The sequence below is a fragment of the Micromonospora sp. LOL_015 genome (assembly GCF_048060275.1).
Lineage (GTDB): Bacteria > Actinomycetota > Actinomycetes > Mycobacteriales > Micromonosporaceae > Micromonospora_E.
The window spans coordinates 56286-113436 of sequence record NZ_JBHMIO010000008.1 but is presented as its reverse complement, the minus strand read 5'-3'; the positions used below and the strand labels follow the sequence as shown (position 1 = coordinate 113436).

The 57151-nt window shown below is 71.9% G+C and carries 54 protein-coding genes, 1 tRNA gene and 1 pseudogene (2 of these 56 only partly in view); 15 read left to right on the top strand and 41 right to left on the bottom strand.

Annotated elements, in window-relative coordinates; all coding sequences use genetic code 11:
- On the top strand, window positions 1-112 hold the 3' portion of the coding sequence (gene msrA / locus ACFHWU_RS10485; RefSeq protein ID WP_416590391.1) for a peptide-methionine (S)-S-oxide reductase MsrA. Its footprint begins 545 nt before the window's first position; only the last 112 of its 657 coding nucleotides appear in the window; its start codon lies off the left edge, out of view; its stop codon occupies window positions 110-112.
- 45 nt (window positions 113-157) lie between these two features.
- On the opposite strand, the gene ACFHWU_RS10480 is transcribed toward msrA, so the two are convergent.
- Complete coding sequence (locus ACFHWU_RS10480) at window positions 158-1225, bottom strand: helix-turn-helix domain-containing protein (RefSeq protein WP_416556016.1); 1068 nt, start codon at window positions 1223-1225, stop codon at window positions 158-160.
- 783 nt (window positions 1226-2008) lie between these two features.
- Between ACFHWU_RS10480 and ACFHWU_RS10475 the strand changes: the two genes are divergently transcribed.
- Window positions 2009-2563, top strand: coding sequence for a GNAT family N-acetyltransferase (locus tag ACFHWU_RS10475; protein WP_416590390.1), 555 nt, complete (start codon window positions 2009-2011; stop codon window positions 2561-2563).
- Between the two features lie 328 nt (window positions 2564-2891).
- On the opposite strand, the gene ACFHWU_RS10470 is transcribed toward ACFHWU_RS10475, so the two are convergent.
- Window positions 2892-4268, bottom strand: a complete 1377-nt coding sequence (locus ACFHWU_RS10470) for a cystathionine beta-synthase (RefSeq protein ID WP_416590389.1) — start codon at window positions 4266-4268, stop codon at window positions 2892-2894.
- A gap of 120 nt (window positions 4269-4388) precedes the next feature.
- Entirely contained in the window at window positions 4389-4745 is a 357-nt protein-coding gene (locus ACFHWU_RS10465) for a YkvA family protein (RefSeq protein ID WP_416556109.1), read from the bottom strand.
- A 246-nt stretch (window positions 4746-4991) separates the two neighbouring features.
- On the opposite strand from ACFHWU_RS10465, the gene ACFHWU_RS10460 reads away from it, so the two are divergent.
- Window positions 4992-6113: an SGNH/GDSL hydrolase family protein gene (locus ACFHWU_RS10460; RefSeq protein ID WP_416590388.1), complete on the top strand. Its 1122-nt coding sequence runs from the start codon at window positions 4992-4994 to the stop codon at window positions 6111-6113.
- Window positions 6114-6181: 68 nt separating this feature from the next.
- Window positions 6182-6961 carry an SGNH/GDSL hydrolase family protein gene (locus tag ACFHWU_RS10455; protein ID WP_416590412.1) on the top strand — a complete coding sequence of 260 codons (780 nt, stop codon included), beginning with the start codon at window positions 6182-6184 and terminating at the stop codon, window positions 6959-6961.
- A gap of 68 nt (window positions 6962-7029) precedes the next feature.
- Here ACFHWU_RS10455 and ACFHWU_RS10450 read toward each other — a convergent pair whose 3' ends face one another.
- From ACFHWU_RS10450 to ACFHWU_RS10440, 3 genes are all read right to left on the bottom strand, one after another.
- A complete protein-coding gene (locus ACFHWU_RS10450) occupies window positions 7030-7347 on the bottom strand; it encodes a hypothetical protein (protein ID WP_416556011.1) in 318 nt (105 codons plus the stop codon).
- A 68-nt stretch (window positions 7348-7415) separates the two neighbouring features.
- Window positions 7416-8237: a Bax inhibitor-1/YccA family protein gene (locus ACFHWU_RS10445; protein ID WP_278173889.1), complete on the bottom strand. Its 822-nt coding sequence runs from the start codon at window positions 8235-8237 to the stop codon at window positions 7416-7418.
- 143 nt (window positions 8238-8380) lie between these two features.
- Window positions 8381-8461: transfer RNA gene (locus ACFHWU_RS10440), tRNA-Leu, on the bottom strand.
- Between the two features lie 138 nt (window positions 8462-8599).
- Here ACFHWU_RS10440 and ACFHWU_RS10435 point away from each other — a divergent pair.
- Entirely contained in the window at window positions 8600-10462 is a 1863-nt protein-coding gene (locus ACFHWU_RS10435) for a hypothetical protein (protein WP_416590387.1), read from the top strand.
- On the opposite strand, the gene ACFHWU_RS10430 is transcribed toward ACFHWU_RS10435, so the two are convergent.
- The 13 genes from ACFHWU_RS10430 to eno form a co-directional block, all read right to left on the bottom strand.
- On the bottom strand, window positions 10455-11804 hold the full coding sequence (locus ACFHWU_RS10430; RefSeq protein ID WP_416556009.1) for an NAD(P)/FAD-dependent oxidoreductase: 1350 nt from the start codon (window positions 11802-11804) through the stop codon (window positions 10455-10457). The two genes, ACFHWU_RS10435 and ACFHWU_RS10430, sit on opposite strands and share 8 nt — an antisense overlap.
- Before the next feature lie 112 nt (window positions 11805-11916).
- Window positions 11917-12480 carry a hypothetical protein gene (locus ACFHWU_RS10425; protein ID WP_416556008.1) on the bottom strand — a complete coding sequence of 188 codons (564 nt, stop codon included), beginning with the start codon at window positions 12478-12480 and terminating at the stop codon, window positions 11917-11919.
- Entirely contained in the window at window positions 12477-13889 is a 1413-nt protein-coding gene (locus ACFHWU_RS10420; RefSeq protein WP_416556007.1) for a DUF58 domain-containing protein, read from the bottom strand. Before ACFHWU_RS10420 ends, ACFHWU_RS10425 begins: the two co-directional genes overlap by 4 nt.
- Window positions 13890-13902: 13 nt before the next feature.
- A complete protein-coding gene (locus ACFHWU_RS10415; RefSeq protein ID WP_416590386.1) occupies window positions 13903-14940 on the bottom strand; it encodes an AAA family ATPase in 1038 nt (345 codons plus the stop codon).
- Window positions 14937-15521, bottom strand: a complete 585-nt coding sequence (locus ACFHWU_RS10410; RefSeq protein WP_416556005.1) for a hypothetical protein — start codon at window positions 15519-15521, stop codon at window positions 14937-14939. The genes ACFHWU_RS10415 and ACFHWU_RS10410 overlap by 4 nt, the downstream gene beginning before the upstream one ends.
- Complete coding sequence (locus ACFHWU_RS10405; protein ID WP_416590385.1) at window positions 15514-16257, bottom strand: DUF4129 domain-containing protein; 744 nt, start codon at window positions 16255-16257, stop codon at window positions 15514-15516. The genes ACFHWU_RS10410 and ACFHWU_RS10405 overlap by 8 nt, the downstream gene beginning before the upstream one ends.
- A 47-nt stretch (window positions 16258-16304) precedes the next feature.
- The gene (locus ACFHWU_RS10400; protein WP_416556003.1) at window positions 16305-17060 is read right to left on the bottom strand and encodes a uracil-DNA glycosylase; all 756 of its coding nucleotides are present in this window, start codon (window positions 17058-17060) and stop codon (window positions 16305-16307) included.
- A gap of 80 nt (window positions 17061-17140) precedes the next feature.
- Entirely contained in the window at window positions 17141-17848 is a 708-nt protein-coding gene (locus ACFHWU_RS10395) for a dienelactone hydrolase family protein (protein ID WP_416590384.1), read from the bottom strand.
- A 140-nt stretch (window positions 17849-17988) separates the two neighbouring features.
- Complete coding sequence (locus ACFHWU_RS10390; protein WP_416556108.1) at window positions 17989-18975, bottom strand: exopolyphosphatase; 987 nt, start codon at window positions 18973-18975, stop codon at window positions 17989-17991.
- An 86-nt stretch (window positions 18976-19061) separates the two neighbouring features.
- The gene (locus tag ACFHWU_RS10385) at window positions 19062-19589 is read right to left on the bottom strand and encodes an amino-acid N-acetyltransferase (RefSeq protein WP_416556001.1); all 528 of its coding nucleotides are present in this window, start codon (window positions 19587-19589) and stop codon (window positions 19062-19064) included.
- Window positions 19590-19598: 9 nt separating this feature from the next.
- Entirely contained in the window at window positions 19599-20129 is a 531-nt protein-coding gene (locus tag ACFHWU_RS10380; RefSeq protein WP_416556000.1) for a DUF501 domain-containing protein, read from the bottom strand.
- Window positions 20126-20803 (bottom strand): septum formation initiator family protein, encoded by a 678-nt coding sequence (locus tag ACFHWU_RS10375; protein WP_416567443.1) that lies wholly within the window; start codon window positions 20801-20803, stop codon window positions 20126-20128. Before ACFHWU_RS10375 ends, ACFHWU_RS10380 begins: the two co-directional genes overlap by 4 nt.
- A 140-nt stretch (window positions 20804-20943) precedes the next feature.
- Window positions 20944-22227, bottom strand: coding sequence for a phosphopyruvate hydratase (gene eno / locus ACFHWU_RS10370; RefSeq protein ID WP_416555998.1), 1284 nt, complete (start codon window positions 22225-22227; stop codon window positions 20944-20946).
- 215 nt (window positions 22228-22442) lie between these two features.
- Here eno and ACFHWU_RS10365 point away from each other — a divergent pair, with 215 nt between their 5' ends.
- Both ACFHWU_RS10365 and nudC read left to right on the top strand, forming a co-directional pair.
- Window positions 22443-23153, top strand: coding sequence for a hypothetical protein (locus ACFHWU_RS10365; protein ID WP_416555997.1), 711 nt, complete (start codon window positions 22443-22445; stop codon window positions 23151-23153).
- A 73-nt stretch (window positions 23154-23226) separates the two neighbouring features.
- Window positions 23227-24030 (top strand): NAD(+) diphosphatase, encoded by an 804-nt coding sequence (nudC, locus tag ACFHWU_RS10360; protein WP_416555996.1) that lies wholly within the window; start codon window positions 23227-23229, stop codon window positions 24028-24030.
- Window positions 24031-24087: 57 nt separating this feature from the next.
- Here the strand turns inward: nudC and ACFHWU_RS10355 are convergent, their stop codons facing one another.
- The 7 genes and pseudogenes from ACFHWU_RS10355 to ACFHWU_RS10325 form a co-directional block, all read right to left on the bottom strand.
- Window positions 24088-24225 (bottom strand): hypothetical protein, encoded by a 138-nt coding sequence (locus tag ACFHWU_RS10355; protein WP_416590383.1) that lies wholly within the window; start codon window positions 24223-24225, stop codon window positions 24088-24090.
- Window positions 24226-24383: 158 nt separating this feature from the next.
- Window positions 24384-24593 (bottom strand): annotated as a pseudogene (locus ACFHWU_RS10350) (hypothetical protein); the annotation flags it as partial.
- A 94-nt stretch (window positions 24594-24687) separates the two neighbouring features.
- The gene (locus ACFHWU_RS10345; RefSeq protein WP_416590382.1) at window positions 24688-26334 is read right to left on the bottom strand and encodes a DUF885 domain-containing protein; all 1647 of its coding nucleotides are present in this window, start codon (window positions 26332-26334) and stop codon (window positions 24688-24690) included.
- Window positions 26335-26363: 29 nt separating this feature from the next.
- Complete coding sequence (locus ACFHWU_RS10340) at window positions 26364-26681, bottom strand: hypothetical protein (RefSeq protein ID WP_416551389.1); 318 nt, start codon at window positions 26679-26681, stop codon at window positions 26364-26366.
- 135 nt (window positions 26682-26816) lie between these two features.
- Window positions 26817-27092, bottom strand: coding sequence for a GntR family transcriptional regulator (locus ACFHWU_RS10335; protein ID WP_416590381.1), 276 nt, complete (start codon window positions 27090-27092; stop codon window positions 26817-26819).
- 147 nt (window positions 27093-27239) lie between these two features.
- Complete coding sequence (locus ACFHWU_RS10330) at window positions 27240-28406, bottom strand: Brp/Blh family beta-carotene 15,15'-dioxygenase (protein ID WP_416551387.1); 1167 nt, start codon at window positions 28404-28406, stop codon at window positions 27240-27242.
- The gene (locus ACFHWU_RS10325; protein WP_416567438.1) at window positions 28403-29107 is read right to left on the bottom strand and encodes a bacteriorhodopsin; all 705 of its coding nucleotides are present in this window, start codon (window positions 29105-29107) and stop codon (window positions 28403-28405) included. Before ACFHWU_RS10325 ends, ACFHWU_RS10330 begins: the two co-directional genes overlap by 4 nt.
- Window positions 29108-29542: 435 nt before the next feature.
- Here ACFHWU_RS10325 and ACFHWU_RS10320 point away from each other — a divergent pair, with 435 nt between their 5' ends.
- On the top strand, window positions 29543-30139 hold the full coding sequence (locus ACFHWU_RS10320) for a signal peptidase II (protein WP_416551385.1): 597 nt from the start codon (window positions 29543-29545) through the stop codon (window positions 30137-30139).
- Window positions 30140-30155: 16 nt separating this feature from the next.
- Here ACFHWU_RS10320 and ACFHWU_RS10315 read toward each other — a convergent pair whose 3' ends face one another.
- Genes ACFHWU_RS10315 through mfd form a run of 3 tightly spaced genes read right to left on the bottom strand, consistent with a single transcriptional unit; the run spans window position 30156 to window position 35627 of the window.
- On the bottom strand, window positions 30156-31184 hold the full coding sequence (locus ACFHWU_RS10315) for a MazG family protein (RefSeq protein ID WP_416590380.1): 1029 nt from the start codon (window positions 31182-31184) through the stop codon (window positions 30156-30158).
- The gene (locus ACFHWU_RS10310; protein WP_416551383.1) at window positions 31181-31864 is read right to left on the bottom strand and encodes a hypothetical protein; all 684 of its coding nucleotides are present in this window, start codon (window positions 31862-31864) and stop codon (window positions 31181-31183) included. The genes ACFHWU_RS10315 and ACFHWU_RS10310 overlap by 4 nt, the downstream gene beginning before the upstream one ends.
- Before the next feature lie 13 nt (window positions 31865-31877).
- Window positions 31878-35627 carry a transcription-repair coupling factor gene (mfd, locus tag ACFHWU_RS10305; RefSeq protein ID WP_416590379.1) on the bottom strand — a complete coding sequence of 1250 codons (3750 nt, stop codon included), beginning with the start codon at window positions 35625-35627 and terminating at the stop codon, window positions 31878-31880.
- Between the two features lie 357 nt (window positions 35628-35984).
- Between mfd and ppc the strand changes: the two genes are divergently transcribed.
- A complete protein-coding gene (gene ppc / locus ACFHWU_RS10300) occupies window positions 35985-38894 on the top strand; it encodes a phosphoenolpyruvate carboxylase (RefSeq protein WP_416551377.1) in 2910 nt (969 codons plus the stop codon).
- An 82-nt stretch (window positions 38895-38976) separates the two neighbouring features.
- Here ppc and ACFHWU_RS10295 read toward each other — a convergent pair whose 3' ends face one another.
- From ACFHWU_RS10295 to ACFHWU_RS10280, 4 genes are all read right to left on the bottom strand, one after another.
- Window positions 38977-39675 (bottom strand): ABC transporter permease subunit, encoded by a 699-nt coding sequence (locus tag ACFHWU_RS10295; protein ID WP_416551420.1) that lies wholly within the window; start codon window positions 39673-39675, stop codon window positions 38977-38979.
- A gap of 20 nt (window positions 39676-39695) precedes the next feature.
- Entirely contained in the window at window positions 39696-40703 is a 1008-nt protein-coding gene (locus tag ACFHWU_RS10290) for an ABC transporter ATP-binding protein (protein ID WP_416590378.1), read from the bottom strand.
- Window positions 40700-41560, bottom strand: a complete 861-nt coding sequence (locus ACFHWU_RS10285; RefSeq protein ID WP_416551419.1) for an ABC transporter permease — start codon at window positions 41558-41560, stop codon at window positions 40700-40702. Before ACFHWU_RS10285 ends, ACFHWU_RS10290 begins: the two co-directional genes overlap by 4 nt.
- 88 nt (window positions 41561-41648) lie before the next feature.
- Entirely contained in the window at window positions 41649-42572 is a 924-nt protein-coding gene (locus ACFHWU_RS10280) for an ABC transporter ATP-binding protein (protein WP_416551375.1), read from the bottom strand.
- A gap of 259 nt (window positions 42573-42831) precedes the next feature.
- Between ACFHWU_RS10280 and cysC the strand changes: the two genes are divergently transcribed.
- From cysC to galT, 4 genes are all read left to right on the top strand, one after another.
- Entirely contained in the window at window positions 42832-44361 is a 1530-nt protein-coding gene (cysC, locus tag ACFHWU_RS10275; RefSeq protein WP_416567436.1) for an adenylyl-sulfate kinase, read from the top strand.
- 152 nt (window positions 44362-44513) lie between these two features.
- Window positions 44514-45455, top strand: a complete 942-nt coding sequence (locus ACFHWU_RS10270; protein WP_416551373.1) for a sulfotransferase domain-containing protein — start codon at window positions 44514-44516, stop codon at window positions 45453-45455.
- Between the two features lie 117 nt (window positions 45456-45572).
- Window positions 45573-46352 (top strand): DeoR/GlpR family DNA-binding transcription regulator, encoded by a 780-nt coding sequence (locus ACFHWU_RS10265; protein ID WP_416551418.1) that lies wholly within the window; start codon window positions 45573-45575, stop codon window positions 46350-46352.
- A 12-nt stretch (window positions 46353-46364) separates the two neighbouring features.
- The gene (galT, locus tag ACFHWU_RS10260; RefSeq protein WP_416551372.1) at window positions 46365-47456 is read left to right on the top strand and encodes a galactose-1-phosphate uridylyltransferase; all 1092 of its coding nucleotides are present in this window, start codon (window positions 46365-46367) and stop codon (window positions 47454-47456) included.
- Window positions 47457-47680: 224 nt separating this feature from the next.
- On the opposite strand, the gene ACFHWU_RS10255 is transcribed toward galT, so the two are convergent.
- The 6 genes from ACFHWU_RS10255 to purN all read right to left on the bottom strand — a co-directional run bounded on the left by ACFHWU_RS10255 (window position 47681) and on the right by purN (window position 53887).
- Entirely contained in the window at window positions 47681-48898 is a 1218-nt protein-coding gene (locus ACFHWU_RS10255) for an NADP-dependent isocitrate dehydrogenase (RefSeq protein ID WP_278173844.1), read from the bottom strand.
- Between the two features lie 147 nt (window positions 48899-49045).
- Complete coding sequence (gene mdh, locus ACFHWU_RS10250) at window positions 49046-49996, bottom strand: malate dehydrogenase (RefSeq protein ID WP_416551370.1); 951 nt, start codon at window positions 49994-49996, stop codon at window positions 49046-49048.
- A gap of 149 nt (window positions 49997-50145) precedes the next feature.
- Window positions 50146-51018, bottom strand: coding sequence for a bifunctional methylenetetrahydrofolate dehydrogenase/methenyltetrahydrofolate cyclohydrolase (locus ACFHWU_RS10245; protein ID WP_416551369.1), 873 nt, complete (start codon window positions 51016-51018; stop codon window positions 50146-50148).
- A gap of 61 nt (window positions 51019-51079) precedes the next feature.
- Window positions 51080-51679, bottom strand: coding sequence for a pentapeptide repeat-containing protein (locus tag ACFHWU_RS10240; RefSeq protein WP_416590377.1), 600 nt, complete (start codon window positions 51677-51679; stop codon window positions 51080-51082).
- A gap of 16 nt (window positions 51680-51695) precedes the next feature.
- Window positions 51696-53276 (bottom strand): bifunctional phosphoribosylaminoimidazolecarboxamide formyltransferase/IMP cyclohydrolase, encoded by a 1581-nt coding sequence (gene purH / locus ACFHWU_RS10235; RefSeq protein WP_416567435.1) that lies wholly within the window; start codon window positions 53274-53276, stop codon window positions 51696-51698.
- Complete coding sequence (gene purN / locus ACFHWU_RS10230) at window positions 53273-53887, bottom strand: phosphoribosylglycinamide formyltransferase (protein ID WP_416590376.1); 615 nt, start codon at window positions 53885-53887, stop codon at window positions 53273-53275. Before purN ends, purH begins: the two co-directional genes overlap by 4 nt.
- A gap of 164 nt (window positions 53888-54051) precedes the next feature.
- On the opposite strand from purN, the gene ACFHWU_RS10225 reads away from it, so the two are divergent.
- Window positions 54052-54612 carry a DUF4190 domain-containing protein gene (locus tag ACFHWU_RS10225; RefSeq protein ID WP_416590375.1) on the top strand — a complete coding sequence of 187 codons (561 nt, stop codon included), beginning with the start codon at window positions 54052-54054 and terminating at the stop codon, window positions 54610-54612.
- A gap of 24 nt (window positions 54613-54636) precedes the next feature.
- Here ACFHWU_RS10225 and ACFHWU_RS10220 read toward each other — a convergent pair whose 3' ends face one another.
- Window positions 54637-56031, bottom strand: a complete 1395-nt coding sequence (locus ACFHWU_RS10220) for a DUF6350 family protein (protein WP_416567433.1) — start codon at window positions 56029-56031, stop codon at window positions 54637-54639.
- Between the two features lie 164 nt (window positions 56032-56195).
- On the opposite strand from ACFHWU_RS10220, the gene ACFHWU_RS10215 reads away from it, so the two are divergent.
- Window positions 56196-56444: a hypothetical protein gene (locus ACFHWU_RS10215; protein ID WP_416551363.1), complete on the top strand. Its 249-nt coding sequence runs from the start codon at window positions 56196-56198 to the stop codon at window positions 56442-56444.
- An 81-nt stretch (window positions 56445-56525) separates the two neighbouring features.
- On the opposite strand, the gene sucD is transcribed toward ACFHWU_RS10215, so the two are convergent.
- A protein-coding gene (sucD, locus tag ACFHWU_RS10210; RefSeq protein WP_416551362.1) for a succinate--CoA ligase subunit alpha crosses the window boundary here: on the bottom strand, window positions 56526-57151 show its 3' portion. Its footprint extends 262 nt past the window's final position; only the last 626 of its 888 coding nucleotides appear in the window; its start codon lies off the right edge, out of view; the stop codon is at window positions 56526-56528.

Sequence of the window (57151 nt, the reverse complement as noted above, 5' to 3'; positions counted from 1 at the left end):
CTACGCCGAGGATCACCACCAGCAGTACCTGCACAAGAATATCGGCGGCTACTGCAACCACGGGCCGAACGGGATGACCTGCCCGGTGGGCGTCGCCCGGAGCGCCGACTGACAAGCCGACCGTCGCCGATACTGAACCGGAGCCGGCCGTCGCCGATCAGGCGGCGGCCCGCTCCACCTCCCGCAGCATCAACCGCAGCGACTGGCTGTGCTTGGCCGGTGGCAGACTCGCCAGTGCCGATCGGGCGTGCCGCAGCCCTTCGACGCGGTCGCCCGACTTGACCAGCATCAGCCCACGGTGCAGCTCGATGTGGGTGGCGAACCGGGCCAGGCTGGTCGGCCGGGTCCGGTCCGCCCACTCCTGGGCGTCGACCGCGGCCGAGTCGCCGAGGCGGGAGAGCAGCATGCTGGTGAAGATCGCCATCCGCCACTCGGGCACGGCGAAGTCGGAGATCTGCTCGGCGGAACCGGTCAGGTCGAAGACCCGGCGGGCCTCGTCCAGGTGCGTCAATGCGCTGATCCGGTCGCCACGGACGCCGGCGACGTGCGCCTTGGCCATCAACGCGTTGAGCCGCCCGAGCGATGGTCGATCGGTCAACGCGAGGGCCTGATCGGCCAGGTCCTGCGCGGCCGTGAGGGCAGCGCCCTCGTAGCCGAGGGCCAGCGCGGCGCGGCCCCGGACCCAGACTTGCACGGTCCGGTCGCCGCTGCGATCCGCGCTGACCGCGGCAAGTCGGTACCACCGGACTGCTTCCTGCGCCATCCCGGTGGTCTTGCCGTAGACGCTGAGGAAGCGGGCGGCCAGCCCCCACATCACCGGAGTGCCGAGCTGCTGTTGCAGCACGACGAGGTCACTGGCGATCCGGTCCTGCAGCTCACCGGCGCCTACCGACATGTAGTCCCGGCCGAGATTGGCGGCCCGTTCCTGCCATTGGTCCTCGGCCGCCGGGTCACCGAGCGCAGCCGTGAAGCCGCAGTGGATGAGTTCGGAGACGGCTGCCGGTGCCACCACTGCGGCGGCGAGTCCGGTGATCAGACCCCGACGTTGCATATGGTCCCCCAAGACCTGTTCGTAGGCGGTCACCACATCGGCCGTCGCTGTCCGCCGCCCAGCCTCGACGTTCGACAGATGACCCTTGCTGAAGTGGCTCAGCGCGGCCATTTTCGCCAGGCTGACACCAGCGGATTCCCGGGCCTTCCTCAGGGTCTCACCCATGTCACTCATATTCCGCCTGCCCACCTGTATTGAAGACCTGCTGAAAACTCAGCCGCGCTTTTCCTGACCTTCGACTGCCCCTGACGCTCTTGACCAGAGGCCGCGGGGATGGCGCGTGGACGCGTTGGACCGAACCTACCCCGATTCGGCGTAACAACCCGCCGACCTCGCGGCCCATCGACCAGCATGCCAGCGACGGACCACCATGTACACCAACGTTCTAGGGGTAGGTACACCACCCGGAAAAGACGATGGCAGATGTCGGCCGTGCTGGACAAGTCCGAGCAGACTTCATCCGATCTCCAGTGGCACGATACCCGAGGCCAGACAAGACTAAGACCATAATCAATCATTATCATTAACCACTCAAAGTAATGGCAAGGTAACCATTTGTCACCTTCGGGTGGTGGGCCAGCCGGGTGCGACCGACCGCCGGTTCCACCGACTGGACTGGCCCGCGAGCCGCGCCGCCGGGGCGACGCCGCAGCCCCGGCCGGGCGGGTCCACGCCGTCGCCCCGGCGGCGGAAAAATCGTTGCCGGCGGCTGTAGCGGCCGGCTAGCGTGGCCGTACACGGGAAAGGAGGTGGTCCAGCGTTGTATAGCTATAGGACTCGTGAGGTGGCTGCCCGCTAGCCGCTGTCCTTGACAGCTCCGATCGTCGAGACCGTGTGGCAGCGGTGCGGCGAATCCACGACAGCCACCCGACCCCCGGGGTGCCGGCCCAGTCCAGCCGGCCCGCGTCAAAGACGCGGAAGCCCCGGGGGTCGTTCCATGCCGGTAGGCTCGGTCGGGTGGCGGTCACCCTGCGCACGGCCATCCTCGACGACATCGCCCCGGTCGGTCACCTGCACCACCGGTCCCGGCTCAGTGCGTACCAGGGCATCGTGCCGAACGCCGCGCTGGAGACCTACGGCGCTGACGTCACGGCGCGGTGGTGGGTCGAGCGGTGGAGCCACGAACGTGACACGCACCGCCTGACCGTCGCCGAACACCAGGGGCTGCTGATCGGGTTCACCTACGTCGGCCCGCACGAGGACGGCGAGCCGGCCACCGGTGAGCTGTACGCGATCCACGTCGATCCCGGGCACCAGGGCCGCGGCGTCGGCCGGGCGTTGATCCGCGACGCGCTCGACAAGATGCGCGAACGCCGGTGTCGCCGCGCGGTGCTCTGGGTGTACGCAGCCAACCACCGGGCCCGAGACTTCTACGAAGCGGGTGGCTGGCGCGCGGACGAGGTCGGCCGGGACGGCTGGCTCGGGCCGGTGCCGACTCCGCAACTGCGCTACGCGCGCGACCTCACGGTCGCCGCAGCTGGGCCGACGACACCGGCCGCTGCACCGGGCTGACCGCCGCGCCGCGCACCGGGCTGACGGCCGGGCGAGAGTACGGGACCGCTGCTGCGGGGGTTCCGTCCAGCCCCGCACTCTCGCCCGGCACTGCCCGCCCTAACCGGGGGAAAACGCCTGGCCGAAGGCGCTCAACCGGCGGAGGCGTGCCGGTTGATCGGCGTGGGCGGGCAACAGTGCGGGACCCCGGGATGCTGGCGGGCGCCCAGGGTCACCGCGGTGGTGAAGCATTATGGTCGCCTGCCTCGGTGGCGAACCGTGCCGGGGCAGCGCTTCCATGACCCTAGTCAACCCCAGCTACCAGCGATCAACCGGACACACTGTGCGACTATCGACCGGACTTTCCCAGATGTGCCAGCAGGTCCTGACGGGTAATCACCCCACGCGGTTTGCCGTCGACCAGCACCAGGGCGGCGTCGGTGCCGGCCAGCAGCGCCACCGCCTCGCGTACCGGCTGGCCACCGCCCACCATGGGCAGCGGCTGCGCCGTGTGCCGCTCGATCATGTCGTGCAGCTGCGCCTTGCCGCTGAACAGCGCGTCCAGCAGATCCCGTTCGGCGATCGACCCGGCCACCTCGCCGGTCACCACCGGCGGCTCCGCCTTGAGCACCGGCAGCTGTGAGATGCCGTACTCGCGCATGTAGTCGACCGCGTCGCGGATCGTCTCGGTCGGGTGCACGTGCACCAGCTCCGGCAGGCCGCCCGGCTTCGCCGCCAGCACATCACCGACGGTCGGTTCAGCCGCCTCGACCCCCAGGAACCCGTACCTGGCCATCCACTCGTCGTTGAAGATCTTCGACAGGTAGCCACGTCCGCCGTCCGGCAGCAGCACCACCACCACGTCGTCCGGCCCGGCCCGGCGGGCCACCCGCAGCGCCGCCGCGACGGCCATCCCGCACGAGCCACCGACCAGCAACCCTTCCTCCCGGGCAAGTCGGCGGGTCAACTCGAACGACTCCTGGTCGGAGACCTCCACGATTTCGTCACAGATCGACCGGTCGTAGGTCTGCGGCCAGAAGTCCTCCCCCACCCCTTCGACCAGGTACGGCCGCCCTGATCCGCCGGAGTAGACCGAGCCTTCCGGGTCGGCGCCGACCACCCGCACCGCGCCGCCGGACACCTCCTTCAGGTAGCGGCCCACCCCGGAGATCGTCCCTCCGGTGCCCACCCCAGCGACGAAATGGGTGATCCGCCCCTCGGTCTGTGTCCACAGCTCCGGCCCGGTGCCCTCGTAGTGCGACTGCGGATTCGCCGGATTCGCGTACTGATCCGGCTTCCACGCGCCGGGGATCTCCGCCGCCAGTCGGTCGGACACCTGGTAGTACGAGCGGGGATCCTCCGGCGCGACCGCCGTCGGGCAGACGACCACCTCGGCACCGTACGCCCGGAGCACGTTCTGCTTGTCCTCGCTGACCTTGTCGGGGCAGACGAAGACACACGAATAGCCGCGCAGCTGCGCGACCAGCGCCAGACCGACGCCGGTGTTTCCACTGGTCGGCTCGACGATCGTGCCACCGGGCCGGAGCAGCCCGGCCTGTTCGGCGGCCTCGACCATCCGCAGCGCGATCCGGTCCTTCACCGAGCCGCCCGGGTTGAAGTACTCGACCTTGGCCAGCACCGTCGCGGAGATCCCCGCACTGACGTTGCGCAGCCGCACCAGCGGGGTGTCGCCGATGAGATCGACAACGCTGTCGTGGTAACGCACCTCGTTGTGCCCTTCTACTGACGCCGGCGAGGCGCCATCGTCGGGTTGAGGTCGTCAGCCGACAACAGCCCGCTGCCGGCGGTGGAGTATGTCGGGGTCAGCCTACTGGTGCACGGCCGGTCAGCCGACCACCTGACCGGGCACCACCGACTCGCGCCGGGCCTCCCAGTCCAGGAACCGTTCGGTCTCGGCAAGCACGCTGCCAGCGAGCCAGGTCACCACGAGCGCGTCGTCGACGATGCCGAGCATCAGCAGCATCGCCTCCGGCACCAGGTCGAACGGGGACGCGACGTAGGCCACGGCAGCGGTCATCAACGCCAGCCGCAGGCCGCCGTCGTAGTCGCCGCGCATCGTGGCCCGGATCATCCGGGGCAGCGCCGCCAACCGCCGCCCCAGTGAGGGACCACCGCGGGCGCCTGCGGTCAGTGCCCGCCCCAGCGCCGCGAACGCCGCCGCCCGCTTGAGTGTCCTGGCCATCGCGGCCACCTCCTCGTCACCGGGCCTGCCGGATGTGTGTGTGCCCACCGGCCGCCGACCGTACCCCGGTCGTCGACCCGTGGCGCCCTGCCCTCCATGATGCCCGGGATCGGCAACTGTCGCCGGACACGCGTCCCCAGGCCGGTGGACCCCGGCCAGAATCGGGCTGAGCCCGAAACCGCGGGCCGAGATAATCTCGAAGGACCGAGCACGACGGCAGCAGCGAGTCGCAGTCGGGGGGGCGCGATGGGCACGGGTGGCGCGGGGAAACGCCCGACCGACTGGACCGTGGCGACGCGGGCCCTCCGGCTGGTGGCGTTCGGAGCCGGTGCCGCCGCGGCGGCCGCGGTGGCCACCGCCGGCACCCTCTACGGGCAGGCGAAGCAGGCCCGGCGGATCATCCCGCTGGCCGAGGCACCGCCGCCGCGCGGCGACGGGGTGTACGGTTCCCGGCTGCCCGGGCCGCCGCTGACCCTGGTGGTGCTCGGCGACTCGTCGGCCGCCGGCTACGGCGTGCACCGCCCCCGGGAGACCCCCGGCGCGCTGCTGGCCACCGGCATCTCCCGCCGGCAGCGGCGACCGGTCCGGCTGCACCGGCTGGCGGTGGTGGGTGCCCGGTCGGTCGGCCTGGTCCCGCAGGTGGAGGCGGCGCTGGAGCTACGGCCGGACCTCGCGGTCATCCTGATCGGCGGCAACGACGTCACCCACCGCACTCCGCCGGAGGTCGCGGTCGGGCACCTCGTCGACGCGGTACGGCAACTGCGCGCGGCCGGGGCCGAGGTGGTCGTCGGCACCTGCCCGGATCTGGGCGCGATCAAGCCGATCAAACCGCCACTGCGCTGGCTGGCCCGTCGGTGGAGCCGACAACTCGCCGCAGCGCAGACCGTCGCGGTGGTCGAGGCGGGCGGCTGGACGGTCTCCCTCGGCGACCTGCTCGGTCCACGGTTCGCCGCCGAACCGGGCCGGCTCTACTCCTGGGACCGGTTCCACCCCTCGGCCGAGGGGTACGCCATGGCCGCCGCCGTCCTGCTGCCGGCGGCACTCGGCGCGCTCGGTGCCAGCACCGCCTCGCGTGGTGGCGTCGCCGGCCGGGAGAAGGTGCGGACGCTGCCCCAGGCCGCGCACGAGGCCGTCCGCCACGCCGGCACCGAGGTCCGCGGCACCCGGGTGGCCGGCCGGGAACGCGGTCCGGCCGGCCGCTGGGCCCGGCTGCGGCGTAGGCCGAGATTCGCCGGCCGATCCTGGCAGACCGCCGCGCTCAACTGGTTGTTCGGTCCGCCGGGCGGCGATCGGGACGGCGACCACCGCAAGTCGGCCGTATCCTCCGATCAGCGGGTGGGCCTGTCCACCGCCGGACCGCAGGACTGATCCGTGCGCGACCGCAACCGTACCGACGGAAGGTGACCGCCGTGACGTCGAGAAAAATCGCTGTACGGATGGGCCAGGTCACCGCCGCCGCGCTCGTCGCCGGTGCGGTGGGCAGCGCCACGCTGCTGGTCGGGGAGGCGGTGCTGGCCCGTCACCGCCGGTACGCCCAGCCGGAGCTGGGCCTGGTCGTCCGGGTGGCGCTCGGTCCGGCCGGCGGGGCGCCGTTGCGGCTGGTGCTGCTCGGCGACTCGGTGACCCTCGGAGTGGGGGTGGACCGGGTGGCCGACACGGTCGGTGGCCAGCTGGCCCGGCTGCTCGCCGAGCACGAGGGCGGATCGGCGGTCGCCGGACGCCGGGTCCTGCTGTCCAGCGTCGGGGTGGCCGGCTCCCGCTCACGGGACCTGGCCACCCAGGTCGCCCGGGCGCTGCTGGGCGAACGGCCGGACGTCGCGGTCGTTCTGATCGGCACCAACGACGCGGCCGCGCTGCGTCGGCCCGGCGAGTCGGCGGTTCATCTCGCCGCAGCGGTACGCCGGCTACGTAGCGCCGGTACGGAGGTGGTGGTCGGCACCTGCCCGGATCTCGGCGCAGCCCGGGCGATCGCGCCGCCGCTGCGTCAGCTCGCCGGGCTGCTCGGGCGGCGGACCGCCCAGGCCCAGGCCCGCGCCGGCCGGGACGCCGGCGCCAGGGTGGTCGACCTGGCCGGCGAAACCGGGGCGGTGTTCCGGGCCGACCCCAACACCTACTGCCACGACGGCTACCACCCGTCGGCCGACGGCTACCGGATCTGGGCGCACGCGCTACTTCCGGCGGTACTCGCGGCGGCGAACACCGCCCCGCACCGCTGACCCACCGCGGACCACTGCCGTGCCGGCCTGGGTCAGGCGTCGGTCGACGGGCCGTTGCCGGTGGCGGGTCAGAGCGTTTCGAGCCGGCCGCGCAGCCGCTGCGCCGCAGCCGCCGCCGATTCGAGCACCGCGAGGTCAGGTGCCGCCCGCATCAGGTCGGCGGCGACCACCCGCAGCTGGTCGGGCAGCGCGGTGTCCCGGCTCAGCCGGGGTACCTGCCGGCCGGGCCGCCCTTCGGCAGCCGCGCCCAGGTCGGCAAGGTACTGCACCAGGTCGTGGAACTCGTCCGCTCGGTGGCCGTCACCCGCCGCCCATCGGGGCTGTTCCCAGTGGGCCACCTGCCGGACCAGGAGGTCGACCAGGCGGGTCAGATGCGCTGCGGCCACCGCCACAGTTTAGTGCCCGCGATGACGGCCGCGCCGCGCCGACAGTGCGGCGCGGCGCGGACGGACGGTCAGTCGTCGCCCTGCAAGAAGCTGAGCAGGCGCAGGATCTCGATGTAGAGCCAGATCAGGCTGACCAGAATGCCGAACGCCGCGGTCCAGGAGTAGCGCTGCGGCAGGCCGAGCCGGACGCCCTCCTCGACCTCGTGGAAGCTCAACACGAAGCTCAGCGAGGCGACCACGATGCAGATGAGGCTGAAGATGATGGCGACCGGACCGCCGCTACGCAGCCCGGTGTCGACGCCGAAGAGCGACAACACCAGATTGATCATCATGACCGCGAAGACACCGACCATCGCGGCGATCAGGCCACGGGTGAACTTCGGGGTGGCCCGGATGACCTTCATCTTGTAGAGGGCGGCCATCAGGAAGAAGACGCCGAAGGTGGCTACCACCGCCTGCAGGACGATGCCCTGGTAGCCGGCAACCACCTCGAAGAACTTGCTGACCAGGCCGACGAAGACACCCTCGACGACGGCGTAGGTGACCACCAGCGCCGGGTTCGCGACCCGGGAGAACGAGATGACCAGCCCCAGCACCAGACCGACGATCGCGGCGCCGATCCAGGCGCCGAACAGCAGCGAGTCGGGGACCAGGATCCAGGCCGCCGCCGCCGACAGCCCGGTGATGCCGAGCAGGGTGACGGTCTTGACGACGACGTCGTCGACCGTCATCGGCGCGACGGTCGGCGGCGCGGCCGGGTAGCCGGCCTGCGTCGGATATGGCTGCCCGGTGCCGGGCTGCCCGTAGGGACCGGCAGGGGCGTACCCGGTGGCCCGCTCCCGCTCGGCCGCCTGGCCGAGCCGGGCCAGGACCGGGTTGGATGTCTTCACTGTCCAGCCTCCCTCAGGGGGTTGTCACACGATGGTGTGAGGTCAAGGGTAGACGGCTCGATCGACGCTGTGCAGGACCGCCGGTCACAGGCGGACTCCGGCCGCTGGCGCTGGGCCCCGAACGGCGCCAGGGGACACCGAGGTACCCGGGGCGGGAATCGAACCCGCACGCTTTTCAGCAGCCGCTTTTAAGGCAGCCGTGTCTGCCATTCCACCACCCGGGCCGGCGGGTCGGCCGGGCTGCGCCCGGTCGGACCGATCGCCGACACGCCACGCGTTGGTACGCGACGGCAGATGTCACGGTAGCGGGTCGTGCCCAGCCGGACGCAGCCCGGCCGGCCCACGGCACTAGGGTGCGAACCGTGAGCCGCTCAGCAACCGCAGCGCAGGACACCGGCCCCGTTCCGCCCCGGCCCGGCGGACCATCGACGGTTGGCTCCCGGTGGTCCCGGATCGCCGCGGCGGCTCGCGGACACCGGGTGGACGCCGTGGTGTGCCTGTTCTTCGTCCTGTTCGCCGGCGTGCTGACCCACCGGCTCTGGCCCGCGCCCGGTGCCCACCTGCTGGCCTTCAACCCGGAGGACCAGACCCTGTACGAGTGGTTCCTGGCCAGCGACGCGCGGGTCCTGTTCGGCGACTTCGGTCTGCTCAGCGACCGGTTGAACGCCCCGGACGGGGTGAATCTGATGGCCAACACGACGGTCATCGCGCTCGGCTTCCTGATGGCCCCGGTCACCGTGCTCTTCGGCGCACCGGTGAGCTTCGCGCTGCTGGTCGCCGGCAACCTGGCCGCCAGCGCGATCGCGTTCTACTTCCTGTTCTCCCGGCCCCTCGGCGCTCGCCGGCTGGCCGCCGCTACCGGCGGCGCGTTCTGCGGGTTCGCCCCCGGGATGGTCTCGCAGAGCAACAGCCACCTGCACATGACCGCGCTGTGGCTGATCCCGGTCATGATGTGGCTGCTCATCCGGATCATGCGGGCCGCCGATCCGACCGGCTCGACACCCGACGGGCGGATCCTCGGGCCGGCCGGCCGGCCCGACCGCCGCCGGATCGTCACCTCCGGCGGCTGGCTCGGGGTGGTCGTCGCGGTCCAGGTGTTCGTCGGCGAGGAGGTACTCTTCCTCACCGCGGTCACGCTGATCATCATGGCGGCGGCGTTCGCCGCGACCGCACCCCGGTACGTGTGGCGGATCCTGCCGAACTTCGTCGCCGGGATGCTGGTCGCCGTGGCCGTCGGCGTGGTGCTGCTCGGGTACCCGCTGTGGTTCCAGTTCGCCGGGCCGCAGAGCGTCTCCGACGGCGTGTTCGACCCGGCGTACTTCTCGGCCGATCTGGCCAGCTGGCCGGCGGTGTCCGAGCTGTCGGTGGCCGGTTCGGCGGCCGCCGCCGAGCTGACCACCGGACCGGCTGAGTACAACACCTTCCTCGGCTGGCCGCTGCTGCTGGTCACGGCCGCCGCCACCACCTGGTTGATCCGGCGGCCGGTGGTCGTCGCCTGCGCCGCCGGGACGCTGCTGATGGCGGGGCTCTCACTCGGTCCACGGATCGTCGTCGACGGCGCCAAGACCGGCGTACCGGGGCCGTACGCCCTGCTCGACGGGATGCCGGTGGTGGACGGCGCGCTGCCGATGCGGTTCGCCCTCGCGGTGATCCCATTGATCGCCGTCATCCTGACCCTCGCCGTCGACCGGGCGTTGCGGCTCGGCTGGCGACCGGCCCGGCTGGCCGTCCCAGCCGTCGTCGCGGTGGCGCTGCTCCCGGTCGTGCCGGCCCCGCTGCCGGCGATGGACCGCGACCCGTTGCCGGAGTTCATCGTCGGCGGCCACTGGCGGAGCTGCGTACCGTCCGGCGGCGTGCTGGTGCCGGTGCCGCCCGCCACCCCGCCGCAGCCGTGGCCGATGGCCTGGGCCACCGCGACGACGATCGACTTCGGCATGCCGGAAGGGTTCTTCATCGGCCCGTACGCCCCGGGTGGCGACGCCTCGATGGGCACGTTCAAGCTGCCGACGTCGAAGATCCTCGCCGAGGTGGCCCGGACCGGCGAGGTGCCGGAAATCACCGACGAGGAACGTGCCCGGTCCCGTCGTGACCTGACCCGTTGGGGTGCCGACTGCGTGGTGCTGATGGACGGCACCACGCACGCCGCCGAGCTGCGGCAGACCACCGAGGACCTGCTCGGGCCGGGCCAGCGGGTGGCCGACGCCTGGACCTGGCCGGTCAGCTGACCCGGGCCGGCGCGGCACCTGGCTGGTTGAGCTGCGGGGTCGCCCCGAGGAACTCCTCACGCGGGTCGTGCAGTTGCCCGAGCGCCACCACCTCACGCTTGAGCACCAGCGCGAGTGTCCAGTCAACGATCACCCGCACCTTACGGTTCAGCGACGGGATCCGGCTCATGTGGTACGTACGGTGCATGAACCAGGCCGGCAGCCCGGTCATCTTGATCCCGTACACCTGGGCGACGCCCTTGTGCAGGCCGAGACTGGCCACGCTGCCGGCGTGCTTGTGCCGGTACTCGACCGGCTGCCGCCCACGGACCACCGCCAGGATGTTGTCGGCCATCGTCCGGGCCTGGCGCACCGCGTGCTGGGCGCTCGGCGAGCAGTACGCCCCGGGCGGACCGGTCAGGTCCGGCACCGCGGCGCAGTCACCGGCGCTCCACGCCCCGTTGACCGTCCGGTCGCCGTCGACGACCTGCAGCGTCGGCCGGCAGCTGATCCGCCGCCGCTCGTCGCGGGGCAGATCGGTGGCGTCGAGCATCGGAGACGGCTTCACCCCGGCCGTCCAGACGATCGTGTCGGCCGGGAAGCTGTCGCCGTCGGAGAGCCGCACCAGCCCGTCGACGCAGGACTCCAGCCGGGTGTCCAACCGGATGTCCATCCCCCGCTTGACCAGCTGCTGCACCGTGTAGGCGCCCATGTCCCGGTCGACCTCGGGCAGCACCCGCTGGGTCGCCTCGACCAGCACCCAGCGCATGTCCGTCGGCTTCAGCTCGGGGTAGTAGCGCAGCGCGTCCCGGGCCATGTCCTCCATCTCGGCAAGCGCCTCGATGCCGGCGTAGCCGCCGCCGACGAAGACGAACGTCAACGCGGTCCGGCGGACCTGTTCGTCGGCGGTGGCCGCCGCCACGTCGAGCCGTTCCAGGACGTGGTTGCGCAGGTAGATCGCCTCGCCGATGGTCTTGAACCCGATGCCGTGCTCCCGCAGGCCGGGGATCGGCAGGGTACGGGACACCGAACCGGGGGCGACGATCACATGGTCGTAGCCGATCTCCCGGGGCGGACCGACGATGGGTTGCACCTCGGCGACCTTACGGGCGTGTTCGATCCTGGTCACCGCCCCGGCGATCACGTGGCAGCGGCGCAGTTCCCGGCGCAGCGGCACGACGGAATGTCGGGGTGAGATGTTGCCGGCCGCCGCCTCCGGCAGGAACGGCTGGTAGGTCATGTGCGGCTGCGGGTCGACCACGATCACCTCGACCTCGCCCCGGCGCATCTTGCGGGACAGGCGCAGGGCGGCGTAAAGACCGACATGCCCGGCACCGACGACAAGAATCCGTTGCCTGTTCACATAGCCCATCTTCCTCCCGGTTGCCTCTTGACGCCGCCTCGAAAGCCAGATATGTGACCGAGCACGCCCGTGTGAGCCGCCGCACGCCAGCCGGCTGGGCCGCCGCCGGACGTCAGCGGCGCCGGCCCAGGGTGGCGAGCAGGGCGACCGCGCCGACCGCCACCACCAAGCCGGCCAGCACCGCGAGCAGGAAAGGCTGGCCGGCGGTCCGGCCGGCTGCGGTGATCAGCAGCACCACCAGCACCGCCGAGGCGAGCAGCACCGCCGCCACCCGGGTGGACCAGCGCACCACGACCTCGGGGGCCAGCACCACGTCGTACGGCACGGCGGCGGCCAGCGCGGCGAGACTGTGGGTCAGGTACAGCAGCGCGCCGACCGCTGACAGCCGCCACAGCTGCACCGGGGTCCCGTACCAGGTGGTGGCGAGCACCCAGCCGCCGATCCCGACCAGGATCGTCACCGTCGGCGCGTGCCCGCGCGGCGCCAACGCCGGCAGCAGCGCAACGGCGAGCAGCACCGGCCCGGCCCGGCCGAGGAAGACTTCGGCCGGGTACGCGAGCCCGAATGCGAGCAGCGCGGTGACCGCCACCACGCCCCGCAGCAGTACCGGCGCGAGGGTGACCCGGGTGAATCCGGTGCGCACCGCCGCCACCCGGTCCCGGGTCGCGGTGATCATCGCAGCACCGCCTTCGGCGCCGACGCCAGTCGGGCCACGTCCCGTAGCACCTGGTCGAGGCTTCCAGCCCCGGCCCAGTTCACCACCGGTACGCCGTGTTCGCGCAGCTGCCCGACGGTGTTTTCCCGGTCCAGCCGCCACAGCCGGTACGCCACCTCGGTCCACTGACCCTGCCGGGGCGGCGGCGCCACCGTGGTGGGCAGCGTGTCGACGGCGACGACGATCCGGCCCGACCGGGCCATCCGGGCCAGCATCTCCGCCGAACGCGGGTCCACCAGGGGGGTCAGCACCACGACCAGCGCGTCAGAGGAGAGCAGCTGCGGGCCGAAGACCTGGTCGTACGGTTCGTACGGGGTGGGCCGCACCTCGACGTCGAGCAGCCATTCCAGAACCGTCAGGTACTGCCGGCGGCCGGTGGCCGGGCGGAGCCGGCGGGCCGTCGGCCCATACTCCAGCATCGAGACCCGGTCACCGCGGTGCAGGTAGTGTTCCGCGATCGCGGCCGCCGCCCGGACCGTGGTGTCCAGCACCGACGCACCACCGGACACCCCACCGGAGCGGCCGACCTCGGTGAGGACGTCGAGCAGCAGCACCACCTCGGCGTCACGGTCGGACAGGGTCGCGGCGACGTGCAGCTGTCGGGCCCGCAGCGACACCCGCCAGTCGATGCGGCGCAGCCGGTCGCCGGGGCCGAAGATGCGCACCCCGGCCAGTTCACCGCCCTCCCCCGGCCGGCGGGACCGGTGCCCGCCGACCAGCCCGGCGGCGCGGGGCATCGCCTCGTCGGCGTTGAACGGGTCGATCACCGGGTAGACCGGCACCCGGACCGGTTCGGCGACCACCGGCCGGCAGGACAGTAGCCCGTCGCAGGCGATCGCCCGCGCGGCGACCGGCCCGACCGGCTGCCGGCCCCAGCGCAGCGCCACCCCGGACAGTTCGAAACCGGCCGCCGAGCCGGTCGGCACCGCCAGGCCGAACGGGCGGTCCGGCACCCCACCGCTGGGCCGGGGTCGGGCCGCCGCCAACCGTTCGAGCACCAGCAGCTGGCCGCCGCCGGGTGACGGGTCGATCGAGATCGGCGCCAGCACCCCGACCTCGTCGATGCGCAGCCACGGCGACACCAACGCGCGTACCACCACCAGGTCGTAGTCGGCGTCGGCCGGGTTGGCGGTGGCGGCCCGGGCACCGACCTGACCGCCCTCGACGAGGTTGGCGTCGACCGCCCCGAGGTCCAGCACCGGCGCGGCGACCGGCCGGCGGCGCAGCGCGTACGCGGTGCCCAGCGCGAACGGGGTGGCCAGGGCGACCAGATCGACCCGACCGAGGATCACCCCGGTGATCAGCAGCAGCCCGGTGATCAGCACCGCCCGGCCCAGCGCCCGGGTCGGCTGCCATCGCGTGGCGGTCATCAGGTGCCGCCGGTCACGGTGCCCCGCGGCGGCCGGCCGCCGCGTTGCCCGGTGGGCCGAACCCGCCGCCGTAGCTGGGCAGCGCGCCGCTGGCCGGGGCCGGGGTCTGCGCCAGTACCTCGCCGACCACGAACGACGGATCCACCCGGCGCAGCCACATCTCCGGCCGCAGGGTGATCCGGTGTGCCAGTACGGGGGCGGCGACCTCCTTGACGTCCTCCGGCACGACGAAGTCCCGGCCGGCGAGCACCGCCCTGGCCCGGGCCAGCAGCAGCAGCGCCAGCGAACCCCGGGGCGACGCTCCGACCAGGACCGACGGGTGGTCCCGGGTGGCTGCGGTGAGGGCCACGATGTACCGGCCGATGGAGTCCTCGACCACCACGTTCTCCAGCGCCGCCTGCATGGCCCGCAGCCCGGCCGCGTCGACCACGGCGGCCAGTTCGGTCTCCTCCTGGCGGCGGGAGATGCGCCGACGCAGCACCTCCCACTCCTCCTCGTGGCTGGGGTAGCCGAACGACACCCGCAGCAGGAACCGGTCCAGCTGCGCCTCGGGCAGCGGGTAGGTCCCCTCGTACTCGATCGGGTTGGCAGTGGCCAGCACGTGGAACGGCGCCTCCAGCCGGTAGGTCACCCCCTCGACCGACACCTGCTTCTCTTGCATCGCCTCCAGCAGCGCCGACTGGGTCTTCGGCGGTGTCCGGTTGATCTCGTCGGCGAGCAGCAAATTGGTGAACAGTGGACCGGCCCGGAAAGTGAAGTCGGCGCTGCGCTGGTCGTAGAGGAACGAACCGGTGACGTCGGCCGGCAGCAGGTCGGGGGTGAACTGCAGCCGACGGAAGTCCAGCCCCAACGCCTGGGCGAACGACCGGGCGGTCAACGTCTTACCCAGCCCGGGGAGGTCCTCCAGCAGCACGTGCCCACCGGCGAGGATGCCGGCGAGGACCAACTCCAGCGCGTCCCGCTTGCCGACCAGCACGGTGCCGACCGAGTCCAGTACGGCGTGCGCGAGCCGGCTGACCTCGGTGGTCGGGGCCGCCACCACGTCGTTCATATCTTCTCCAATTTGCTGACGAACACCGCGCAGTCCTTGGCCGACGGCTTACGCCGAGCCGGGGTGTTCAGGAAGTTCCACAGTTCGTCCCCGCAGATCTCCCGGGCCCGTTGTGGGTCGGTGGCCCGGGTCAGCCCGTACCGGTGCCGTAGCCGCTCGTCGACCAGCTCGCCGAGCACCGGCAAGGTCACCTCGGCGAACCGGCCCGCGTCGCCCTGACCGGCCCGCAGCCGGCGCTCCCACCGGCCGACCGCCTCCCGCAGGCCGTCCTCGCCACCGAAGACGTAGCTGCCGTCCTCCGGGTCGGAGCCGACCCGGCGCAGCTTGACCGGGGGCGGGGCGGCGACCGACCGTACGGTGCGGCGCAGCACCACCAGCGCGAGGCAGCCAGCGAAGACCGCCTCGATCGGCACCGTCAGGCCGAACAGCCGCAGCCCGAGCAGGATGGCAGCGGTGCCGGCGGCGGCCAGCGCCAGCGCCGTCAGCCAGGACCGGACCCGGCCGGGGGCGCGACGCTCGCGGGGCGGCGCCTCCTCGTCGTGGTAGAGCAGGTCGTCGATGCTGGTCTGCGGGTCACTCACCGGCCGGCCCGCCTTCGCCGGGGCCGACCGCGACGGTCAGCTCGGTACGCAACCGACGCAGCGCCCACCGCGCCTGCTCCCGGGTCCGTTCGTCGACGTCGTGCCGGGCGTAGCGGGCCTCGCGGTAGACGCCCGCGAACGCCGACAGCACCTCGGCGCTGATCTCGTGCCCGGCGAGCAGCCGGGTGACCAGGTCGGTCGACGTGTCGCCGATCTGGCGGGGGGTGCCGGCCGCGGCGGCGGCCTGCTCCAGCCGTACCCAGCAGGCGATCACCGCCCGGCGCGGGTCGGCGTCGGCGGCGGAGAGCTCGACCAGGCCGGCGTCGACAGCGGCGACCACCTCGGCGGTGCTGGCCGGGCCGGGCCCTGTGGTGCTCCGCCGGCGGATACCGACCGGGTTCGGCCGGGGCCGGCGCCGCACCACGTCACGCAGCAGGGTCCACAGCAGCAGGCCGGCGACAACCAGCACGGTGAGGCCGCACAGCGCCCCGGCGAGCAGCGGAACCCAGGACGGAAGCTGCTGCTGGTCGGCGGCGGCGAAGTCGTCCGGCGGCGGCTGGTACGTCGGCGCCGTCTGCGGCTGCTGGTAGTCCGGCAGCGCGGGGATGTCCCGTTCGACGGTGGCGTCGGTGCGGCCGACCGGCAGGGTGGAGTTCGCCGCCGCGACCGCGGTCAGCGCGAGAAGTACGGCGACGGCGGCGAGTGGCCACAGCCTGCGGATAGCCGCGGAATCCATTGCCGGCGGGTGCCCCCTCGGGTCCTCCAGTGGTCGTCTCGGCCCGGTCAAATCCGCCCCGCCAGGCGATTCACCTCGGTGAACACCTCGTCGAGCATGGCAGGAGTGAGCCGTCCGGTGAACGTGTTCTGCTGGCTGACGTGGTAGCAGCCCAGCACGTCGGGCACCGCCCCGCCGCCCGACCAGTGTGCCCCATGGCCGAACACCGGCCGGGGTGTGGGCGGTCGTCGCCCGTACACCCGGGTCATCGCCGGCCACCAGGCGGCCCAGGCGAACGCGCCGAGCGCGACCACCACCCGCAGCGTCGGTCTCAGCAGGGCGATCTCCCGGTGCAGCCAGGGCGCACAGGTGTCCCGTTCGGCCGGGGTGGGCCGGTTCGCTGGCGGGGCGCAGCGGACGGCGGCCACCACCCGGGTGTCCGACAGCCGCAGACCGTCATCGACAGCGACGCTGGTCGGCTGGTTGGCCAGCCCGGCGCGGTGCAGGGCGGCGAACAGCACGTCGCCGGAGCGGTCGCCGGTGAAGACCCGGCCGGTGCGGTTGCCGCCGTGCGCCGCCGGTGCCAGCCCGAGGATCGCGATCCGGGCGTCCGGCGGCCCGAAGCCGGGCACCGGACGGCCCCAGTAGGTCTGGTCACGAAACGCCGCGCGCTTTGTCGCGGCGACCTCTTCCCGCCAGGCGACCAGGTTCGGGCAGGCCCGGCAGCCGGCAATCGTGTGGTCCAGCGTCGGCAGGTCCGGCACCCGCGCCGCCGCGCTGGTCACGTGGGCCGCGCTGGTCACGTGGGCTGCGGTACCGGTCACCACGGCTCCTTCCGACGTCGGTCGGCCAGCAGACGGCGCACCGCGAGACCGAGACCGAGACCGGCCGGCCGGCCGTGACGTCAGCCGAGTCGGGTCCGGAACATCTCCAAGGTCCGCGCCCAGGCACGCTTCGACGCGTCGTCGTCGTACGACTCCGGCCGGTCGTCATTGAAGAACGCGTGCCGGGTGCCAGGGTAGTCGTAGATTACGCAGCCGCCGCCGGCCGCCTCAATGTAGCCCTTGGCCTGCTGGATCCCGTCGGCGGCGGAGGTGCCGTCCTGCTCCGAGCAGTGGATCATCGCCGACTTGCCGGCGTAGCCCGCCCAGTCGGGACGCATCCGCTCCCACGGCAACGCCGGGTAGAACCCGGCGGTGGCGACGATCCGCCCGGTGAGCGTGGCCGACCAGAGCGCCAGGCTACCGCCAGCGCAGAAGCCGACCGTACCGACGGTGTCGCCCGCCGACTCGGCCCGGCCGGCGAGGTACTCGGCGGCGCCGGCGATGTCCTTGGCCGCCTGGTCCATCGCCAGGCCCATCAGCAGCCGGCGGGCGTCGTCCGGCTCGGTCGCCTGTACGCCGTGGTGGAGGTCGGGAGCGAGGGCCACGAACCCCGCCTCGGCTAGCCGGTCGGCGACCGCGGTGATGTGCGGCACCAGCCCCCACCATTCCTGGATCACGATGACCGCAGGTGCGGCGCCCGCCGCGCCGCCCTCCCCGGGTGCCGGTGGCAGGGCCAGGTATCCCTCGCTGGTCCCGCCGTTGCTGCGGTAGCTCACCATCTCGCCCATGGGGGTCCTCCTGTCGGTCAGTCATCGTTGGCTGGCGCGCAGTGGGGCACGTGTCCGGTAGCCTGACACGCGCCGTGGGGCCGGGGAAGGCGCGCGGAGGGTGGCGTACGCCTCTTGGTGAGCTGCGGTACGTCTGCCGGTCACCGCAAGCTCAGGCAGATCCCGTCCAGGATGTCGTGCTCACTGGCCACCACCGACGACACGTCGGCGCGTTCCATGACGATCCGCAGCACCAGGGCGCCGGCGGCGATCACGTCGGCCCGGCCCGGGTGCATCACCGGGATCCGCAGCCGCTGCCCGACCGGCATGGCCAGCAGGTCGGCGGTCACCTCGGCCACCTGGTCGTAGCTGATCCTGGCGTGGTGCAGCCGGTCCGCCCGGTAGCTGTCCAGCCGCAGCGCGATCCCGGCCACCGTGGTCACCGACCCGGCGAGCCCGACCAGCGTCGGCGGCGGGCCGGACCGGTCCGGCCCGAGCACCACCGACAGCGCCCGGTCGACCGCCGCCGCGATGTCGCGTCCGGCGGCGGCGATCTGGGCGGCGGTCGGCGGATCGGCACGCAGGTGCCGCTCGGTCATCCGTACGCAGCCGACGTCCACCGACACCGCCCGGTGCACCGTGTCGGTGCCGACGACGAACTCGCTCGACCCGCCGCCGATGTCCACCACCAGGTACGGTGCCGGCGCGGTGGCGGCCAGCCCACCGACCGCCCCGGCGAAGGTGAGCCGGGCCTCCTCGTCGCCGGTCACCACCTCCGGGGTCACTCCGAGGGTGGCCTGCACCATCGCCACGAACTCGGCGGCGTTGTCGGCGTCGCGGCTGGCCGAGGTGGCGCACATCCGCACCCGCTCGACGCCGTGCGCGGCCAGCTCGGCGGCGTACCCGGTGAGGGCCTGCCGGGTCCGTTCGATGGCCGCCGGGGCGAGCCGGCGGGTCCGGTCGACGCCTTCCCCGAGCCGGACGATCTCCATCCGACGAACCACGTCGGTCAGCGGCGCGGCGACCGACCCGGCCGGCGAACCGGCTCCCGTGACCGGGCCGGGCCGGGATTCTGCCGGCTGCCACGGGTCCGGCAGGTCCGCGATCAGCAACCGGACCGCGTTGGTGCCACAGTCGATGCCCGCCACCCGCGTCGCCACACCGGACACCGTACCGGGTGCGTAGCCGCTGCCGGGCCGGCGGCCGACGCCGTCGGGCGCGGGTGCGGTGCACGTCAGCGCAGGTGCAGCAGCATCCGGGTGTTGCCGAGAGTGTTCGGCTTGACCCGCTCCAACCCGAGGAACTCGGCGACGCCCTCGTCGTACGAACGCAGCAGTTGCTCGTAGACCTGGGCCGGCACCGGGGCCCCGTCGATCTCGACGAACCCGAAGCTGGCGAAGAACCTGGTCTCGAAGGTGAGCACGAACACCCGGGCCACGCCCAGCTGACGGGCGACGGCGAGCAGCTCCGTCACGATCCGGTGCCCGATCCGCCGGCCCCGGCACTGCGGGTCGACCGCGACGGTACGGATCTCCGCCAGGTCCTCCCACATCACGTGCAGCGCGCCGCAGCCGACGATCACCCCGTCCGCCGGCTGCTCGGCGACCCAGAACTCCTGGACGTCCTCGAACAGCGTGACCGTAGCCTTGCTGAGCAGCCGACGGTCCGGGCTGTACAGGTCAATCAGCCGGCGGATGCCTCGTACGTCGCGGGTCCGGGCCCGCCGGACGACCAGGCCGGCCTCGGATCCGGGATCCGTCACGCCGGTCACCTAGTCCGACTCCGACGGCGGTACGCAGGGGCCGCCGGCCCACCAGGGGCCGATCAGCTCCCGCACCCGGTCGCCGACCGGGTTGACGCCGGGGCCGACGGCGAGCGCGTGACCCAGGTGGACGTGCAGGCACTTGACTCGGCCCGGCATGCCGCCGGCCGACACTCCGGCGATCTCCGGGACGTGGCCGATCGCCTCCCGCCGGGCGAGGTAGTCCTCGTGCGCCGCCCGGTAGTCGGCGGCGAACTCGGGATCCTCGGCCAGCTCGGCGGCGTACTTACGCATCAGTCCGGCCGATTCAAGCCGACTGCAGGCCGATGTCGCCCGGGGGCAGGTGAGATAGAACAGGGTCGGGAACGGCGTGCCGTCGGCGAGCCGGGGCACCGTCTCGACCACGTCGGGCAGTTGACACGGACAGCGGTGGGCGACCGCCCGGGTGCCGCGCGGCGGCCGGCCGAGCTGCGCGGCGACCGCCGCGAGATCACGTTCGTCGGCTGCTTCACTCACCGATTCGTTCACCGGTTCGCTCACCGAGAGATGCCCTCCGCGTCGGCGGCCTGCACGCTCGACCAGAGCGTGTCGTACCACGGGCCGGCCGGGCCGTCGCGCTCACCGGCCGGCTCGACCGGCTCGCCTGAGTCGCGGGCGGCACCGTCCGGATCGTGCAGCACCAGCAGCGGGACCTCACCCGGGTAGACCATGTAGAACCGCCGCTTCGCCTCGATCCGGATGAAGTCCGGGTCCTGCCAGCGCTCGGCCTGCGCGTTGAGCTCGGCGATCCGCTCGCGCTGGGCCTGCTGGGCCTGCTCGATGCGGGCGATGTCGGACTGCTGGGCCAGGTAGACCCGCACCGGATAGGTGTACGCCAGCGCCAGAGCGACCAGCACCACCAGCAGCACGGTCGCCCGGCCGGTGAACCGGTTGGGCTGCGGCGCGGTGGTCCGCTTGACCGGGCCGCCGGGCACCCGGCGGCCGGCGGCCGGCCGCCGGCTGGCCGGGCGACCCGGGTCACCGGAGCGGCCCGCAGCGGAGCGGGGCGCTACGACCCGGTCGGCACCCGCCGACCGGGTAGCTCTGCCGCGCTGGTCGGCCCGGGAGCCGCTGTCGCGGCCGGCGAGCCGCAGTGGCCCGCGCGAGCCGGACCGGCCGGGCTGTCCCGGCCGGCGGGCCGGGCCCTGACCACTCGGTGTGCGCCGTTGCGGCACCGTCGTCACACCCCTCCCAGGCGGTTGGCTGTACGGGACCGGTCGGGTGCGCCGACGGCTGGTCGAACCGTCGGCGCGCCGGGACCGGTCGGACCGGACCCGGTCACCAGGACCGGGCTGGTCGAACCGGCGGGACGCTACTAGGCGGAACGGTACCTCGGGAACGCACCGGCCCCGGCGTAGCGCGCCGCGTCGGCCAGCTCCTCCTCGATCCGCAGCAGCTGGTTGTACTTGGCCACCCGCTCGGAGCGGGCCGGTGCGCCGGTTTTGATCTGACCGCAGCCGGTGGCTACCGCCAGGTCAGCGATCGTGGTGTCCTCGGTCTCACCGGACCGGTGGCTCATCATGCAGCGGAAGTTGCTGCGGTGGGCCAGCTCGACCGCGTCGAACGTCTCGGTCAGCGAGCCGATCTGATTGACCTTGACCAGAACGGCGTTCGCCGCCTGCTCGGCGATGCCCCGGGCGATCCGCTCCGGGTTGGTGACGAACAGGTCGTCGCCGACGATCTGAATCCGGTCGCCGAGCGCGGCGGTCATCGCCGACCAGCCAGCCCAGTCGTCCTCGCCCAACGGGTCCTCGATGGACACGATCGGGTACTCGCCGACCAGCTTGGTGTAGTAGGCGACCATCTCGTCGGAGGTCTTGCCGGCGCCTTCGAAGACGTACGCGCCGTCGCGGTAGAACTCGGTGGCGGCGACGTCGAGCGCCAGCACGATGTCGGTGCCGAGCTGGTAGCCGGCGGCGCCGACCGCCTCGGCGATCAGGTCCAGCGCGGCGGCGTTGGTGGGCAGGTCCGGGGCGAAGCCACCCTCGTCACCGAGGCCGGTGGCCAGGCCCTTTTTCTTCAGCACCGACTTGAGCTTGTGGTAGACCTCGGCACCGCAGCGCAACGCCTCCCGGAAGGTCGGCGCGCCGATCGGGGCGATCATGAACTCCTGCACGTCGACGTTGGAGTCGGCGTGTGCACCGCCGTTGAGGATGTTCATCATCGGCACCGGCAGCAGGTGGGCGTTCGGCCCACCGAGGTACCGGAAGAGGCTCAGCTCGGCGCTGTTCGCGGCGGCCTTCGCGACCGCCAGGGAAACGCCGAGAATGGCGTTCGCGCCCAGCCCGGACTTGTCCGCGGTGCCGTCCAGATCCAGCATCTTCTGGTCGATCAGCCGCTGCTCGCTCGCCTCGAAACCGACCAGCTGGTCGACGATGCGCTCCTCGATGTTGGCCACCGCCTGCTCGACGCCCTTGCCGGAGTAACGGTCCGCGTCGCCGTCACGCAGCTCGATCGCCTCGAAGGCCCCGGTGGACGCGCCGGACGGCACCGCAGCGCGGGCGATGGTGCCGTCGTCAAGCCCGATTTCGACCTCGACGGTCGGATTGCCGCGCGAATCGAGAATCTCCCTGGCGACGATTCCCTCGATGGTAGCCACTGTGTCGCTCCTCGTGATCAAGTCCCGCAAGGCCGCGACGGTGCGGCCGACCGTTCCGGTGGCAGCGTATCGGGCGACGGTGACGTTGCGGGCGCTGGCTTCCGAAACGCGGGATGTACGCGTCGGGAACCACCCGGATCTGGCATCGATCTCATTTACTGACATTGATGTCAATCGGTTTGCGGTAGGTGGACAGGATCGGTCACCCTGTCACCATGCGTGCAACGGAGAACCGGTTCCGCCGCGCCGCAGCGGCCACCGCCGCCGGCACGCTGCTGCTGGTCGCCGGCTGCCAGACCATCGCCGACGCCGGCCAGACCATCGAGCCGGCCGACCTGGTCAACGAGCTGGCCGCCCGACTCGACGGGGCCAGGGCGTTGACCTACTCGGCCGAGTACCAGCTGGTCGGCGGGGCCAGTGCCAGCATTGTGCAGGCGCAGACCCCACAACGTACGGCGTACGTCTACCCGGGCGGCAAGCTGATCGTCACCGACGAGACCACCACCGAGTGTGACACCGACGACTCCCCGCCGGTCTGCACCCTGACCAGCGGGCCGTCCCCGTCCGCCCAACCAGATCCGGAGCTGTTCACCGACGCCAACGCCGGAGGCCTGGTCACCCCACCGGTGGTGATCACGCTACTCAACGCCACCGCGCTGGATCCGGCGGCCGTGGTGAGCCAGAACGACACCACGATCGCCGGCCGACACGCCACCTGTGTGCAGGTCAGCCAGGTGCAGGGGGCGGCGGCGTCCCGATTCGACGTGTGTGTCACCACCGAAGGCGCGCTGGGCAGTTTCAGCGGGGTGGTCGATGGACAGACCGTCGAATTCGCGATAAGCCGGTACAGTGACACTGCCGACGAGACCGCCTTCACGCTCCCCCACGGAGCGCGGTCCGTCGACCGTCGCCCCGGCCCCGCGTAACGGGCCGCCCGTGGCCGATCCAACCCCGCCCAGCGATCCAACCCCGCCCAGCAGATTCGTTCCCGATGCCCGGGTGGGCCGGGGCGCCGACCCGGCCGATCCGTGCCTGGTGGTGGCCGGCCGCCGACTGCTGGTCGGCGCCAACGGCGGACTACCGTCGGTGGCCGATCTACCGGCCAGCACCGAGTGGGTGCCGCTGGGCAGCCTGGACGGCGCCCGGGTGTGGGCAGCCGGCCTGCCCGCCGTCGACGATCAGCTCGGCGGCTGGCGGAGCTGGCCGGCGATGGCCGGTGAGCTGGGTGAGCCACTCGCCGCGCTCGCCGGACGCGCTCTGCAGGTGATTACCTGGCGGCGTACCCACCGGTTCTGCGGCGGTTGCGCCACCGAACTGGCCGACGTTCCCGGCGAGCATGCCCGCCGCTGTCCCGGCTGCAATCTGTACGTACCGATGCAGCTCTCCCCCGCCGTCCTGGCTGCGATCACCCGCACCACCCACGTCGGCGCAGCCGAGCTGCTGCTGGTCCGCCACGCCTACGGCGCCACCGCGATCTGGGCACTGGTGGCCGGCTTCGTCGAGGCCGGCGAAACCCTGGAGGAGGCGGTGCACCGGGAGGTCGACGAGGAGGTCGGGCTGGCTGTGCACGACATCGCCTACTTCGGCAGCCAGCCGTGGGCGATGTCCGGCCCCGGCGTGGTGCTCGCCGGTTTCACCGCCCGCGCCGGGCCGGACGCCGAACCGGTCGTCGACGGCCGGGAGATCGCCGAGGCCCGGTGGTTCGCTCTGAACGACCTGCCGGCCGAGCTGCCGGCAACGTACTCGATCTCCCGCTGGCTGATCGAACACCAGCGGGGCGGCGGCCGGTCAGATCGGCATTGACAGCCTTGCCGCCCTAAACGGCGGCCTTCGTGCCGTCCGGCATGACCGCGAAGTGCGTCAGCCCCAGCGGACCGTGCGGCCGCCGATCTTCGGCGGCCGCAGACGACCGTTGTCCAGCACCGTGAACCGGGAATCGCGGGTGAAGAAGTTGCGGTACGCGGTGTGCAGGTCCGCGAGGGCCTGCCACGACACCACCGCCGACACCTCGCCCAGCCACGCCCCGCTCCGGAGTCGCCCTGGCCCACGTGATGACCCACTTCGACAACTCGGCGTCCCGACACGTACGGCAGGCCCTGCCCGCGGGCGGTCTGCCGGACGCGCAGCCCGTAGTTGAACACCACCCGGGCACATCCGAACACCTTCGCCAGCGCGACCCGCTGGCCGGGCGCCGGACAGCCCCGGAACCGGTACCGGAGCCGCACGAAACACACGACACCAAGTTGGCCTATGCCACAACTCGACGGTATCCGCACCTCCCGACCTGGTGCGCCACTACCACCGGGCCAACAAGCTCTGGTCGGGCTCGTACGTTGCCGGCTCCGTCGGCCGCCGCCACCGGGCATCGTGAAGCAGTACATCGAGCAGCAAAACCGGCCAGGTCAGAGCACTACTCGGGCCCTGGCGGGCCGCCCAGCGCGGGCCGCCCAGCGCGGGCCTTCACCCCCGGCCTGAAGGCCGGAGCACCGGCCCGCATTCCTGTAGCGCCGGCAGATGCCGCGGCGGCGGGGAGCCGTGCGCCAGCATCGCGTCGTGCCACTGCCGGGCCGGTACGCCGGCTGGCCGCGCCGCCGCCACCTGCGCCACCTCGGCGTAGCCCACGAAGTACGTGGACAGCTGGGTGGAGGTCAGCAACGCTCGACGCCACTTGCCGGCCGCTTCGCCCTCCTCCTGGAAGCCCCGACCGGTCATCAGCGCCATCGCCTCGGCCTGCGGCAGCTCCGCGCAGTGCGTCAGCTGGTCCAGGATCGCGTTGATGGTCATCCGCAGCTGCATCTTCAACTGCTGCAGCCGTACCGGCAGGCCACCGAACCCGGCGTCGACCATCATCTCCTCGGCGTACACCGCCCAGCCCTCGACGAACGGCCCGGACCGGCCGACCGCCCGCACCCGGGTGGTGCCGAGAAACCGGCGGGCGTGCGCCAACTGCAGGAAGTGCCCCGGCATCGCCTCGTGCACGGTCAGGTTACGCACCATGTGGTCGTTGTACTCGCGGTAGAACGACTCGACCCGCTCAGCGGGCCAATCCGTCGGCGTCGGCGCGATGCAGTAGAATGTCGGCACGTCGGCTCGCTCCAGCGCCCCAGGCGGGTCGCAGTAGGCCACCGCGACGCCCCGGGCGAACTCCGGCATCTCCTGAATCACGCACCGGTCGTCCACCATCGACACCAGATCGTGGGCGGCGACGAACTCGGTGGTCTCCCGCATCGCGGTCTGCGCCAGCGACACAATGGACGAGTCGTCCGGATGCTCGGCGGCCAGCCGGGCCAACGCGGCGCGTGCCGTGTCGTCGGTGGCCGGCCCACCGGTCAGTTCCGCCGCCGCCGCCCGGATCTCGCCGGTCACCCGCTCCAGATTCGCCCAGGCCCGGTCCAGCACGTCGGCGGCGGTCAGCTCGGTGTCCAGGGTGTGCCACAGCTGGGCCTCCCACAGCCGCCGGCCCAGCCGTGGGTCCCGCCGGTCGACGTCGCGGTCCAGGCTGTCGCGCAGCCAGCCGGCAAACTCGTCCAACGCGAACGCCGCCTCGGCCGCCAGCGGCTCAACCTTGTCCCGCAGCCCCGGCTCCTCGGCCAGCAGCCCCGGCACCTGGTCTCGGACCAGCGCGGCGGTGCCGGCGAACTGGCCGGCGGCGGTCTCCGCGTGGATCGCCGGCACGCCGCGCAGCGTCTCGCGCGCGGTGGCCAGCACGTCCGGTACGGCGCCGAGCCGTCCGGCCAGGCTGGTCAGCCGCTGCGCGGCCGGCGCGAACGGGCGGGCGATCAGCCCGTGCAGCAGCGGCCCCGGATTGTAAACCAGCGGATTCCACTCCCGGGCACGCACCTCGGTCAGCTCGAACAGCCGCCGGTCGACGATCGACGACAGGATCGCGTGATCCACCCGCTCCTGGGCGGACAGTGTGTCCGCGTCCACCTCGGCGAGCGCGTTGGTAGCGTCCAGCAGCATCGTCGCGGTGGCGGCGACGCCATCGACGGACAGGTCCGGCAACCGGTCGTCGTAGCGGTGGTCACCGGCCGACGACGCCAGGACCGGATCGCTGGCCAGCAGCGCGTCGATGATGCGTTCAGCCAGAGGTACGAACGACGCCATGCCACCGACCCTAGGCCATCCCACCGACGCTATGCGCCGATCAACCCGGCGAGTGTCCGGACCGGCGACTCCAGTTCGCCCGGTGAATGCGCGGCATAGCCGAGCACCGGTCCGGGCCGAGCCGCGGCCACGGCCAGCGCCGCGTCGTCGACCCCGGCCGGCAGCTCCAGCACCAGGGCCATATTGACCGAGCCGATGTACGCCACCTGGTCCGGTGCCACCCCTTGCCGGCAACCGACCGGCTCCCGGTCGTAGCGGAACTCGGCGTCGTAGCCGTCCTCGATGATCAACCCGCCGGTACGCCGGGCCCAATCGAGCAGCTCGTGACGGCGGTGCGGGGCCAGCACCACTCCGCCGATCCTCGATGCCGACCGTCGTCGCGCCGCGCTCCCGCAGTGCGGTGGCGAGCAAATCGAATGCCTGCACGGCGCCGGTGGTGACGAACAGCCGGGCCGGGTCGGTCCGGGCGGCCCTGACCCGGCTCAGGTAACCGGCCAGGCCGGTACGCAGCCGCAGCACCGCCACCCGGTCCCCGGTCCGTGCAGTGGTCCTCGCGGCGGGTCCGGTGGGGTGTGCTGAGCCGCCGGGCGCGGCGGGGTCGCGGCGACCGTGGTGCCGGCACCCCGTCGGGCCAGCAACCAGCCCTCGGCGGACAACTGCTCATACGCCTCGCCCCTTCGGGAGACCATCAGCTCGGCGGCCAAGTTGCGGGTGGACGGCAGTCGGGTGCCGGCGGCGAGCCGGCGATCGCCGCGCACCGGTCAGCTGGTCAGTGAGCCCTGCCCGGGTCCGGTCCAGCTCGACCAGCACCAGGCCAGGCCCTGCGGTACGCCGTTGCCACCGTTGCCGCTGGCCGCGCTGGTTCGCTACGCGCCCCGGCTCGCTGGCGGCCCCCGCCCGGCAGGTCACCGTCGGCGGCGCTCGGCTACCTGGCGGTGATGCTGACCGTGGTGGCGTTCCTGGCTTGGTTCACCGGGCTGCGCCGGCTCGGAGTGGAACGTCGACCGCCGCCCCGACCGGGCCGGTCCCGGCCGCGCCGTGCCGGCGTGTTCATCGGCGTACTGATCGTCGCGGCCGGCCTCGCCATCGGGCTGGGTCGAGTCTTGCCGGCCCGGCAGCTCCCGCGCCAGGTAGTCGACGCCGCGCCGGTCGAGCCAGAGCACCAGCAGGGCGTGCGGTGCGGTTAGCCCGGCCAACACCGCGAAGCCGGTGGACAGCCCCACCTGCGGCGTGGCCGAAACGGCGAACGGCACCAGGACAGCCAGCACGGCTCCGGTAGGGATCGCCGCCTGGGCAGCGAACCGCCGCAGTGCCGGACCGAGCCGGCCGGCGGCCAGGGTGGCAGCGTTGCCGGGGTCGGCCAGCAGCAGCCGGGCCACATGCCGCACCGAGTGACCCGCCGCGAAGTAGGTGCCGAACGCCCACCCAGGCGGCACCAGCACGAACACGGCGATCAGCAGCCCGAGGTATCCGGCGTCGCCGCGCCGGCCAGCCCGTAGGTCGTTGACCATGGTGGCGACCACCGCCGCGCCGGCAAGCACGACGGCGCTCACCCGGACCTCGCTGTTCAGCAGGTACGCCGAACCGGCGCCGATGCTCTCCAGCAGCGGATCAACGTGGTCCGGCCAGAGCGTCAACGGCAGCAGCACCGGCGGCGCTCCGTAGGCGAGCACGGCGTACGGCCGAGTCGGTGTTCGTCGCGCGTCCCGTTGCCGGTGGAACGCCTCGTCGCCGGTGCCGAAGTGGACGACCGCGACAATCAGGAACACGACGAGCGCCGGGCCGGAGAAGCGGTGGCAGATCCACCAGACGAGGACAGCGAGGCAGGCGTACCCGACGAGCAGGCTCACTCGTGGCCGCCAGCCGTCGCTGGCGGGTCTCAACCAGGCCGGCACCAGATGGTCGACGGCGCCGTGGGGTAGGCCGAGTAGCAGCCCCACCAGCAACGGCAGCGGCGAATCGACCGCTGGTGTCGAGTGGTTCAGCACAGCCAGATGGATCAGCAGCACCGCGCCGAACGCCGGTACAACGACCCACCCGGCCCGACTCAGCAGCCAACGGTCGGCAGTCAATGCGTGACGTGCAGGTTGCCCCGGTCGGCGAGCAACCGCAGCCGCCTCAGGTCGAGCGCGCTCCACACGATCTTCATCAGCACCGTGAGGACCACGAACACCGCTGTCGTGGTGGGCTCGTCGAACACGCCGAGACCGGCTGGTCCCACCAGCCAGACCAGGGTGAAGCCGAGCCACAGGGCGCTGAGCAGCACGGCCAACTGGTTGAAGTGAGTCCGCATCTGGTCCGGCTGCTGAGCTGCCGCTCTGCGCAGCGGCCCCCAGATCACCACGAAGTTGGCCGCAAGCGCGAGGACGCCGACTCCGTAGGCGAGGTATCGCGTGGCCGGTTCGAGCGCCAGGTCACCAACCAGTCCGCAGAAGATCATGGGAACGCTGGTCACTACCACGAGGGCCGCCAGGTCGGTCCTCCTGCCGGCCGACGCATGCGTTCCGACCAGCACCAGCGCGTAGCCGAGCAACGGGGCGGTGACGATCCAGTCGGCGTAGTACCCCCAGTGCACGGCGTGGTCGCCGGCCGCGGTCAGGGCGCCTCCAAGCGCCATCACCGCGTGCCAGATGGCAGACCAGATCAGGATGACGATCGCGAGCAGGTACACGACGACCGGGACGCCCTTGGGCTCGCGCATCCAGCGGACGAAGTACAGCACGGCACCGAGCGCGACCACCACGAAGGACCACAACCACAACTGCGACACCACGAACCCTCCGCAGTCGGGAAGCCCGCCGGAACATCTTCCCAACGGTATCCCCTTCCCACGCTCTTGGTAGCTATTCGCAACATCAGCCGACCTGCCAATTGCACCGTCCACCTAGGCTTGAGTCGTGCAGGCGGAGACCCTGACCAACATCACGGCGATCATCCTGTCGGTCGTCTCGCTCACCGTCTCCGTGGTGCTCGCCGTCCGGCAGAACCGCAGGCATCCACCGGCTACGCCTTACCGGTCGTCCTCGATGTCCTCGACCAGTTCCGGACCCAGGAGTTCTTCGACGCCCGCGAGTACATCTCTTCGACCAGCTGAATCAGGAGTACGACCCACCTGTGGCGTACTCCGACCACTCCTCCTCGGCGAGGCTCGCCAGAGCCTGTCGACGCGGCTGTCAACTGCCGGGCAGCGGTGGGAGAATCACCGATCATGAACGAGCAGGCCGGCACCGACGAGAGCATCCACGAACCGACCGACGGCGGTACGGCAGCACGCGCGCCTCGGCGGCAACGGTGGACCCGCCGCGCCCCATGGCTCGCCTTCGGCATCGCCGCCACGGTGCTCGTCGTCGACCAGCTGACGAAGATGTGGGCGGAGGCGACGCTGACCCGGGGCGAGCGGATCCCGCTGGTCGGCGACGCCCTCGGCATCCAGTTGATCTACAACCCGGGTGCCGCGTTCTCCTTCGGCGAGAACACCACGTGGATCTTCACCATCGCCGCCGCGATCGGTGTCGGCGTGACCGCCTGGTTCGCGTGGCGGGCCCGCTCCCGGGCCTGGGCAACGGCGCTCGGCCTGGTGCTGGGTGGGGCGTTCACCCATCTGCTCGACCGGGTGTTCCGGAAGCCGTCGTTCGGGCAGGGCCACGTAGTCGACTTCATCGCGTACTTCGACTGGTTCATCGGCAACGTCGCCGACATCGCGCTCTTCTTCGGCGTCGTCACGTTCCTCACCCTGGAGTTGATCGGCATCCGGCTGCGCCCGGAGGCCTCCGAGCCGTCGACCGGTGACGGTGCCGACCGGTGATGCCACACCACCGCCGTCACCCGGCCGCAGCGCGGACGGCGGCGGCGTACGCGAGGGCTGCCCGGCGTAACGCGCCTTCGGCGTCCAGGCCGTCGGCTCGGGCCTGCGCGACCAGCGCAAGCAACCGCGCGCCGAGCCGCGTCGACGGATCCGCCGCACCGTCCGGCTTCAGGTCGGCCGCGTCCGGCTGCGGCAGCGGTACGTCGACCCCAGCGCGTCCAGCCCGCCGCAGCACCTTGTCGGCCAGTGACAACGCCGGCTGGGCGAGCACGATCCCGTCCATCGGTGACGGAGCGCCGCCCACCCCGGAAGCGACACCCGACGCGGCCCGTTCGGCGGCCTTGATCCGCTCCCAGTTGTCGACGATCTCATCGACGTCGGCCACCGCGACACCGGCGAAGACATGCGGGTTGCGGCGAATCATCTTCGCCACCAGGCCGCCGGCCACGTCGTCGACGTCCCAGCGCTCGCCGTCCGGCAGCTCCTGGGCGAGTCTGGCGTGCAGCACCACCTGCAGCAGCACGTCACCCAGCTCGTCGCGCAGCGCCGCCAGGTCACCGGCGGAGATCGCGTCGTACGCCTCGTAGCTTTCCTCCAGCAGATACCGCGCCAGCGAGTCGTGGGTCTGCTGCCGCTTCCACGGATCGCCGCCCGGTGCGACGAGCCGGTCCATGACCTCGACCGCGTCGAGCAGCCGGGCGCCGGGCGGATCCCAGGAGCCGTACATCAGCTCCAGCTCGGCGAGGGCGGGCTCGCGGGCCAGCCGCAGACCCAGCCGGCGGGCCAGGTCCTCGTCACCGGCCGGACCGGCCAGCCACACCGCCGTACCGTGCTCGGCGGCCGCCGCCAGCAGCGTCTCCTCAACCGACTCCGACTCCGGTACCGGCACAGTGACAGTGCCACCGGCGACGCTGACCGCCGTGGCCAGCTCACTGTCCAAGCCAGCGAACACCGGAAACCGGCGTACGATGTCCCAGGCCTGCGCGGTCAGCAGCCCCGCCGGCAGCCGGGGCGAGGTGACCAGTAGGACGATCCGGGCGGTCACTGACGTTCGGAGACCGTGCCCGAGTCGCCGCCACCGAGCGGGATGCCGACCGCGACCACGTTGCCCTGAGGGGCCTGGAAGCTGAGCACCGGAAACTCCAGCGGACGGTACCGCGGGTTGACCGTGACGTCCTGCCCGGCGACCGCGTCGGCGAGCGCGTCGCGGGCGGCCAGCGAGGAGCGCAACTGCTCACCGTCGAGCTGGCCGGCGGCCTCCTCGTCGGTGACCTCGTCCGGGATCACCCCAGCGGCCCGGCCCTTCTCGACCAGGTCGAACAGCTCTTCCTGGGTCGGCTGCACCTGGCCGCCGGCCTGCAGGCCGACGATACAGTTCCAGGCCTGCGAAGCCGTCTGCCCGTACTCCGATGCGGGCGGCAGGCCCAGCTGCTCCGGGGAGACCGGCTGCGCGCCGCTCGGCACATCGAGCTGGGCGCAGACGTCGGCGAGCACCAGAGCGCTGACTACCTGCTGCCGAGTCGGCAGCGGCGGGGCACCCTGCTGGCCGGCCTGCTCGCCGAGCTGGTCGGCCATATCGTCGATGAGGCTGGTCACCTGCTCCTCGGTGTACTGCTCGTCGCCGACATAGGCGGCGACCCCGGGCTGCGACCGGCAGGCGGACAGTACGGCGACCCCGACCAGGGCAATGACGGTGATCGACGCCAGGCGACGGACACGCTGCATGGACGACACTCTCTCACGCACCCCTGCCGGCCGGTGCACCGACCCGGGCACTGTCCGTCGACGGTACGGCACCCGTCGTCGGCGGGTCACCGAGCACGTCACGCAGCAACTGGGCGCACCAGTCCAGCAGTGCCTGGTCGCGCAGCGGCTCGCCGCCGATCCGCCGGGTCGTCGGCCGGGGCACGCTGACCTGGTCGGCGGCCGACTTGTAGACCGAGTCCGGGTGGTAACGCTTGAGCCGCAGCTGCTTCGAGTCGGGCAGCACCAGCGGGGCGAACCGGACATGCTTGCCCTGCATCGACACATCGGTCAGCCCGTACGCCTTGGCCAGCAGCCGGAACCTCGCCACCGCCACCAGGTTGCCGACCTGCGCCGGTGGTTCGCCGTACCGGTCGGTCATCTCGGCGACGACCTCCTGCAGCGCGGCGGCGTCGCGGGCCCCGGCAAGCTTGCGGTACATCTCCAGCCGCAGCCGCTCCACCCCGATGTAGTCGTGCGGCAGGTGCGCGTCGACCGGCAGGTCGACCTTCACCTCGGCGGCCTCGGCGTCGTCGGGCGACTCGCCCTTGAAGTTCTGCACCGCCTCGCCGACCATCCGCACGTACAGGTCGAACCCGACGCCCTCGATGTGGCCGGACTGTTCGCCGCCGAGCAGGTTGCCGGCGCCCCGGATCTCCAGGTCCTTCATCGCCACGTACATGCCGGCGCCCAACTCGGTGTGCTGGGCGATGGTCGCCAACCGCTCGTGGGCGTGCTCGGTCAACGGCTTCTCACGCGGGTAGAGGAAGTAGGCGTACGCCCGCTCCCGACCCCGGCCGACCCGGCCGCGGATCTGATGCAGCTGGGCCAGGCCGAGCAGGTCGGCCCGCTCCACGATCAGCGTGTTCGCGTTCGGGATGTCGATGCCGGACTCGACGATCGTGGTGCAGACCAGGACGTCGAACTCCTTCTCCCAGAAGCCGACCATCACCTTCTCCAGGGCGTCCTCACCCATCTGGCCGTGCGCCACCGCGACCCGCGCCTCCGGCACCAGCTCGCGCAGCCGCCGCGCAGCCTTGTCGATCGACTCGACCCGGTTGTGCAGGTAGAAGACCTGGCCGTCGCGGAGCAGCTCACGGTGGATCGCGGCGGCGACCTGCTTGTCGTCGTACGCCCCGACGGCGGTCAGCACCGGGTGGCGCTCCTCCGGCGGGGTGGCGATCGTCGACATCTCCCGGATGCCGGTGATCGCCATCTCCAGGGTGCGCGGGATCGGCGTCGCCGACATGGTCAGTACGTCGACCGAGGTACGCAGCGACTTCAGGTGCTCCTTGTGCTCCACCCCGAACCGCTGCTCCTCGTCGACGATGATCAGCCCGAGTGCCTTGAAACGGGTGGCCGACTGCAGCAGCCGGTGGGTACCGATGACGATGTCGGCGGTGCCCTCGGCGGCCATGGTCAGCGTCTGCTCGGTCTCCTTCGGGGTGGCGAACCGGGACAGCTGCCGAATCTCGACCGGGAACTGGGCCATCCGCTCGGCGAACGTGTTGAAGTGCTGCTGGGCGAGCAGCGTCGTCGGCACCAGCACCGCCACCTGCTTGCCGTCCTGCACCGCCTTGAACGCCGCCCGTACCGCGATCTCGGTCTTGCCGTAGCCGACGTCGCCGCAGATCAGCCGGTCCATCGGGGTCGACTGCCGCATGTCGCCCTTGACCTCGTCGATCGCCGCCAGCTGGTCCGGGGTCTCGGTGTACGGGAAGGCGTCCTCCAGCTCCCGCTGCCACGGGGTGTCCGGGCCGAAGGCGTGCCCCTTGGCGGCCTTGCGGGCCGCGTACAGCTGGATCAGCTGGGCGGCGATCTCCCGGACCGCCTTGCGGGCCCGGGTCTTGGCCTTCTGCCAGTCCGAGCCGCCCATCTTGTGCAGCGTCGGCTGCTCCCCGCCGACATAGCGGGACAGCTGGTCCAGCTGGTCGGTCGGGACGAACAGCCGGTCGCCGGGCTGGCCGCGCTTGGCCGGCGCGTACTCGATGACCAGGTACTCCCGGTCGGCGCCGTTGACCTTGCGCTGCACCAGCTCGACGTAGCGGCCGATGCCGTGCTGCTCGTGCACCACGTGGTCGCCGGCGCGCAGCTCCAACGGGTCGATGGTGTTACGCCGCCGGCTCGGCATCTTGCGCATGTCCTTGGTGGACGTGCCTCGGCCGCCGCTGATGTCGGCGCCGGTGACGATCGTCAGCCGAGCCCGTTCGGCGACGAAGCCGTTGCCGAGGCTGCCGCAGGTGACGACCAGCTCGCCGGGGGTCGGTGCGGTCGACAGAGCATCGACGAGCGTCGCGCCAAGACCGGCGTCGCGCAGCACGCTGACTGACCGCTGCGCCGGCCCGTGCCCCTCGAAGACCAGCACCACCGACCAGCCGTCGCCGGTCCAGCGTTTCAGGTCGTCGACGACCCGGGCGGTCTCCCCGTGGTAGAGCGGCGCGGGGGTGGCGGTCAGCACCACCGCGTCCCCGGTGTCCGGGCTGACGCTCACCGGCGTCGACGCGTCCTCCCAGGGCGCGATGTCAGAGGTTGCGTCGGTTTCCGCCTCGGTCAGCCCGAACGGGGACAGCGTCCACCACGGCTGGTCGAGCGTGGCGGCCACCGCGCGTACCTCGGCCAGGGTGCGGAAGGCGGCCGCGCCCAGGTCGATCGGGGCCTGGCCACCGACGGCGGCCGCGGCCCAGCTGGCTTCGAGAAACTCCGCCGAGGTACGGACCAGATCGTGCGCCCGGGTCCGGATCCGCTCCGGGTCGCAGAGCAGTACGTGGGTGCCGGCCGGCATGCAGTGCAGCAGCAGCTCCATGCTGTCGGTGCCGTCGAGCAGAGCCGGGGCGAGGGACTCCATGCCTTCGACCGGGATGCCCTCGGCCAGCTTGTCCAGGATCTCGCCCAGCTCGGGATGCTGCTGGGCCAGCTCGGCGGCCCGCTGGCGTACCGGGCCGGTGAGCAGCAGTTCCCGGCACGGCGGCGCCCACAGCCGGTCGACGGCTTCGATGGTGCGCTGGTCGGCGACGGCGAAGGTACGGATCTCCTCCACGTCGTCGCCCCAGAACTCGACCCGGGACGGGTGCTCGTCTGTCGGCGGGAACACGTCCAGGATGCCGCCGCGGACCGCGAACTCGCCGCGCTTGGTGACCAGGTCGACCCGTGCGTACGCCATCGCGACCAGCCGGTCGACGATGTCCTCCAGGCCGCCACCGGAGTTGCCTCCGGCGGTCAGCTGGACCGGCTCCAGGTCACCGAGCCCTTTGAGCTGCGGCTGCAGCACGGAGCGGACCGGCGCCACGACCACCCGCAGCGGCCCTTGCCGCTGTCTCTCGCCGTGCGTACCGTCGCCGGACTTGCCGTCGCCGGCCGTCGGTCCGGTGTCCGCGTCGGGGTGCGCCAGCCGGCGCAGCACGGCGAGCCGCCGCCCGACGGTGTCCGAACGCGGCGACAGCCGCTCGTGCGGCAGCGTCTCCCAGCTCGGGAAGACCGCGACCTGCCCGGCCGGCAGTAGCTCACCGAGGGCGGCGGCCAAATCGTCGGCCTCCCGGCTGGTCGCGGTGACCGCCAGCACCGGTCGCCCCGCCCCGCCGACCTGCGCCTCGGCGGCCACCGCAGCGACCGTGAACGGGCGCAGCGCCGGCGGCGCGGTGACGTCCAGCCCGTCTTTTCCTGGCGTGGCGATCTTTGCCAGATCCCGTACCCGGGTCAGGGCGGGATCGGCGAGAGCGGCGCTGAGCAGGCCGGCGAGCGCGGTCATGGTCACAACCTTCGCGGTGGGATACGCCTTGCTGTGCGGCGGTGCACGCTTGGGGCGCACACGCGACGACAACCCCCACGCCCGGTCCGGGAGGGGGGTCAGGCCTACCAGCCTATCCGCCCGCCGATCCGCCCTCACCCACTAACCTCGCCCGACATGGGCACACCGGCCGAGAAACGGTTCATCGAACTCAGCCACGTCGTCCGGGACGGCATGGCCACCTAGAAAGGGACCTTCCAGGACGGTACGCCGAACGTTGAGACAAGACTCACCAGTTTCCCCGTGGCCGGGGGGATCGCCGATAACATCCAAGTTGTCGGACAGCGCCGTCCTTCGTACTCGCGTGAGGAGCGCCTAGTGACTGAGCTGTCCGCAAACCCGATGCCCGACGCCCAGCAACTCGCCGCCACCCAACCCGCAAACGCCCAGCAACCCGGCGCCACCCAGGCCGGCAGCGCGCAGGCCGGCACCGATGCTGCTGGCAGCGGTCAGGATCAGGACGGACCGGACGCGGCGCTGCGGTCCGACATCCGCCGGCTCGGCACCCTGCTCGGCCAAACGCTGGCCCGGCAGGAGGGCCAGCCGCTGCTCGACCTGGTCGAGGAGATCCGTACCCAGGTGCGTAGTGACGCCGAGGCCGCCGCGGCCCGGCTCGCCGCGATGGACGTCACCACGGGTACGAAGCTGGCCCGCGCCTTCTCCACCTACTTCCACCTGGCGAACATCACCGAGCAGGTGCACCGGGCCCGGGACCTGCGCCGCCGCCGGGCCACCGAGGGTGGCTGGCTGGACAAGGCCGCGACGTTGATCTCCGCACGCGGAGTGTCGGCCGACGAGATCGCCGCCGCCGCGCGCCGGCTCGCGGTCCGCCCGGTGTTCACCGCCCACCCGACCGAGGCGGCCCGCCGGTCGATCCTGTCGAAGCTGCGGGCGGTCGCCGACGAGCTCGACGTGGAGATGTCCGAGGCGGTGCTGTACGGGGCCAGCGAGCACGCCTCGGCGAGCAGCCGCCGGCTGGCGGAGCTGCTGGACCTGCTCTGGCAGACCGACGAGTTGCGGCTGGACCGCCCGGACCCGACCGACGAGGCCCGTAACGCCGTCTACTACCTGCGTGACCTGTACGCCGACGCCGCCCCGCAGGTACTCGACGACCTCGCCGACACGCTGCGCAAATTGGGCGTTGAAACTTCACCGACGTCACGGCCGTTGACCTTCGGCAGCTGGATCGGCGGCGACCGGGACGGTAACCCGTACGTCACCCCGGCGGTGACCCGCGACGTGCTGATGATCCAGCACGAGCACGGCATCCAGGCCACCGACGAGGCGATGGACGCTTTGATCAACGAGGTGTCGGTGTCCCGGCGGCTGCGCGGGGTATCGCTGGACCTGTCGGCCAGCCTGGCCAAGGACCTGGACGCGTTGCCGGAGGTGGCGCCCCGGTTCCGGCGCACCAACGCGGAGGAGCCGTACCGGCTGAAGGCCCGGTGTGTGAAGGCGAAGCTGGCGAACACCCGGCTGCGGCTCAACCGGGGCACCGCGCACGTGCCCGGCCGCGACTACCGCGGCTCCGACGAGCTTTTGTCCGATCTGGAGCTGATGCGCGCGTCGCTGGCTCGCAACTCGGGTCAGCTGACCGCGGTCGGCAAACTGGCGTCGGCGATCCGCACGGTGTCGGCGTTCGGTCTGCACCTGGCGACACTGGACGTGCGCGAGCACGCCGAGGCGCACCACGCGGTGTTGGCCCAGATGTACGCCCGGGTCGGCGAAGTCACCGACTACAACTCGTTGTCGCGGGCCGAGCGGTCAAAGCTGCTGGCCGACGAGCTGACCGGCCGGCGTCCGCTGTCCAGCATGGATGTTCCGTTGACCGAGTCGGCGCGCAAGACGTTCAACGTCTTCGGCACGATCCGCGAGGCGCAGCAGCGGTTCGGCCCGGAGGTCGTCGAGTCGTACATCATCTCGATGACGTTGGGCGGTGACGACGTGCTGGCCGCCGCGGTACTGGCCCGCGAGGCCGGCCTGGTCGACGTGCACAACGGGCTGGCCCGGGTCGGTTTCGTGCCGCTGCTGGAGACCCCGGCCGAGCTGGATTCCGGTGGCGACCTGCTCGACGAGCTGCTGTCGCTGCCGGCGTACCGGGCGATCGTTGCCGCGCGTGGCGAGGTGCAGGAGGTGATGCTGGGCTACTCCGACTCCAACAAGGAGGCCGGCATCACCACCAGCCAGTGGAAGATTCACCGGGCGCAGCGGGCGCTGCGGGACGTCGCGGCCCGGCACGGCGTACGCCTGCGGTTGTTCCACGGCCGAGGCGGCACCGTCGGCCGGGGCGGTGGGCCGACCCACGAGGCGATTCTGGCCCAGCCGTACGGCACCCTGGACGGTTCGATCAAGGTGACCGAGCAGGGCGAGGTGATCTCCGACAAGTACACGATCCCCGCCCTGGCCCGGGAAAACCTGGAGCTGACCGTGGCGGCGGTGCTGCAGGCGACGCTGCTGCACACCGAGCCGCGCCAGCCGCTGGAGCTGCTGGAGAACTGGGACGCGGCGATGGACGTGGTCTCCGACTCGGCGTACGCCTGCTACCGCTCGCTGGTCGAGGACCCGGACCTGCCGGCGTACTTCTGGGCGGCGACCCCGACCGAGTTGCTGGGCGCGCTCAACATCGGCTCCCGGCCGGCGAAGCGGCCGAACACCGGCGCCGGGCTTGGTGGGCTGCGGGCGATTCCATGGGTGTTCGGCTGGACCCAGTCGCGGCAGATCGTGCCCGGCTGGTTCGGGGTCGGCTCCGGGCTGGCCGCCGCCCGTGAGGCCGGCCTGTCCGACGTGCTCGGCGAGATGTTCGAGCAGTGGCACTTCTTCCGCACGTTCCTGTCGAACGTCGAGATGATGCTGACCAAGACCGATCTGGGCATCGCGCGGCGCTACGTGGAGACGCTGGTGCCGGGTCCGCTGCAGCCGATCTTCGACAAGATCACCGAGGAGTACGAGCGGACGGTACGCGAGGTGCTGGCAATCACCGGGTCGTCGAGCTTGCTGCAGAACAACAACGTGCTGCAGCGCACCCTCGCGGTCCGGGACACCTACCTGGAGCCGCTGCACCACCTGCAGGTGGCGTTGCTGCGGCAGTACCGCGACTCGGGGGCGGCGACGCGGACGGTGGCGACCGCACCGGGTGCCCGGCGGGCGCCGAGCGACAACACCGCGTTGGAGCGGGCCCTGCTGACCACGGTCAACGGCATCGCCGCCGGCATGCGCAACACGGGCTGACGTGGCCGGGCCGGCCAACCAGCGGGGAGACTGGTCGGCCGGCACGGGCACCCCCCGATGCGAACCGCTCGGTACGGTCGGTTCAGCTGGTCTCGCCGGCCACGCTGAACGAGCGGAGCCGATCGATGGCGAGCAGGGTGAACAGCACCGCGATCACCGCGGTCATGATCACCGATACGGTGACCGACACCTGGCCGTCGAACAGTGTGGTGGCCGCCAGCCGGTCGGCGAAGGTGACCACGTACTGCTGGACGGAGAGCACCTGGGTGCCGGAGACGATGTTGCCCAGCAGCCCTTCCCAGATCAGCACGTAAACCAGGCCGAGCAGCACCGGACGGCGGGTGACCAGGCTCAGCGCCACGAACAGCGCCGAGTAGGCCAGCGCTCCGGCGGCGCTCGCGGCGGCCAGGGCGAGGCCGAGGCGCACCGATTCGGCGAGCACCCCGGCGACGTACAGCGGCACCGCGACGGTCAGCGTGGTGACACCGAACGCGACGACGAGCTTCGGCAGCACGATCTGCCAGCGCGGCAGTGGCTTGCTGAGTACGTGCACGATGGTGCCGTCGTCGATCTCCGAACCGAGCACCCCGGTGCCGACGATCAGCGCCACCACCGGCAGCACCACGGCCAGGCCGAGCGCGATCAGGACCGGCTGGGCCCAGTTGCCCGGCGCGACACCGAACCACCGGCACAGGACGGCGAGGGCGATCACCAGCACCGGCAGCGGCAGCAGGAGCAGGAACCGGCGGCGGCCGAACAGCCCGCGCGCGGTGATCCACATGACGGTCGAGTTCACGGCTCTCAGGCCTCCACGAGGTAGGAGAAGACGCTCTCCAGGGATTCGTCCGACGGCAGCAGGCGGTGCACCCGGATCCCTTCGGTGAGCGCGATCCGGGGCAGGGCGCGGGTGAAGCTGCCGTAGTCACCGGCCCGTACGGTGATCCCACCGCCCTTGGTCAGGTCGACGCCGGTGACCGAGTCGTGGCGCAGCAGTGCCACCGCCAGGGCCCGGTCGTCGCTGGACTGTACGGCGAACACGTGCGGCCGGTTGGTCATCAGCCGCCGGATGCTGCGGAAGTCGCCGGAGGCGGCCAGCCGGCCGGCGACCATCACCTGGACGGTGCCGGAGACCTGCTCGACCTCCTCCAGGATGTGCGAGCTGAACAGGATGGTCCGGCCGGCGTCGCCGAGCGAGTGCAGCAGCGTCATCATGTGCATCCGCTGGCGCGGGTCCATGCCGTTGAACGGCTCGTCGAGCAGCAGCACCGTCGGATCGTGCACCAGGGCGGCGGCGACCCGGGTGCGCTGGCGCATCCCCTTGGAATAGGTGCCGATCCGCCGGTCCTGCGCCGGGGTCATCTCGACCAGCTCGATCGCCCGCCGGGCGGCGGCCGCCGGGTCGGGCAACCCGTGCAGCCGGGCGCTGGCCAGCACGAACTCGTACGCGGTGAGGAAGCCGTGCACGGCCTCCCGTTCGCTGACCAGCCCGAGGTTGCGGTAGACGCCCGGGTTGCGCCAGGTCGGTTCACCGTCGACGGTGACGGCACCCCGCGACGGCGGCAGGAAACCGGCCATCATGTGCAGCAGCGTGGTCTTACCGGCGCCGTTCGGGCCGAGCAGGCCGGTGACTCCGGCGTTGAGGGCCATACTGACGTCGTTGACCGCGACGACGTTGCCGTACCAGCGGGACACCCCGGCGAGCTCGATCGCGGCGGGGCGGCCGGCGGTGCCGGTGCCGGTGCCGGCGGCGGAGGTAACCGGGGCCGCGGCGGCCGGGGTGGAGCTCGGGGTCGAGGTCGAGGTGGTCATCGACGGGCCGCCTTCCGGTAGCGGGCGATCAGGGCGGCGATGCAGCCGGCGATCAGGACGACAGTGACCAGCCCGTACAGCGGGCCGAAACCGCCGGTGTCCAGACCCGTGCCGGCTTCGGTTACCAGCGCGTCCCGGAACAGCCAGATCCCGGTGCCCTGCACCAGGCTGGACGGGGCGACCAGACCGGCGAGCTGATTGGCGGTGACCGACGGCAGCACCGAGAGCACCCCGCCGATCGGGGTGGTCATCAGGAAGACTGCGACGATCCCACCGGCGGCGAATGCCCGCTTGCCGGTGACTGAGGCGACCGCCAGCCCGATGGCGCTGAACACACCGGCCCACAGCACGGCGTACGCCAGGCCTGGAGCGAGGTCGGTGACCTCGTCCCACACCCCGGACCAGCCGGCGTCGGTGGTGAACGCGCCGCCGAGGAACATCACCAGCTGTGGCGCGCCAAGCAGCACGAACACGGCGGTGGCCAGGGCGGCGAACTTGGCCAGCGGGTAGTCGACGAGCCGCAGCGGCCGGGAGAAGTACAGCGGCAGCACACCGCTGCCGAGGTCGCGGGAGACCAGTTCGGGGGCGACCACCGCGACGAAGAAGATCACCAGCCAGCTCATCGTGTCGGCGAACTGCGCGTAGCTGAGCAGCACCTGGCCGATCTGGGCGCGGACGGCCACCAGGCCGGCGGCGGCGGCGACCACCACGCCGACGATGAACCAGGGGAAGATCTTGGCCTTGGCGCTGCGGCCGAGCCCGAACGCGGTGCGCAGGCTGTGCGCGTAGAGCGCGCCGACGACGTGCCGGCGACCGAGCCGGACCCCCGTGTAGCGCTGGTAGCCGATGTCGTGGATGACGCCGCCCGGCGCGCCGTTCGAGGTGGTGCCCGCGACGGCCGGGCCGGCCGGCGTCGGCCCGGCGCCCCGGGCGGCGGTGAGCTGGTCAGACGTTGACACGGGAGTCCTCCGTGGTGGCGAAGAGTTCGGCGACCCGGTGCCGGCGCTGGTCGAGCCGGTGCAGCGGCAGGTCGAGTTCGACGACTGCGGCGAGGATCCGGTCGTACACGTCGGAGCCGGTCTCGGCGGGCACCAGCAGCAGCTGACCTTCCCGGCTGACCGGCAGGTCGGCCGCGGCCAGCCGGGCAGCCAGCGCCTCGGTGCCCTCGCTGACCTCGATCGCCAGCACGTCACTGGCGGTGGTCATGTCGGAAAGCTGAGCGGAACGCAGCAGCCGGCCGCCGTCGATGGCGATCAGCGAGTCGCAGATCCGTTCCACCTCGCCGAGCAGGTGCGAGCAGACCAGCACCGAGATGCCGAACTCGGCGCCGATCCGGTGCACCAGGGCCAGCATGGCGTCCCGGCCGGCCGGGTCCAGGCCGTTGGTCGGCTCGTCCAGCAGCAGCAGGTCGGGGTCGTGCACCAGCGCCTGGGCCAGCTTGACCCGCTGCTTCATGCCGGTGGAGTAGCCGCCGATCTGCCGGTAGCGCTCCTCATAGAGCCCGACGTGGCGCAGCGCCTCGGAGGCCCGTTCCCGGGCCGCCGCGCGCGGCAGACCGCTGATCCGCCCCAGGTGGGTGACGAATTCGGCGGCGCTGAGGTCCGGCGGCAGGCAGTCGTTCTCCGGCATGTAGCCGACCCGGGCGCGGACCGCGTCGGCGTCGGTGGTGGGGTTCAGTCCGAGTACCCGGACCTGTCCGCTGGTCGGGGCGAGCAGGCCGAGCAGGATCTTGATCAGGGTCGACTTGCCGGCGCCGTTGGCCCCGACGAGGCCGACGATGCCGGGCTGGACCTCGACGGTCAGGTCGGCCAGGGCCGTCACCCGCCCGCCGTACGTCTTGGTCAGCGCATCGGTTGCGATGAGAGTCACCCGGTCAGCGTATGGACTGCCGGCACGTCGTGGGATGGGGTTTCCCCCTGGAGGTTCCCTGAGGAGCTACCCATGCCCTGCCATTAGGGGTGACACCGCCGGACCCGGAAGCAAGCGTTGCTCTGGTTCGGCCCCGGACGAGACGTCGACATCGGGTGACGATGGTCGACATCCCGCGATGGTGGCAGAACTCGCCGTGCCAGTCTCGACCGACGACCGGCCTGCTGCGAAACTGTGAGTTCGATCCATTGGGGGTGTGATGACCGACGGCTGGGTGCTGCCTGACGACGTGCTGCGGGACGCGCCGGCGTACACGCCGCGGCCGTTCGAGTTGGCCGACCTTGAGCTGATCCTGTCCGAGGCGTACGCCCCGCTGACCGGCTTCCACACCCGCGCCGATCTTGCCTCGTTGCGTAGTCGCGGCCGGCTGGCCGACGGCACCGCCTGGCCGGTGCCGGTCACCCTGGAGGTGCCGGCCGACCTGGTCGCCGGGCTCGACCTGACGAATCCGCTGCTGCGGGTGCTGGTGCTCACCGACCCGGAGGGTGCTCCGGTGGCCGCGCTGGACATCGTCGACGCCTGGCCGAGCCGGGACGGCTTCTCGGCGGTCGGCGGCCGGGTGCGCCGGCTCGGCGACGGCACCGGCGGACCGTTCCAGCGGCTGCGTCGCAGCCCGGCGGAGGTACGTGCGCTGCTGCCCCCGGGCCGGGTGCTCGGGGTGATCGCCGACCGCCCGTTGCACCGCCCGCAGCTGGCCCAGATCGCGCACGCCGCCCGTACCCTCGCCGCGCATCTGCTGATCCTGATCCCGGTCGCCGACGGCGGGGTCAGCGGGCTGCCGCCGGAGGTGCTGGTCCGCAGTGTCTTCGCGGCCCGGGACCGGATGCCGCCAGCGACGCTGGTAGCGGTGCCGTTGACCCGGCACGGTGACGAGATCCGGGACGCGCTGCTGCGCGCCCGGGTGGCGGCCGCGTACGGCGTCACCCACCTGCTTTCCACCGGCGAGATGCTCTCCGGCGGCGGCCCGAGGGTGCTGGTGCCCCGGGAGTTGGCCTACGACAACCGGGACGGTCAGTGGCGCTGGCGCGACGACATCCCGCCGCGCAACCGGCGGCTGGCGCTCGATCAGGAGGAGATCGACGACCTGCTGGACCGGGGTTTTCCGTTGCCGGAGTGGCACACCCCGCCGGCGGTGGCGCGGGAGCTGGCCCGGGCCCGGCCGCCGCGCCGGCATCGTGGCCTGGTGGTGTTCTTCACCGGGCTGTCCGGTTCCGGCAAGTCGACCATCGCCCGGGGGGTGGCGGACGCGCTGCGGGAGAGCGGCGACCGGACCGTCACGCTGCTCGACGGGGACGTGGTACGCCGCGAACTCTCCGCCGGGTTGACGTTCTCCAAGGCGGACCGGGACCGTAACGTCCGTCGGATTGGCTGGGTCGCGTCCGAGGTCGGTCGGCACCACGGGGTGGCGATCTGCTGCCCGATCGCACCGTACGCCCAGGCCCGGGCGGTGGCCCGGCAGATGGCGAACGACGCCGGGGCCGGGTTCCTGCTGGTCTGGGTGGCGACCCCGTTGGAGGTCTGCGAGGCCCGCGACCGTAAGGGGCTGTACGCCAAGGCGCGGGCCGGTCAGCTGACCGGGATGACCGGGATTGACGATCCGTACGAGGAGCCGACTGATGCCGACCTGGTGCTGAACACCAGTGAGATAAGCATCGAGCAGGGCGTGCAGACGGTGCTGCAACACCTCACCGAAACGGGTTGGGTGGAGCCGCGACTGAAGCCGGCCTGACCCACAAAATCCTCCTTTGTCGCCTTTTCTGCAGATGACGGCAAGTCGGGCGAGAAGCCACTCTTGTCCGGGTAGCAGCAGCGTTATCCGGTAAACAGCGATTCGCGCTGGCCCGACAGCACAGCCGTCCAGGCAGGACAGGAGAGGGCGACATGCCGTTACGCAGTCGGATCCCGGAGCCGCTACGCCGGATCGTGCCCACCCGGTCCTGGTCGTACGGGCGGTGGACGGCCCCGAGGCGGGTGCTGCCGTCGTTCCTGATCTGCGGCGGGCACCGGTGCGGGACCGCCGGGTTGCACCGGATGCTGGCCGCTCATCCGCTGGTGCTGCGGGCGGCCCGGCGTGACGGAGTAAGTTTCTTCGACACCTCGTACGAGCGCGGCATCGACTGGTACCGGGGGCACTTTCCCCGCCAGCGCACCGCCCGCCGGTTGCAGCGACGCCACGGCGGCACCGCCAGCGCATTCGAGACCAGCACCTACTACCTCTACCACCCGTACGCCGCGCTGCGGATCGCCCGGGATCTACCAGACGTGCGGCTGCTGGTGCTGGTCCGCGATCCGGTGGACCGGGCGTGGTCGCACTTCCGGGTGGAACGGCTTGCCGGGCACGAGCCGGAGCCATCGTTCGCCCGGGCGCTGGCGCTGGAGTCCGCCCGGCTACGCGGGCAGGAGGAACGCCTCGGGGTGGAGGCCGGGTACCGCAGCTTCGCCCACCAGCACCACGCGTACCGGCAGCGCGGCGAGTACGCCACCTACCTGGATCGGTTGGCCTCTCAGGTTGGCCGGGAGCGGATCTGCCTGGTGGAGGCCGAACGGCTGTGGACCACGCCGGCCAAGGTGTACGGCGAGGTACTGGACTTCCTCGGCCTGCCGAGGCTCAACGAGGAGCCGTGGCTACCGCCGCCGACGCAACCGCCGGCCCTGGTCGACGGAGCACCGGGCGCACCGTTCGACGGACTGCCGGTCGAGCCGCCCGGTGCGCGTACCCGTCGGGAGCTGGCCGACCACTACGCCCCGCACGACGCGCGCCTCGCCGCCTGGCTCGGCCGTCCGCCGGTCTGGCGCAGCGCGGTGGCGGAGGCGTTCCGCTGACCCGACCCTGCGCAGGCACCTACCTGGCCGGGCGCACTTCCGTTCGACCGTACCTGCGCGATAGTGTTCGCATCTGTTGGATTGAGTGCGAGCAGGTGGGAGCAGGACGTGGTGCTGATGCTCGCGCCGCAGCGCCAGGCAGCGATCCTGGACCGGGTCCGGGCCGCAGGCGGGGTACGGGTCACCGACCTGGCCGTCGAGTTCGGCGTCTCGGACATGACAATCCGCCGGGACCTGGACGTCCTCGCCGACCGGGGGCTGCTGGCCAAGGTGCACGGCGGGGCCACCCCGGTCGATCCCGGGGCCACCGACGAGCCCGGGTTCGTGGCGAAGTCCGCCCGGCAGCAGGCCGAAAAGGCGGCGATCGCCGCACGCGCCGCCGAGCTGGTCGTCGCCGGCGGGGCGGTGGCGTTGTCGGCCGGCACCACCACGGTGGAGCTCGCCCGCCGGCTGGTCGACGTCCCCGGGCTGACGGTGGTGACCAACTCGATCCCGGTGGCCGACGTGCTCTACCGGGACGGTCGGGGCGACCAGACGGTGATCCTCACCGGTGGGGTGCGTACCCCGTCGGACGCGCTGGTCGGGCCGGTGGCCGTGACCGCCCTCCGCGACCTGCACGTGGACCTGCTCTTCCTCGGTGTGCACGGGATGAGCGAACGGGCCGGCTACACCACCCCGAACCTGATGGAGTCCGACACCAACCGCGCCCTGATCACGGCGGCGGCCCGCCTGGTGGTGCTGGCCGACCACACCAAATGGGACGTCGTGGGCATCTCCTCGATGGCAGAGCTGGCCACGGCCCAGGTCGTGGTCAGCGACCCCGGACTACCCGCACCGGCCCGCGACGTCCTGGCCGGACACGGCGTCGAGCTGTCGATCGCCGTCCCACACCGATAGGAACTCAGCGTCGTGAAACGCCATGCGGTACGGCTCGCCGACGGGCGGGAACTCATCTACTTCGACGAGCGGGACGACGCCGTCCGGGAAGGCCCGGACCGGCGGGAGCTGCCGCCCCCGCCACCCGCCTCGGAGCTTCGCCACGATCCGTTGACCGACGAGTGGGTGGCGATCGCCGCGCACCGGCAGACCCGGACCTTCCTGCCGCCGACCGACCAGTGCCCGCTCTGCCCGTCGCGACCCGGCCGGTCCAGCGAGATTCCGGCGTACGACTACGACGTGGTGGTCTTCGAGAACCGGTTTCCGGCGCTGAGCGACCGGGTGGGTGACGGGACCGCCGGCTACCCCGGTGGTACGCCGTTCACCCCGCCCCGGCCCGGTCTCGGGCGCTGCGAGGTGGTCTGCTTCACCGCCGAGCACGGCACCTCGTTCGCCTCGCTGACCCCGGCCCGGGTCCGCACCGTCGTTGACGCGCTGGCCGACCGGACCGCCGAGTTGTCCGCGCTGGACGCGGTGGAGCAGGTGTTCTGTTTCGAGAACCGGGGCGTGGAGATCGGGGTCACCCTGCACCACCCGCACGGGCAGATCTACGCGTACCCGTTCGTGCCGCCGCGTACCCGGTCGATGCTGGCCGCCGCCCGACGGCACGCCGAGGCGACCGGCGGGCGGAGCCTGTACGCGGACGTGCTGGCCGCCGAGCGGGCGGCCGGGGTGCGGGTGGTGGCGGCGAACGACCGGTGGACGGCGTACGTGCCGGCCGCAGCGCGCTGGCCGTTCGAGGTGCACCTGGCACCGCACCGCCGGGTGCCGGACATCGCCGCGTTGGACGACGCCGAACGGGACGCTTTCGGGCCGCTCTACCTGGACGTGCTGCGCCGCTTCGACCGGCTCTTCGACAGCCGGCAGGGCACACCGTACATCGCGGCGTGGCATCAGGCCCCGGTACGTCACGAACGGGAGCTGGGTTACCTGCATCTGCAGGTGTTCACCATCCGGCGGGCGGCGGACAAGCTGAAGTACCTGGCCGGTTCGGAATCGGCGATGGGTGTGTTCATCAACGACGTCCGGCCCGAACAGGCGGCGGCACTGTTGCGCGACGCCTGACCAGACCGGACATGGTTGCGGGGGGCCCGGGACAGGACCCCCCGCAGGGAAGGGACGGCAGGCTGCTGGTTCACAGCCGAGGATCGACCGTTGGCGTCATGTTGCTCAGGGCGACCGCCACCGGAAGATCCCCTTGGACGCGACTGGCACCACGTCCACCCTGTTCAACGATCCGCCGGAGGAACCGGTGACGGTGCCGGCCGCGAGCTCAGGCGCTCAGCTACTCAGGCGCTCAGCCGCTTGGCCAGGTTGCCGTCGAGAGCCGCCATGAACTCGTCGGTGGTCAGCCACGGAGCGTTGCGGTCGATCAGCAGCGCCAGGTCCTTGGTCATCTGGCCCGCCTCGACGGTCTCGATGCAGACCTGCTCGAGCGTGTTGGCGAACTCGGTCACCGCCGGGGTGCCGTCCAGCTTGCCGCGGTGGGCCAGGCCCCGGGTCCAGGCGAAGATCGACGCGATCGGGTTGGTTGACGTCTTCTCGCCCTTCTGCCACTGCCGGTAGTGCCGGGTGACCGTGCCGTGCGCGGCCTCCGCCTCCACCGTACGACCGTCCGGGGTCATCAGCACCGACGTCATCAGCCCCAGCGAGCCGAAGCCCTGGGCGACGGTGTCCGACTGCACGTCACCGTCGTAGTTCTTGCAGGCCCAGACGAAGCCGCCCTCCCACTTGAGCGCGGCGGCGACCATGTCGTCGATCAGCCGGTGCTCGTAGGTGATCCCGGCGGCGGCGAACTCGGTGGCGAACTCGGCCTCGTACACCTCGGCGAAGATGTCCTTGAACCGACCGTCGTACGCCTTGAGGATGGTGTTCTTGGTCGACAGGTAGACCGGGTAACCGCGGTCCAGACCGTAGCGCAGCGAGGCGCGGGCGAAGTCACGGATCGACTCGTCGAAGTTGTACATCCCCATCGCGACGCCGCCGCCGGAGAAGTTGGCGACCTCCATCTCGACCGGGGCGCTGCCGTCGGCCGGGGTGTAGGTGATGGTCACCGTGCCCGGCCCGGGCACCACGAAGTCAGAGGCCTTGTACTGGTCGCCGTGCGCGTGCCGGCCGATGATGATCGGCTTGGTCCAGCCGGGCACCAGCCGGGGGACGTTCGACATGATGATCGGCTCGCGGAACACCACGCCGCCGAGGATGTTCCGGATGGTGCCGTTCGGGGAGCGCCACATCTTCTTCAGGCCGAACTCCTCGACCCGGGCCTCGTCCGGGGTGATGGTCGCGCACTTGACGCCGACGCCGTGCTGCTTGATGGCGTTCGCGGCGTCCACCGTCACCTGGTCGTCGGTCTCGTCGCGGTACTGGATCGACAGGTCGTAGTAGTGCAGGTCGACGTCGAGGTAGGGCAGGATCAACTGCTCCCGGATCTGCTTCCAGATGATCCTGGTCATCTCGTCGCCGTCGAGCTCGACGACCGGGTTGGTTACCTTGATCTTCGCCATCGACCGGCGCTCCTCTCGGAAACTCGTATTAGCAGTACGAGCGTACTGGATTGCCGAACCCGGTGCGCAGCGGGCGGGACGAACGAGGCGCGGCACACGTCGGGGCGGGCACCTGGATGCCCGCCCCGATCGTCACGCCCGTACGGCTCAGAGGTCGGCCACGTCCGCCTGCTTGGCCCGGACCGCCTCGGCGGCCTCCTTCAGCGCGGCCAGTTCCGTACCGGTCAGGTCGGTGGTCACCACCCGACGGACGCCCTCGGCCCCGAGCTCAGCCTCCACGCCCAGGTAGACGCCGTCGATTCCGTACTCCCCGGTGACCCAGGCGCACACTGGCATCACCGCGCCGGAGTCCTCGGCCACGGCCTTGGCCATCCGGGCCGCCGCCGCCGACGGCGCGTAGTACGCCGACCCGGTCTTGAGCAGGGCGACAACCTCGGCACCACCGTTGCGGGTCCGGACCACCAGTTCCTCGATTTTGTCCGCCGGCAGCAGCTCGGTCAGCGGCTTGCCGTTCACGGTGCACCGTGACGGCACCGGCACCATGGTGTCACCGTGCGAGCCGAGGGTCAGCGTGCGTACGGTCGCCACCGGTACCGCGAGCGTCTCGGCGACGAAGTGGGAGAACCGGGCGGTGTCCAGCATGCCGGCCTGCCCGAGCACCCGGTTGCGCGGGAACCCGGTGGCGATCTGCGCCAGCGCGGTCATCTCGTCGAGCGGGTTGGACACCACGATGACCACCGCGTCCGGGGCGTACCGGGCGATTTTCTCCGCGACGCCGCGGACGATCTTGGCGTTGACCTCCAGCAGGTCCATCCGGCTCATCCCCGGCTTGCGCGGCAGGCCGGCGGTGACGATGACGACGTCCGAGCCGGAGATCACCTCGTAGCCGGAGCCGTCCACCCCGGTGGTCGCACCGACGACCTTGGTCTCGAAGCCCTCGATCGGCCGCGACTGGTTGAGATCGAGGGCCAGTCCCTCGGGCTTGCCCTCGATGATGTCGGTCAGCACGACGGTGTCGAAGACGTCGTACTCGGCCAGGCGCTGCGCGGTCGTCGAGCCGTAGAAGCCGGCCCCGACGACGGTGACCTTCTTGCCCATTGTCGTCTCACTCCCTGCTACCGGGCGAATTTGTCGGGACCGTATCAGCCAGGTAACGGCGGAGCGGGTCAGGGGCGCGCCCGGAGACCCACCTCACGCCCGCCACGCCGACGTCGCCGCCCGCCACACCGGTCGACTGGCCGACCGGCTCACCGGTCGGCGAGGCCGCGTTCCGCCAGCTCGACGACGTTGGTCAACAGCATCGCCCGGGTCATCGGGCCGATCCCGCCGGGCACCGGTGCCAGCGCACCGGCCACCTCGGCCACGTCCGGTGCCACGTCACCGGTGTACTGGCCCTTGCCGTTCTCGCCGAGCACCCGGGTGATGCCGACGTCGATGACCGTCGCCCCCGGCGTGATCATCTCAGCGGTGACCAGACCGGGCACGCCAGCGGCGGCGATCACGATCTCCGCCCGCCGGGTGTGGTCGCCCAGATCGAGCGTGCCGGTGTGGCACAGCGTCACCGTGGCGTTCTCGCTGCGCCGGGTCAGCAGCAGCCCCAGCGGCCGGCCGACGGTGGTACCCCGACCGATCACCACCACCTCCGCACCCCGGAGCCGGATCTCGTTACGACGCAGCAGATCGACGATGCCCCGGGGAGTGCAGGCGACCGGCGCGTCGAAGCCGAGCACCAGCCGGCCCAGGTTGACCGGGTGCAGCCCGTCGGCGTCCTTGTTTGGGTCGACCCGCTCCAGCACCCGCTGGGTGTCGATCTGCTTCGGCATCGGCAGCTGGACGATGTAGCCGTGGCAGGCCGGGTCGGCGTTCAACTCGGCGACCACCGCCTCCACCTGCTCCTGGCTGGCGTCGACGGGCAGGTCCCGCCGGATCGAGGCGATCCCGACCTCGGCGCAGTCGCGGTGCTTGCCGTTGACGTACGCATGGGAGCCGGGATCCTCACCGACCAGCACGGTGCCGAGACCGGGCACCACCGACTGCTCCGCGAGCGCCTTGACCCGGGCACGAAGGTTGTCCTTGATGGCGGAAGCCGCCGCCTTGCCGTCCAGAATTGTCGCCGTCACGTCACCGATCGTCTCACGTCGCCCGATCCACCCCGGTCGGCACCTCGCGCGGACCAGCCGGTCAGGGTCGCACGTCGGCGCCGTACGCCGCCGCGACCTGCACCGCCTGGGCCAGGTCGATCCGCGCCCCGGTCAGGTCGAGGCCGCGCAGCTCGACCCCGGCCAGATCCGCCCCACGCAGATCCGTGCCGCGCAGCTTCGCGCTGGTCAACCGGGCATAGCCAAGGTCCGCCCCGGAAAGATCCACCCGGCTCAGGTCCGCCTCGGTCAGGTCGGCCTCCCGTAGCCGCAGCCCGGACAGCTTCGTCCCGGTCAGGTCCTGGCCGCGCAGTAGCACGAACCCCCAGTCCCCGCCGTCAACGTGCAGCGGGCGCAGCGTGCAGTCGAGGAACTGGGTGCCGGTCAGCTTGCAGTCGGCAAAGGTCGCGTCGAAGAACGACGACCGTCGAATCACGCAGTGCAGCAGCGCGCAGTGGGTCAGCCGGGCCGCGTTGACCCGCACGTTCGCCAGTACGCAGTTGGTGAAGACGCAGCCGGTCAGCACCGCCTCGGTCAGGTCGACGTCGACGAGCTCACAGCGGTCGAAGTGCACCCGGTCGAACTCGTCGAGCGCCCAGTCGGCCCCGACGATCCGCTCCTCGACGCGCTGCTGCAGCGACACGACGACGGCCAGCCGGTCAGTGGAAGAAGTGCCGGGTGCCGGTCAGGTACATGGCGACCCCGGCGGCGTTCGCCGCCGCGGTCGCCTCGTCGTCCCGGATCGAACCACCGGGCTGCACCACCGCGCGTACCCCGGCGTCGATCAGCACCTGCAGGCCGTCCGGGAACGGGAAGAACGCGTCGGAGGCGGCCACCGCACCGGCGGCCCGGCCGGCACCGGCCCGGCGTACCGCCAACTCGGCAGCGTCGACCCGGTTGACCTGGCCCATCCCGACCCCGACGGTCGCACCGTCGCGGGCCAGCAGGATCGCGTTGCTCTTCACCGCGCGTACCGCCCGCCAGGCAAAGCCCAGGTCGGCCAGCAGGTCCGCGTCGGCCGGCTCACCGGTGGCCAGCCGCCAGCTCGCCGGATCGTCGCCGGCGGCGTCGATCCGGTCGGCGGTCTGCGCCAGCCGGCCGCCGGTGACCTGCCGCCACTCAACCGCCGCCGGCTGCCACGCCGGGGCGAGCAGCAGCCGCAGGTTCTTCTTCCGGGCCAGCACCTCGACCGCGGCCGGGTCGAACCCGGGGGCCACCACCACCTCGGTGAAGATCTCCGCGACCTGGTTGGCCAGCTCGACGGTGACCGGCCGGTTGACCGCGATCACCCCGCCGTACGCGGAGACCGGGTCGCAGGCGTGCGCCTTGCGGTGTGCCTCGGCGACGTCGACACCGACCGCGATGCCGCACGGGTTGGCGTGCTTGATGATCGCCACGGCCGGGGCGGTGAAGTCGTTCGCCGCCCGCCAGGCGGCATCGGCGTCAACGTAGTTGTTGTACGACATCTCCTTGCCGTGCAACTGCTCGGCCCGGGCCAGCCCGGCCGGTACCGCCGGGTCCAGGTAGAGGGCCGCCCGCTGGTGCGGGTTCTCGCCGTAGCGCAGCACAGCGGCCCGGCGCAGCGCGGTACCGGCGAACTCCGGCCAGTCCACCGGCTGGTCGGTGTCCGCGCCGACCAGGGTCCGGGCGCACCAGTCGGCGACCGCGACGTCGTACTCGGCGATGTCGGCGAACGCGCGGGCGGCGAGGGCGCGCCGCTGCCGCAGGGTGAAGCCACCCTCGGCGAGGGCCTGCTCGATCAGCGGGTACGCCGACACCGAGGTGACCACCGCGACGCTGGCGTGGTTCTTCGCCGCCGCCCGCACCATCGCCGGGCCACCGATGTCGATCTGCTCCACACAGCCGTCCGGGTCGGCGCCGGAGGCCACGGTCTGCTGAAACGGGTACAGGTTGGACACCAGCAGGTCGAACGGAGCGACGCCGAGCTCGGCCAGCTGCGTGGTGTGGTCGGCAGAGCGCAGGTCGGCCAGCAGCCCGGCGTGCACGTGCGGGTGCAGCGTCTTGACCCGGCCGTCAAGGCACTCCGGGAAGCCGGTCACGTCCTCCACCCGGACCACCGGCACGCCGGCGGCGGCGATGGTGGTCGCGGTCGACCCGGTGGAGACGATCTCCACCCCGGCGGCGTGCAGCATGGTGGCCAGCTCGACCAGGCCGGTCTTGTCGTAGACGCTGATCAACGCCCGGTGCAGCGGGCGGCGGCCGTCGATGCTCGGGTTCATCGGATGGTGACCTTTCGATGCGAGATGGTCCAGCCGTGCCGGACCAACCGGCCGACGTACTCGACGAGCTGCGCCCGTTCCGCTTCCTTGATCCGCTCGGTCAGACTGGCCTCGTCGTCGTCCGGCTCGACCGGGACCGCGACCTGCGCGACGATCGGTCCGGTGTCGACGCCGGCATCGACAAAGAAGAGCGTGGCACCGGCCAGCTTGACCCCGTAGGCGAGGGCGTCACGCGGTCCGTTCATGCCGGGGAACGCGGGCAGCAGCGAGTTGTGGGTGTTGACGTAGCGGTCCCCGAAGGCAGCCAGGAACCGGGCGCCGACCAGCTTCAGGAAGCCGGCGGAGACGATCAGATCCGGATGGTACGCGGCGACCTCGGCGGTCAGCGTGGCGTCCCAGTCCGCCCGGCTGGCGTGGTCGGCGACCCGGGCCACGAAGGTGGGCACCCCGGCGGCCTCGGCCCGGTCCAGCCCGGCGATCCCGTCCCGGTCCGCGCCGACAGCGACGACGACCGCGCCGTACGCGGGGTCCTCGGTGGCGTCGAGCAGCGCCTGCAGATTGGTGCCGGAACCGGAGACGAGCACCACGAGTCTGGCCGGAGACGAGGTCACCCGAGCACCCTACCCGGCCGCCGACGAGGCCCCGTCCAGGTCCCGCCCAGGTCCCGCCCAACGGAACGGGCGGGCGCGACGGGCGGCAGGATTTGCGCTGACCAGATACGCTGCCCGACGCTCGGGCAAGAACACGATCTCCGACCGCCCTGAGCGTCGTCGCCATGAAGGAGCTCTCTGTGCAGCCCGGCTACCCAGGCCAAGATCCGTATGGCCAGCAGCCCCAGCAGCCCCAGGACCCGACCTCGTCGCCACCTTCCGACCCGTACGGTCAGCCCGGCTACAGCCAGCCGCCGTCCTCGGGGCAGCCCTACTCGGACCCGTACGGCCAGCAACCACCGGGGCAGCCGTACCCGCAGCAGCCGCCGGGGCAGCCCTACGGTGACCCGTACGCGCAGCAGCCGGTGCCCGGCATGCCGTACCCCGCCGGCGGCTACGGCATGCCGGGCCAGCAGAAGGACAACAACCTGGGCCTGATCGGCATGATCGTCGGCATCGCCTCGCTGGTGCTGGCCGTGTGCTGCCCGCTGCTCGGCATCCCGGTCGGCATCGCCGGCGCGGTGCTCGGCTTCCTCGGCAAGAACAAGGTCGACCAGGGGCTGGCGGACAACCGCAGCCAGGCGATGGCCGGGCTGATCTGCGGCGCGATCGGGGTGGTGCTCGGCATCGCGAACTCGATCCTCGGCGTTCTGCTGGATGTCGGCAGCGGGTTCAACAGCATCTGAGCCAGGCTTTGTGACGCGACCCGGTCAGGGCGTCCCGGATCGTCCGGGGCGCCCTGTGCCGTTGCCCAGATGTCCCTGCCCGGCACCGGACCGGGCGGCGGCAGCGGACCGAGCAGCGGCGGACCGCCGCTGGCGGGGCGCGGACCGGTCCGCCGGAGGTGCCGCCACCGCCCGCGCCGCCGCCGCGCCGACCACCGCCCCGACCGCGAGTACCGCGCTCGACACCACCGCCACCTGCCAGGCGACCGGCCCGACGTCGGCGAGCCGCCCGGCACCGAGCGGACCGCCGGACGCGGCCGCCGCACCGCCCAGGAACAGTCCGGCCACCGGCCCGCTGAGCAGGGCAGCGCCGATCAGCACCGGCCAGCCGGGCAGCCCGGCACCACCCCGGTCGGACCCCGCCGACCAGCGGCGGGCCAGCACCCACCCGGTGGTCATCCCGGCCAGCACCGGCAGGGCGAGCAGCGCCGCGCTGAGCCCGCCGGCCGGGCCGTTGGGCAGCCCGGCGAACAACGGGATCGCTGGCAGGCTGCCGAGGGTGACTTCGGTGGTCCGTACCGCCGTGTCGGATCCGAGCGCGAAGCCCGGCCCAAGTAGGTAGGCGGTCGCCCAGATGGTGGCGTTCGGTGCGTAGGCGGTGCTGAGCAGCGTGATCCCGGCCTGCCCGGCCACCCCGGCCCGGTACACCCCGATGGTGTCGGCGGCGTCCCCACCGCTGATCGCCACGGACAACCCGGCCACGGCGGCGCCGGCGCCGAGCACCAGCAGCGCGGCGACCAGCCCGGCCCGCGCCGCGTGCCGCAGCAGGTCGGGGCAGCGCGCCGTCAGTCGGCGCAGCGTTCCGGTGGTCTGGCCGGCCCCGAGCAACGCGCCGACCACGCCGAACGCCGCCAGCGTGGCCCCGGCCCGCAGCGGTTCGACCGCCGTGGTAGCGCTGCTCGCGACGTGCGCGGCGGCGGCACCGAGCGCGCCGTACGCGGTCGCGACGGCAAACGCGACGACGATCGCCCGGCCGGCGGATCCGCGCTGCCGGGCACCGACCGCCCGGGTGGTGTGCACGCCGGCCCGGTAGATCCGCCAGGCGGCGAGCGCGCTGAGCAGCAGCGGCGGCAGCCCGAGCGGGCCGGTCGAGGTGTCCAGCGGTACGCCGTGTCCGAGCAGCCAGGCGGCCAGACCGATCCGGGCCGCGCCGAGGATCGACGAGTCGCCTTCGGCGAGCCGGATCAGCCACATCACCACCGCGACCGGCAGGTAGGACACGACCGCGGCCCACAGGGTGGTCACCGAGGCCGCGACGGCCAGCGGGGCCCGGCCACGGCGGGCAGCACCGGGGACGCGGCCCGGGCCTGAGCGCCGAACGGCGTCGACCGACGCGGTACCGTCCGGCGGTCGTGGCGGGTCCGGGGGGTGGGCTGCCATCGTGCCTACTTTGGCACGTGGGCGCACTGATCCGGCGGCAATATCGCCGTGGCCTGGCCGGTCACCTACCGAACCTGCCGACATTCCGGTCATTTGGCCGTACGCTCGGTGCTGGACCGCGCCGTCGACGACGGCGGTTGTCGAGTTGACGGGGGACCCTGCCGATGACCCAGTACCCACCGGCCGCGGCGTCGGCCGGCAGCGACCGCAGCACCCTGTGGGGCGTGCTCGGTATCGTGATCGGCCTGCTCTGCTGCGGCATCCTCGGCATCGTCTTCGGCGCACTGTCGATCCGCGACGCCAACCGCTTCCGCAAGTCCCCGGTGCTGGGCTGGGTGGCGATCGTGCTGAGCGTGCTCAACATCATCGGTGGGGCCAGTCTCTGGGCGACCGGGAACTACCCGATCGGCTGACCAGACGACGACGGCCGCCGACCGGTCTCCCGGTCGACGGCCCTGTGTCGGCTGTGATCGCTCAGTATCGGCTGTGGCCGGTCAGCCGCCGGTGATCACCTGACGCATCAGCCGGGCGGTCTCGCTCGGCGTACGGCCGACCTTGACTCCGGCCGCCTCCAGCGCGACCTTCTTGGCGTCGGCGGTGCCCGCAGAGCCGGAGATGATCGCACCGGCGTGGCCCATCGTCTTGCCGGGCGGGGCGGTGAATCCGGCGATGTAGCCGACCACCGGTTTGGTCACGTTCGCCTTGATGAACTCAGCGGCCCGCTCCTCGGCGTCGCCGCCGATCTCGCCGATCATCACGATCGTGTCGGTCTCCGGGTCGTCCTGGAAGGCGGCCAGCGCGTCGATGTGGGTGGTGCCGATGACCGGGTCGCCGCCGATACCGACGCAGGTGGAGAAGCCGATGTCACGCAGCTCGTACATCAGCTGGTAGGTCAGCGTGCCGCTCTTGCTGACCAGGCCGATCCGGCCGGCCGGGGTGATGTCCGCCGGAATGATGCCGGCGTTCGAGGCCCCTGGGGAGGCGATGCCCGGACAGTTCGGACCGATGATCCGGGTCTTGCCGCCCTTGGCCGTGTTGTGTGCCCAGAAGGCGGTCGAGTCGTGCACCGGGATGCCTTCGGTGATCACCACGGCTAGCGGGATCTCGGCGTCGATAGCCT

Bases quoted from the DNA above. Each gene is read 5' to 3' on its own strand.
- ACFHWU_RS10480 (WP_416556016.1), bottom strand. From the start codon at position 1,225: ATGAGTGACATGGGTGAGACCCTGAGGAAGGCCCGGGAATCCGCTGGT.
- ACFHWU_RS10465 (WP_416556109.1), bottom strand. From the start codon at position 4,745: ATGGCCAGGACACTCAAGCGGGCGGCGGCGTTCGCGGCGCTGGGGCGG.
- ACFHWU_RS10460 (WP_416590388.1), top strand. From the start codon at position 4,992: ATGGGCACGGGTGGCGCGGGGAAACGCCCGACCGACTGGACCGTGGCG.
- ACFHWU_RS10455 (WP_416590412.1), top strand. From the start codon at position 6,182: ATGGGCCAGGTCACCGCCGCCGCGCTCGTCGCCGGTGCGGTGGGCAGC.
- ACFHWU_RS10425 (WP_416556008.1), bottom strand. From the start codon at position 12,480: ATGATCACCGCGACCCGGGACCGGGTGGCGGCGGTGCGCACCGGATTC.
- ACFHWU_RS10420 (WP_416556007.1), bottom strand. From the start codon at position 13,889: ATGACCGCCACGCGATGGCAGCCGACCCGGGCGCTGGGCCGGGCGGTG.
- ACFHWU_RS10415 (WP_416590386.1), bottom strand. From the start codon at position 14,940: ATGAACGACGTGGTGGCGGCCCCGACCACCGAGGTCAGCCGGCTCGCG.
- ACFHWU_RS10405 (WP_416590385.1), bottom strand. From the start codon at position 16,257: ATGGATTCCGCGGCTATCCGCAGGCTGTGGCCACTCGCCGCCGTCGCC.
- ACFHWU_RS10395 (WP_416590384.1), bottom strand. From the start codon at position 17,848: ATGGGCGAGATGGTGAGCTACCGCAGCAACGGCGGGACCAGCGAGGGA.
- ACFHWU_RS10365 (WP_416555997.1), top strand. From the start codon at position 22,443: ATGCGTGCAACGGAGAACCGGTTCCGCCGCGCCGCAGCGGCCACCGCC.
- ACFHWU_RS10345 (WP_416590382.1), bottom strand. From the start codon at position 26,334: ATGGCGTCGTTCGTACCTCTGGCTGAACGCATCATCGACGCGCTGCTG.
- ACFHWU_RS10320 (WP_416551385.1), top strand. From the start codon at position 29,543: ATGAACGAGCAGGCCGGCACCGACGAGAGCATCCACGAACCGACCGAC.
- ACFHWU_RS10310 (WP_416551383.1), bottom strand. From the start codon at position 31,864: ATGCAGCGTGTCCGTCGCCTGGCGTCGATCACCGTCATTGCCCTGGTC.
- mfd (WP_416590379.1), bottom strand. From the start codon at position 35,627: ATGACCGCGCTCGCCGGCCTGCTCAGCGCCGCTCTCGCCGATCCCGCC.
- ACFHWU_RS10295 (WP_416551420.1), bottom strand. From the start codon at position 39,675: ATGTGGATCACCGCGCGCGGGCTGTTCGGCCGCCGCCGGTTCCTGCTC.
- ACFHWU_RS10290 (WP_416590378.1), bottom strand. From the start codon at position 40,703: ATGACCACCTCGACCTCGACCCCGAGCTCCACCCCGGCCGCCGCGGCC.
- cysC (WP_416567436.1), top strand. From the start codon at position 42,832: ATGACCGACGGCTGGGTGCTGCCTGACGACGTGCTGCGGGACGCGCCG.
- ACFHWU_RS10270 (WP_416551373.1), top strand. From the start codon at position 44,514: ATGCCGTTACGCAGTCGGATCCCGGAGCCGCTACGCCGGATCGTGCCC.
- ACFHWU_RS10265 (WP_416551418.1), top strand. From the start codon at position 45,573: ATGCTCGCGCCGCAGCGCCAGGCAGCGATCCTGGACCGGGTCCGGGCC.
- ACFHWU_RS10255 (WP_278173844.1), bottom strand. From the start codon at position 48,898: ATGGCGAAGATCAAGGTAACCAACCCGGTCGTCGAGCTCGACGGCGAC.
- mdh (WP_416551370.1), bottom strand. From the start codon at position 49,996: ATGGGCAAGAAGGTCACCGTCGTCGGGGCCGGCTTCTACGGCTCGACG.
- purH (WP_416567435.1), bottom strand. From the start codon at position 53,276: ATGAACCCGAGCATCGACGGCCGCCGCCCGCTGCACCGGGCGTTGATC.
- ACFHWU_RS10225 (WP_416590375.1), top strand. From the start codon at position 54,052: ATGAAGGAGCTCTCTGTGCAGCCCGGCTACCCAGGCCAAGATCCGTAT.
- ACFHWU_RS10220 (WP_416567433.1), bottom strand. From the start codon at position 56,031: ATGGCAGCCCACCCCCCGGACCCGCCACGACCGCCGGACGGTACCGCG.
- ACFHWU_RS10215 (WP_416551363.1), top strand. From the start codon at position 56,196: ATGACCCAGTACCCACCGGCCGCGGCGTCGGCCGGCAGCGACCGCAGC.